This is a genomic window from Nereida sp. MMG025, from assembly GCF_021654165.1.
GTDB lineage: Bacteria > Pseudomonadota > Alphaproteobacteria > Rhodobacterales > Rhodobacteraceae > Nereida.
On sequence record NZ_JAKFZN010000003.1, the window covers coordinates 1 to 57,671 of the forward strand.

The 57,671-nt window shown below is 57.5% G+C and carries 51 protein-coding genes and 1 tRNA gene (1 of these 52 running past the window's edge); 26 read left to right on the plus strand and 26 right to left on the minus strand.

Going from position 1 to position 57,671, the window contains the following annotated elements; all coding sequences use genetic code 11:
- The 3 genes from L1065_RS09230 to L1065_RS09240 form a co-directional block, all read left to right on the plus strand.
- A partial coding sequence (locus tag L1065_RS09230; protein WP_305082548.1) for an NnrU family protein occupies positions 1–239 on the plus strand: 239 nt, incomplete at its 5' end.
- Between the two features lie 65 nt (positions 240–304).
- Positions 305–691, plus strand: coding sequence for an aminotransferase class III-fold pyridoxal phosphate-dependent enzyme (locus L1065_RS09235; protein WP_370641179.1), 387 nt, complete (start codon positions 305–307; stop codon positions 689–691).
- A 285-nt stretch (positions 692–976) separates the two neighbouring features.
- A complete protein-coding gene (locus L1065_RS09240; RefSeq protein ID WP_237095197.1) occupies positions 977–1,939 on the plus strand; it encodes a Hint domain-containing protein in 963 nt (320 codons plus the stop codon).
- A gap of 116 nt (positions 1,940–2,055) precedes the next feature.
- On the opposite strand, the gene L1065_RS15925 is transcribed toward L1065_RS09240, so the two are convergent.
- Positions 2,056–2,247 (minus strand): hypothetical protein, encoded by a 192-nt coding sequence (locus L1065_RS15925; RefSeq protein WP_370641164.1) that lies wholly within the window; start codon positions 2,245–2,247, stop codon positions 2,056–2,058.
- A gap of 95 nt (positions 2,248–2,342) precedes the next feature.
- Between L1065_RS15925 and L1065_RS09245 the strand changes: the two genes are divergently transcribed.
- Complete coding sequence (locus tag L1065_RS09245; RefSeq protein WP_237095198.1) at positions 2,343–3,464, plus strand: twin-arginine translocation pathway signal protein; 1,122 nt, start codon at positions 2,343–2,345, stop codon at positions 3,462–3,464.
- Positions 3,451–3,918, plus strand: coding sequence for a MarR family transcriptional regulator (locus L1065_RS09250; protein WP_237095199.1), 468 nt, complete (start codon positions 3,451–3,453; stop codon positions 3,916–3,918). Before L1065_RS09245 ends, L1065_RS09250 begins: the two co-directional genes overlap by 14 nt.
- A 114-nt stretch (positions 3,919–4,032) precedes the next feature.
- On the opposite strand, the gene L1065_RS09255 is transcribed toward L1065_RS09250, so the two are convergent.
- The gene (locus L1065_RS09255) at positions 4,033–4,635 is read right to left on the minus strand and encodes a hypothetical protein (protein ID WP_237095200.1); all 603 of its coding nucleotides are present in this window, start codon (positions 4,633–4,635) and stop codon (positions 4,033–4,035) included.
- A 192-nt stretch (positions 4,636–4,827) separates the two neighbouring features.
- On the minus strand, positions 4,828–5,619 hold the full coding sequence (gene trpA / locus L1065_RS09260; protein ID WP_237095201.1) for a tryptophan synthase subunit alpha: 792 nt from the start codon (positions 5,617–5,619) through the stop codon (positions 4,828–4,830).
- Positions 5,620–5,716: 97 nt separating this feature from the next.
- On the opposite strand from trpA, the gene L1065_RS09265 reads away from it, so the two are divergent.
- Together L1065_RS09265 and ychF are read left to right on the plus strand one after the other, a co-directional pair.
- Positions 5,717–6,253 carry a pseudouridine synthase gene (locus L1065_RS09265; protein ID WP_237095202.1) on the plus strand — a complete coding sequence of 179 codons (537 nt, stop codon included), beginning with the start codon at positions 5,717–5,719 and terminating at the stop codon, positions 6,251–6,253.
- 55 nt (positions 6,254–6,308) lie between these two features.
- Positions 6,309–7,406 carry a redox-regulated ATPase YchF gene (gene ychF / locus L1065_RS09270; RefSeq protein WP_237095203.1) on the plus strand — a complete coding sequence of 366 codons (1,098 nt, stop codon included), beginning with the start codon at positions 6,309–6,311 and terminating at the stop codon, positions 7,404–7,406.
- Between the two features lie 265 nt (positions 7,407–7,671).
- Here ychF and L1065_RS09275 read toward each other — a convergent pair whose 3' ends face one another.
- Positions 7,672–8,997: a P-loop NTPase fold protein gene (locus L1065_RS09275; protein WP_237095204.1), complete on the minus strand. Its 1,326-nt coding sequence runs from the start codon at positions 8,995–8,997 to the stop codon at positions 7,672–7,674.
- 172 nt (positions 8,998–9,169) lie between these two features.
- On the opposite strand from L1065_RS09275, the gene L1065_RS09280 reads away from it, so the two are divergent.
- Positions 9,170–9,259: transfer RNA gene (locus L1065_RS09280), tRNA-Ser, on the plus strand.
- An 11-nt stretch (positions 9,260–9,270) separates the two neighbouring features.
- On the opposite strand, the gene L1065_RS09285 is transcribed toward L1065_RS09280, so the two are convergent.
- Positions 9,271–10,152, minus strand: coding sequence for a bile acid:sodium symporter family protein (locus L1065_RS09285; RefSeq protein ID WP_237095205.1), 882 nt, complete (start codon positions 10,150–10,152; stop codon positions 9,271–9,273).
- A gap of 5 nt (positions 10,153–10,157) precedes the next feature.
- Positions 10,158–11,879 carry an AMP-binding protein gene (locus tag L1065_RS09290; protein ID WP_237095206.1) on the minus strand — a complete coding sequence of 574 codons (1,722 nt, stop codon included), beginning with the start codon at positions 11,877–11,879 and terminating at the stop codon, positions 10,158–10,160.
- A gap of 175 nt (positions 11,880–12,054) precedes the next feature.
- On the opposite strand from L1065_RS09290, the gene L1065_RS15930 reads away from it, so the two are divergent.
- From L1065_RS15930 to L1065_RS09310, 4 genes are all read left to right on the plus strand, one after another.
- Positions 12,055–12,183 carry a hypothetical protein gene (locus tag L1065_RS15930; protein ID WP_370641165.1) on the plus strand — a complete coding sequence of 43 codons (129 nt, stop codon included), beginning with the start codon at positions 12,055–12,057 and terminating at the stop codon, positions 12,181–12,183.
- A 113-nt stretch (positions 12,184–12,296) separates the two neighbouring features.
- The gene (gene dld / locus L1065_RS09300; RefSeq protein ID WP_237095207.1) at positions 12,297–14,012 is read left to right on the plus strand and encodes a D-lactate dehydrogenase; all 1,716 of its coding nucleotides are present in this window, start codon (positions 12,297–12,299) and stop codon (positions 14,010–14,012) included.
- Between the two features lie 69 nt (positions 14,013–14,081).
- The gene (locus tag L1065_RS09305; protein WP_237095208.1) at positions 14,082–15,134 is read left to right on the plus strand and encodes a saccharopine dehydrogenase; all 1,053 of its coding nucleotides are present in this window, start codon (positions 14,082–14,084) and stop codon (positions 15,132–15,134) included.
- A gap of 12 nt (positions 15,135–15,146) precedes the next feature.
- Complete coding sequence (locus tag L1065_RS09310) at positions 15,147–16,295, plus strand: saccharopine dehydrogenase family protein (RefSeq protein ID WP_237095209.1); 1,149 nt, start codon at positions 15,147–15,149, stop codon at positions 16,293–16,295.
- On the opposite strand, the gene L1065_RS09315 is transcribed toward L1065_RS09310, so the two are convergent.
- On the minus strand, positions 16,280–17,167 hold the full coding sequence (locus L1065_RS09315) for a LysR substrate-binding domain-containing protein (protein WP_237095210.1): 888 nt from the start codon (positions 17,165–17,167) through the stop codon (positions 16,280–16,282). The genes L1065_RS09310 and L1065_RS09315 overlap by 16 nt on opposite strands.
- Positions 17,168–17,338: 171 nt before the next feature.
- Here L1065_RS09315 and katG point away from each other — a divergent pair, with 171 nt between their 5' ends.
- From katG to L1065_RS09350, 7 genes are all read left to right on the plus strand, one after another.
- Positions 17,339–19,546: a catalase/peroxidase HPI gene (gene katG, locus L1065_RS09320; protein ID WP_237095688.1), complete on the plus strand. Its 2,208-nt coding sequence runs from the start codon at positions 17,339–17,341 to the stop codon at positions 19,544–19,546.
- Between the two features lie 131 nt (positions 19,547–19,677).
- Positions 19,678–21,513, plus strand: coding sequence for an autotransporter assembly complex family protein (locus L1065_RS09325; RefSeq protein ID WP_237095211.1), 1,836 nt, complete (start codon positions 19,678–19,680; stop codon positions 21,511–21,513).
- Positions 21,513–24,932 (plus strand): translocation/assembly module TamB domain-containing protein, encoded by a 3,420-nt coding sequence (locus L1065_RS09330; RefSeq protein ID WP_237095212.1) that lies wholly within the window; start codon positions 21,513–21,515, stop codon positions 24,930–24,932. The genes L1065_RS09325 and L1065_RS09330 overlap by 1 nt, the downstream gene beginning before the upstream one ends.
- A 104-nt stretch (positions 24,933–25,036) precedes the next feature.
- Positions 25,037–25,657 carry a CDP-alcohol phosphatidyltransferase family protein gene (locus L1065_RS09335; protein ID WP_237095213.1) on the plus strand — a complete coding sequence of 207 codons (621 nt, stop codon included), beginning with the start codon at positions 25,037–25,039 and terminating at the stop codon, positions 25,655–25,657.
- A gap of 13 nt (positions 25,658–25,670) precedes the next feature.
- A complete protein-coding gene (locus L1065_RS09340; RefSeq protein ID WP_237095214.1) occupies positions 25,671–26,870 on the plus strand; it encodes an ABC transporter substrate-binding protein in 1,200 nt (399 codons plus the stop codon).
- Between the two features lie 65 nt (positions 26,871–26,935).
- A complete protein-coding gene (locus tag L1065_RS09345) occupies positions 26,936–28,579 on the plus strand; it encodes an ABC transporter permease (protein WP_237095689.1) in 1,644 nt (547 codons plus the stop codon).
- Positions 28,572–29,237, plus strand: a complete 666-nt coding sequence (locus L1065_RS09350; RefSeq protein ID WP_237095215.1) for an ATP-binding cassette domain-containing protein — start codon at positions 28,572–28,574, stop codon at positions 29,235–29,237. Before L1065_RS09345 ends, L1065_RS09350 begins: the two co-directional genes overlap by 8 nt.
- Here the strand turns inward: L1065_RS09350 and L1065_RS09355 are convergent.
- The 10 genes from L1065_RS09355 to L1065_RS09400 form a co-directional block, all read right to left on the minus strand.
- Entirely contained in the window at positions 29,195–30,340 is a 1,146-nt protein-coding gene (locus L1065_RS09355; RefSeq protein ID WP_237095216.1) for a CaiB/BaiF CoA-transferase family protein, read from the minus strand. The two genes, L1065_RS09350 and L1065_RS09355, sit on opposite strands and share 43 nt — an antisense overlap.
- Complete coding sequence (locus L1065_RS09360) at positions 30,341–31,303, minus strand: ABC transporter ATP-binding protein (protein ID WP_237095217.1); 963 nt, start codon at positions 31,301–31,303, stop codon at positions 30,341–30,343.
- Positions 31,303–32,283, minus strand: coding sequence for an ABC transporter ATP-binding protein (locus tag L1065_RS09365; RefSeq protein ID WP_237095218.1), 981 nt, complete (start codon positions 32,281–32,283; stop codon positions 31,303–31,305). Before L1065_RS09365 ends, L1065_RS09360 begins: the two co-directional genes overlap by 1 nt.
- Positions 32,284–32,334: 51 nt before the next feature.
- The gene (locus L1065_RS09370; RefSeq protein ID WP_237095219.1) at positions 32,335–33,294 is read right to left on the minus strand and encodes an ABC transporter permease; all 960 of its coding nucleotides are present in this window, start codon (positions 33,292–33,294) and stop codon (positions 32,335–32,337) included.
- Between the two features lies 1 nt (position 33,295).
- Complete coding sequence (locus tag L1065_RS09375) at positions 33,296–34,276, minus strand: ABC transporter permease (protein ID WP_237095220.1); 981 nt, start codon at positions 34,274–34,276, stop codon at positions 33,296–33,298.
- 55 nt (positions 34,277–34,331) lie between these two features.
- On the minus strand, positions 34,332–34,832 hold the full coding sequence (locus L1065_RS09380; RefSeq protein WP_237095221.1) for a DUF4329 domain-containing protein: 501 nt from the start codon (positions 34,830–34,832) through the stop codon (positions 34,332–34,334).
- Positions 34,832–37,720, minus strand: a complete 2,889-nt coding sequence (gene ileS, locus L1065_RS09385; RefSeq protein ID WP_237095222.1) for an isoleucine--tRNA ligase — start codon at positions 37,718–37,720, stop codon at positions 34,832–34,834. The genes L1065_RS09380 and ileS overlap by 1 nt, the downstream gene beginning before the upstream one ends.
- Before the next feature lie 278 nt (positions 37,721–37,998).
- The gene (locus L1065_RS09390) at positions 37,999–39,615 is read right to left on the minus strand and encodes a cyclic nucleotide-binding domain-containing thioredoxin-disulfide reductase (protein ID WP_237095223.1); all 1,617 of its coding nucleotides are present in this window, start codon (positions 39,613–39,615) and stop codon (positions 37,999–38,001) included.
- Between the two features lie 11 nt (positions 39,616–39,626).
- Positions 39,627–40,655 carry a YcjF family protein gene (locus L1065_RS09395; RefSeq protein ID WP_237095224.1) on the minus strand — a complete coding sequence of 343 codons (1,029 nt, stop codon included), beginning with the start codon at positions 40,653–40,655 and terminating at the stop codon, positions 39,627–39,629.
- Positions 40,652–42,067: a YcjX family protein gene (locus tag L1065_RS09400; protein WP_237095225.1), complete on the minus strand. Its 1,416-nt coding sequence runs from the start codon at positions 42,065–42,067 to the stop codon at positions 40,652–40,654. Before L1065_RS09400 ends, L1065_RS09395 begins: the two co-directional genes overlap by 4 nt.
- Positions 42,068–42,164: 97 nt before the next feature.
- Here L1065_RS09400 and truA point away from each other — a divergent pair, with 97 nt between their 5' ends.
- Positions 42,165–42,941 (plus strand): tRNA pseudouridine(38-40) synthase TruA, encoded by a 777-nt coding sequence (truA, locus tag L1065_RS09405; RefSeq protein ID WP_237095226.1) that lies wholly within the window; start codon positions 42,165–42,167, stop codon positions 42,939–42,941.
- Between the two features lie 111 nt (positions 42,942–43,052).
- Here truA and L1065_RS09410 read toward each other — a convergent pair whose 3' ends face one another.
- Genes L1065_RS09410 through L1065_RS09420 form a run of 3 tightly spaced genes read right to left on the minus strand, consistent with a single transcriptional unit; the run spans position 43,053 to position 46,085 of the window.
- Complete coding sequence (locus tag L1065_RS09410; RefSeq protein WP_237095227.1) at positions 43,053–43,481, minus strand: hypothetical protein; 429 nt, start codon at positions 43,479–43,481, stop codon at positions 43,053–43,055.
- Entirely contained in the window at positions 43,457–45,109 is a 1,653-nt protein-coding gene (locus L1065_RS09415) for a hypothetical protein (RefSeq protein ID WP_237095228.1), read from the minus strand. The genes L1065_RS09410 and L1065_RS09415 overlap by 25 nt, the downstream gene beginning before the upstream one ends.
- Positions 45,102–46,085, minus strand: a complete 984-nt coding sequence (locus L1065_RS09420; protein WP_237095229.1) for a membrane dipeptidase — start codon at positions 46,083–46,085, stop codon at positions 45,102–45,104. The genes L1065_RS09415 and L1065_RS09420 overlap by 8 nt, the downstream gene beginning before the upstream one ends.
- A gap of 174 nt (positions 46,086–46,259) precedes the next feature.
- On the opposite strand from L1065_RS09420, the gene L1065_RS09425 reads away from it, so the two are divergent.
- Entirely contained in the window at positions 46,260–47,837 is a 1,578-nt protein-coding gene (locus L1065_RS09425) for an ABC transporter substrate-binding protein (RefSeq protein ID WP_237095230.1), read from the plus strand.
- Positions 47,838–47,914: 77 nt separating this feature from the next.
- Here L1065_RS09425 and arsC read toward each other — a convergent pair whose 3' ends face one another.
- The 6 genes from arsC to fsa all read right to left on the minus strand — a co-directional run bounded on the left by arsC (position 47,915) and on the right by fsa (position 52,023).
- Positions 47,915–48,325, minus strand: coding sequence for an arsenate reductase (glutaredoxin) (arsC, locus tag L1065_RS09430; RefSeq protein ID WP_237095231.1), 411 nt, complete (start codon positions 48,323–48,325; stop codon positions 47,915–47,917).
- A 4-nt stretch (positions 48,326–48,329) separates the two neighbouring features.
- Positions 48,330–49,016, minus strand: a complete 687-nt coding sequence (locus tag L1065_RS09435; protein WP_239030032.1) for a phosphatidylcholine/phosphatidylserine synthase — start codon at positions 49,014–49,016, stop codon at positions 48,330–48,332.
- Positions 49,017–49,071: 55 nt separating this feature from the next.
- Positions 49,072–49,506: a hypothetical protein gene (locus tag L1065_RS09440; RefSeq protein WP_237095233.1), complete on the minus strand. Its 435-nt coding sequence runs from the start codon at positions 49,504–49,506 to the stop codon at positions 49,072–49,074.
- On the minus strand, positions 49,481–50,401 hold the full coding sequence (locus L1065_RS09445) for a tyrosine recombinase XerC (RefSeq protein ID WP_237095234.1): 921 nt from the start codon (positions 50,399–50,401) through the stop codon (positions 49,481–49,483). Before L1065_RS09445 ends, L1065_RS09440 begins: the two co-directional genes overlap by 26 nt.
- Positions 50,398–51,117, minus strand: a complete 720-nt coding sequence (locus L1065_RS09450) for a DUF484 family protein (protein ID WP_237095235.1) — start codon at positions 51,115–51,117, stop codon at positions 50,398–50,400. Before L1065_RS09450 ends, L1065_RS09445 begins: the two co-directional genes overlap by 4 nt.
- A gap of 252 nt (positions 51,118–51,369) precedes the next feature.
- Entirely contained in the window at positions 51,370–52,023 is a 654-nt protein-coding gene (gene fsa, locus L1065_RS09455; RefSeq protein WP_237095237.1) for a fructose-6-phosphate aldolase, read from the minus strand.
- A 76-nt stretch (positions 52,024–52,099) separates the two neighbouring features.
- Between fsa and L1065_RS09460 the strand changes: the two genes are divergently transcribed.
- The 5 genes from L1065_RS09460 to L1065_RS09480 form a co-directional block, all read left to right on the plus strand.
- Positions 52,100–54,292, plus strand: a complete 2,193-nt coding sequence (locus L1065_RS09460; protein ID WP_237095238.1) for a primosomal protein N' — start codon at positions 52,100–52,102, stop codon at positions 54,290–54,292.
- Between the two features lie 175 nt (positions 54,293–54,467).
- The gene (locus L1065_RS09465; RefSeq protein ID WP_237095239.1) at positions 54,468–55,697 is read left to right on the plus strand and encodes an MFS transporter; all 1,230 of its coding nucleotides are present in this window, start codon (positions 54,468–54,470) and stop codon (positions 55,695–55,697) included.
- 32 nt (positions 55,698–55,729) lie between these two features.
- Positions 55,730–56,380 carry a peptide-methionine (S)-S-oxide reductase MsrA gene (gene msrA, locus L1065_RS09470; protein WP_237095240.1) on the plus strand — a complete coding sequence of 217 codons (651 nt, stop codon included), beginning with the start codon at positions 55,730–55,732 and terminating at the stop codon, positions 56,378–56,380.
- A gap of 138 nt (positions 56,381–56,518) precedes the next feature.
- Entirely contained in the window at positions 56,519–57,385 is an 867-nt protein-coding gene (locus L1065_RS09475; protein ID WP_237095241.1) for a 50S ribosomal protein L11 methyltransferase, read from the plus strand.
- Between the two features lie 52 nt (positions 57,386–57,437).
- On the plus strand, positions 57,438–57,671 hold the 5' portion of the coding sequence (locus L1065_RS09480; RefSeq protein WP_237095242.1) for a hypothetical protein. It continues 156 nt past the right edge of the window; the window shows 234 of its 390 coding nt (coding positions 1–234); its start codon is at positions 57,438–57,440; its stop codon lies off the right edge, out of view.

Consider the following 57,671-nt stretch of genomic DNA (forward strand, 5'->3'; position numbering starts at 1 on the left):
TGTTATTTGGCGTGCTGGGCAGTTTTGCCATTGCGGGCCGCGCGCTGATAAATCGCCGCAAACGGCACAACATGGGTGCAGAGGTGTGGGAGGCGCTGGACACGGCAGTTAGGGACGCGCCTTTGCTGCATTTGCCGTCGTCATGGAGCGGAGCAGTGTTGCGCGTGCTTGCCGGGATCGTGGGTTTTGTGACACTCGCGGCGTTGCATCCCGTGGTGATAGGCGTTTCAGCCTGGTGAATGCCAAAAGCCGCGCTGTGACAGGCGCGGCTTTTTGGAGCTGAAATGGTTTAGGACGCGCGCGAATAGCGGACACATTCGGGCACGGGCTGACCTACGAGGGCCACCCTGTCAGCTGCGCAGTCGCGCTCAAAGCGATCGAGATTTACGAGCGTATGGACGTGGAAGCCACCGTGCAGGCGCGCGGCGCCCATCTGGCCACGCGGCTTGAGCGGTTCAAGACGATGAATTCTGTGGGCAACGTGCGGTCCAAAGGGCTGATTGCTGCCGTGGAACTGGACCCCGCATCGGGGCTCACAGGCGCAATGGTCGGGGCCGAGACCGAAAAACGTGGGGTGTTCTTCCGCATCATTGGCGACACAATCGCGATGTCACCGCCTTTGATTGTGAGCGACGACGAGATTGATCACTTCACGGATGTTTTGGAGGACAGTATCCAAGCGGCGGGGTAGGGGGACGGTCTGCTTTGCGGGACCAGGTTAACGTTCGCTGCGGGTTGGGCCAACGTCTGCTTTTGGACTAAGCCCGAACTTTCTCGTGCACAGTATGATCACCTAGCTGGATTTGAATTTGATGCAGTGAAACGGAAGCTAATTTGAGGCAGTAGCGGACGCTTTGGACATACTTGACGCTGACTTAGACCGTTTAGCTTAGCTAAAATGCTCCACATCAAACCGGCAGAACTTCGTAATTTTTTAACTTCGGAATGTCATGCATAGCAAAACAAGTGCGGTTCCATGGCAGATCCCTTCATATCCGAATTTCAGACAACTGGTGATAACGGCAACTTTGTCGAGGTGCGGGTCGACGAAGGCTATGACGTATCGGACCTGCGCATCGCGTACTACAATAACGGCGGTGAACGGATGCAGGCCGTCAATCTGGGCGCGATCGATGGCGGTGGTGCCACAGGCGACGTCTACGTGATCTCATCGGGGCCGATCAACTCTGCCCGGGCGTTTGCGCTGTATGATCGCAACACCGGCGAGGTGTTTCAGTTTGTCTCCTCGGGCCAGACGATCAACGCAATCAACGGTCCGGCCAGCGGCGAGACATCCGATGATGTCGGAACGCACACCGGATCCCAGTCGATGCAATCGGACGATGGAGGTCAGACTTATTACACGCAGTCCAGCCCAAACCCCGGCAGCGCCCCACCGCCGTGCTTTCTGAGGGGCACGCGGATCCGTGTGCCTGATGGCTGGCGACGGGTCGAACAATTGCGAAAGGGCGACTTTGTTTGCACCAACACTGGCCCTAAAGCGATCCGTTGGATTGCTCGCAGAGCGATTGATTTTTCTTCCCATGACGCTCGTGACAAACCATGGCGGATCAGAGCTGCAGACGGACGCCATGTAGATCTATCGCCACAGCATCGCGTGTTTGTGGATCTAGCAGGTCGCACTTCTGGCCTACTTCCGGTGCGGTTGATGCCGCATTCGTGCCAACGAATTGGATTGAAACGGGCCGTCTATCTGCATCTCCTTTTGGACGAGCACAGCATTGTGGATGCGAACGGGTTCGCGGTCGAGACACTGCTGATTGGAGCGCAAGCAGACACCATTCTTCCGCCAAACGCGCCGCGAGACCTATCACTTGTTCCGGCAGCGCCAATCCTGAGGAGGTCTGACCTTCGTTCCCAAGGAGGTGCCGCCTACCCAATTCCATTCTCTGATCTGAAGCATCAGGCGGCGGCCTGAAGGGTGCGGCAAGGGTGTTTGCCGTCTGTAGGATTAGACCAGTTGCCGCAAAAGCGGACCTCTGTTCATTTTGCAGCATTGGTCGGATTGGGCCCAAACCCGCAATTCGCTGCGTATTACCCCCACCCCCCCAAGCCGCGTGCGCACGGTTCGCGCGGCACTTCACAAAAGCAAGAATTTTGTCGGTGAGTTTTGGCGTCCGCGATCTTCTGCACAACCGCGCTGCCCACCACTGTGCCATCCGCGATGCCTGCAATTTCGCGGGACGGCCCGGGGGTTTTCGCCCTGAAACCCACGATGATCGGCACGCTTCTGCTTATCTTTATAAAAAGTGCAATATTGCACTTGTTTGGTCCGATATCGAATTATATAGTCCAATATCGTATTATATAGGAGACGGGCTATGACCCAACACACATCCAAAATGTCCCGCCGCAAGATGCTCGGCCTTATCGGCGGCGGCACGATCTTTGCGGCCACGGCCAGCACTGCTGCATTCGTTGGCACGCGCACACCGCACGCCGCCCTTCAACCTTGGGATATGGCAGGCGGATATGCCGACCCGCGCATGAATGCGCTCAGCTATGCTTTGCTGGCCCCCAACCCCCACAACCGCCAACCGTGGGAAGCCGAAATGCGCGGCATCGATCAAGTGGCCATCTGGCGCGACCCTGCTCGCAACCTGCCCGTCACCGACCCTTTTGCGCGCCAGTTGACCATCGGCATGGGCTGTTTTCTGGAACTGATGGATATGGCCGCCGCGCAGGCAGGTTTCGCCGTTGATACAACGCTCTACCCGCAAGGCGAAGACGGCCCCGTCGCCCTATGCACATTCCGCGAGGGCGGGGCAGCCGATCCGCTGTTTGCCCATGTCATGCAGCGCCGCAGCCACAAGGATGCGTTTGACCCCACCCCCGTAGGCGCGGCCGCCGACCCGCTGCGCGCCCATTCGCAGATCGTGACAGATGCCACCCAAGTCGCCCGCCTGCGCGAGCTGGCCTCTGGCGCTTGGCTGACCGAAATGTCCACCACCGACGCCTATATGGAATCCATCGATCTGTTGCGCATCGGCAAGGCCGAGATCATCGCCAACCCCGATGGCATCGACGCAGGCGGCCCGATGCTCGAAGCACTGGCCGTTGCAGGGCTTTTTACCCATGAGGCCGCCCGCGATCCGCAAAACCCCGGCTCGCAGGACGCAATCAACTCGACCAACGCCGCCATTCTGGGCGCGCCGGCCTATGTTCTAACGAAAACCCAAGGCAACACCCGCGCCGATCAGATCGACGCTGGCCGCCGCTGGCTGCGCCTCAACCTTGCCGCCACAGGGGCAGGGCTGGCCGTGCGCCCCGTCAGCCAAGCCTTGCAGGAATACGACGCGGTCGCGCCGTACTACACGGCGATGCACACCGAATTTGCGGCCCCCAACGAGACGGTTCAAATGCTCGGGCTTCTGGGCTACGGTCCGACACCAGCGCGAACACCGCGTTGGAAACTGGAGACCCGCCTGCGTGACGCAACCTGACACCACATCACAGGCGGAAGTAGGGGCTGCCTATTTCCGCCTGTTCAACGAGATTGGGATCATCGCCCAACTCAGCCGCACACTTCTTGAGGCGCGTCTGCCCAAGGGCATCATCCTGCCGCATTTTTCGGTGCTCAACCACCTGATCCGCGTGCGCGACGGGCGCACGTTGATGGAACTGGCCTCGGCCTTTCAGGTGCCCAAAACCTCGATGACACACACGGTGGGTGGCTTGGAAAAAGCGGGCTTTGTCACCGTGCAGCCCAACCCCGCCGACAAGCGCAGCAAATGCGTGTTCATCACCTCAGAGGGGCGCACACTCGCCGCGGGCGCGGTCACAGCCCTCGGCCCCGATGTGGCTGAACTGGCCCAAGACTTCCCGCTCGAGCGCGTGCAAGCGATGCTGCCCCAACTCGAAGCCCTGCGCACGATCATGGACGCCAAACGGGGGTGAGGGGAGGCGCTTTGCGGGAAGCCGCCTTCGGTTTCTTGGGGCGCAGCGACCTTGCTAAAAGCCAAGCCGACATAAGTCGAAAGGATTGATCAATGACAAAAGGCTTTAACTGATTCAGTTGTGGGGCGCCGACTCAGCCAAAAATGCCACGTTCGTAAGCTGTGCCCAAAAAAGCGCGACAAACGCAAGTACAATGGGAAATACCAAAAACCATCCAAAAAAATAGAAAGCACCAAAGCTACGATAGGATTCTATCGAGGGTTTAAGCTCTGAGAGTTCTTTGTGCATTGAGCACAGTTGCGTGGCAATTTTATCGGGGTAGTTTTCTTCAAACCCTGGGTTGGAGCGTCGTTCCTCTAGAAAAACCTCAATTCTTTCTATAGTTTTTTCAAGCTTTGTTAAGATGTGAGATCCCGCACTTATACGAGCAACTCCATTTACTTTTTCTTCTGAGTTCCAAGACCATATGGAACTGAAATCGCCCCACCAATGGACAACATGATTGATCACTTGAAATCCGATAACCCAGAAAATCGCGCCTGATACAGCAGTTTGACTTATGGTCACACCGATGAGTTCAAGATCAGCGGGAAGGACAGAATAGTGTTTTGCCAAAACGACGACCAGTGCAGTGACTGTCAATGCTCTCGCTGACCGCTGTGTAGATAGAGAAACGAGTTCTTTCCCTTGAAGATGCATGCTCTCTTCCCAACCCATGTATTCATGTTTGCATTTATGACCCCTGGATAGTTCAAAAATCAAAATAGTTTTGTCGGATGATAGCAAAATCGCCGAAATTCATCTTGAAAATATGTGTCGCGTGGCCCGCCTACAGCGGCTTGTCCCGTAGATTTATTGTCGTAACGTGCCGCATCTCTTAAATCGGACCCCACTTCTCACGTCACTTCCTCAAGCCGCGTGCGCGCCGTCCGCGAGGCTCTTCACAAAGGCCAGAATTTCGTCGGTGGGTTTGCCTTCTGCGATCTTTTGCACAATTGCGCTGCCCACAACGGTGCCGTCGGCGATGCCTGCGATCTCGCGTGACTTCTCGGGCGTTTTGACGCCGAAGCCCACGATGATCGGCAGGTCGGTGCTTTGTTTCATGCGCGCCACTTCGGGGGCCACGTCGGCGCCTTGGGCCTCGGCCGCGCCTGTGATCCCTGTGATCGACACGTAATAGACAAAGCCGCTGGTGTTTTGCAGCACTTTGGGCAGGCGTTTGACGTCTGTCGTTGGCGTGGCCAAGCGGATGAAGTTCAGCCCCGCGGCTTGGGCGGGGATGCACAGTTCGTCGTCTTCCTCGGGGGGCAGGTCCACGATGATCAGACCGTCGATGCCTGCTGCCTTGGCTTGGGTCAAAAACAGATCAACGCCGCGGCTGTAGATCGGGTTGTAATAGCCCATCATCACAATCGGGGTGGTGTCATCGGTCTTTCGAAATTCCGTGGCCAGTTCCAGCGTGCGGTCCAGCGTCATGCCGCCTTCAAGCGCGCGTTGACCGGCCAGTTGGATCGCAGGGCCATCGGCCATCGGGTCTGTGAACGGTAGACCCAACTCGATGATGTCCACGCCCGCCGCAGGCAGCCCTTTGACCAGTTCAAGCGAGGCGTCAAAATCAGGATCACCCGCCATCACATAAGACACAAACGCCTTGCGGTTTTGCGCTTTCAGTTCGGCGAATTTTGCATCGATACGGGTCATGTCGGCGGTCCTTTTGAAACTCAAACCGATGTGCCGAAATTGCAGCCCAAACGCAAGAGGCTTGATTGCCCGCGCCGCGCCGTGCATCACGCAGGCCATGACAACGATCCTGTTTCACAAACCCTTCGGCGTGCTGTCCCAATTCACCGATGCCCGCAGCCCCACCGAACGCCCCACGCTGTCGGCCTATATCGACATGCCATCGGTCTATCCCGCAGGCCGTCTGGACCGCGACAGCGAAGGACTGCTGGTGCTCACCGATGACGGCCGCCTGCAAGCGCGCCTCACACAGCCCCGCAGCAAAACGCCCAAAACCTACTGGGCCCAAGTCGAAGGCACGCCCACGCCGGACCAGCTGACCGCCCTGCAAAACGGCGTCACCCTTAAGGACGGCCCCACGCGCCCCGCCAAAGCCCGCCTGATCACCCCCGATGTGCCGCCCCGCGACCCACCCATCCGCGTGCGCAAATCCATCCCCGACGCATGGATCGAACTGACCATCACTGAAGGACGCAACCGTCAGGTGCGCCGAATGTGCGCCCATGTGGGCCTGCCGTGCCTGCGCCTCATCCGCCGCTCTGTGGGCGACTGGACGCTAAACGACCTTCCACCTGGCACATGGCGTCACGCTTGATCTTGCCCCCCCTTCGCAGTAAGCCGCGCCAAACACTGGATCAAAGGGGATCACCATGGGTTTCAAGATGGGCATCGTCGGCCTTCCCAACGTCGGCAAATCCACGCTGTTCAATGCGCTCACCCGCACAGCCGCCGCACAGGCCGCCAACTTCCCCTTTTGCACGATCGAGCCAAACGTGGGCGAAGTGGCCGTGCCGGACGCACGCCTCGACAAACTGGCCGCCATCGCCCAGTCCAAGGAAATCATTCCCACACGCATGACCTTTGTGGACATCGCAGGGCTGGTCAAAGGGGCCTCCAAAGGCGAGGGGCTTGGCAACCAGTTTCTGGCCAACATCCGCGAGGTCGACGCCATTGCCCACGTGCTGCGCTGCTTTGAAGACGGCGATGTGACCCACGTGGAAGGGCGCGTCGATCCGGTGGCCGACGCCGAAACGATCGAGACAGAATTGATGCTGGCCGATATGGAAAGCATCGAAAAACGCATGCAAAACATCGTGCGCAAAGTGCGCGGCGGCGACAAAGAAGCAGTGCAGCAAGAACGGCTTCTCAAACTGGCGATGGAAACGCTGGAGGCTGGCAAGCCCGCCCGCCTGGCCGAGGTGGACGAAGACGACGCCAAAGCCTGGAAACTGCTGCAACTGCTGACAACCAAACCCGTGCTCTACGTCTGCAACGTGGGCGAGGCCGAAAGCGCCGAAGGCAATGCCCACTCCGCCGCTGTGGCCGAGATGGCTGCCGCCCAAGGCAACAGCCACGTGATCATCTCCGCCCAGATCGAAGAAGAAATCAGCCAGCTTGAGGCCGATGAGGCCGCGATGTTCCTCGACGAAATGGGCCTCACGGAAGCAGGCCTCGACCGCCTGATCCGCGCAGGCTACGAATTGCTGCACTTGGAAACCTACTTCACCGTCGGCCCCAAAGAGGCCCGGGCATGGACGATCAAAGCAGGCACATCCGCCCCAAAAGCCGCGGGCGTGATCCACGGTGATTTCGAAAAAGGCTTCATCCGTGCCGAGACCATCGCCTACGACGATTTCGTAACCTTGGGCGGCGAACAGCCCGCCAAGGAAGCGGGCAAAATGCGCGCAGAGGGCAAAGCCTACACCGTCAAAGACGGCGACGTGCTGCACTTTTTGTTTAATACGTGAGGGGCGAGAGGGGGCAGGTTTTTGGAAAAACCTGCCGGCCGCGATTTTCGAAAATCGCGCCCTGCGCAAACATCAGCGGAAGCACTGGAGTGTTGTGACAGTGCCTTCTGCTTGCCTTTGGTCCATGTGAAAAAGCAAAATTGCGACGTTACGCAAAAAACCAAACTCATGCAGAGTAACGGGGCCTTTAGCCCGACAGCAGGTCGCAGCACTGGGTAAGAGTTTTTTGTCGGAACGGCCCAAAACACAGAAAGGGTTGTAGCGATTAAGCCAACCCCTCGATACTTATTGTTTCGAGAGTTTCTTCAAGAAATTCCGCGAGGATCTTCGTGTTTTGTCTATAATGATATAAATCAAAGCCATTCATGGACCCGTCATTTAGCGCTGTTGGCGCCAGATAATTCGCCCATGCACGCCAAAGCACGTATGCGGAATGAGGGGTGGTCGTATTGTTTTGATCTGGCTGGAGCAAAAAGTACGCACCAATATCGTCCAATGTCGCCTGACCATGTCGTATTTTATCATAAAAATCGGGATGCCGAATTTTGAAGATCGTACAGGTTGAAGCAACGTGGTAATTTGTACTGGCTCCAAGGCTGGTAGGCCACAACGCTATTATACTTGTGATACGCTCAATATCTCGTAGCCCAATCTCAGATCGGCTTTTATAGCATTCTAACGCACCCACTACTAAACTGACGCGGTCTTTGTGAATGCCCATTTCAGGTGCAACATGCTCGAAATAACGATCGGAGGTCGGAGTATTTTGGTCAACTTTTGAAGGTAATCCCATTGTGACCGTCACAAACTTTTGCAAATACAGCCCTGCATTTATCCCACTGCCATATCTCGCCCGGACACTGTTCTCTAACTCGCGCACATTTGTGCCAAGAATGAAATGCACATTCGGGACTTCAAAGAAGTGCTTGATGATTTCCAATAGCGCGAGGCCATAGTCAGGGCGGCATCGGTCCAGTTCATCGACCACAATGATCAGTTTGCGCGATTGTCCTTCCTTGTCGACCGTCAGGCTTTCCAGTGCGTTATGAAACTCATGCATAACTGACTGGCGCTCCTGTGCCTGTTTCCAGAACCCTTCGGCTGAATTGGCCACCTCCGCGCCGATACCCTCTGCGACGACATCGCCTAGGTCGCCCAAATGATTGGTCACCCCAAACGTCGCAATGCTCGCGCCGATACGCAGGGCGGCAGGTCCAAGTCTCCAAACGACTTTTTTCACCCGATCCATTTTGTTTTGTTCAACTGCCTCAAGATGTTCCTCGAAAACATCCGCCATACACGCCAGCAATGAAACCAACGGCTCATCCATAAAGTCATTTGCAAAAGCATCAAAGTAAACCGTCTGGCTTGTGTTGCCCTCGCGCTGCAAATGGTGGCCGACCCAACACTTCAAAAAGTGACTCTTGCCCGTACCCCATCCCCCATCCAGCGCGATGACCATGGGTTCCTCAATGCGTTCAACCAGATCAGACAGACGGTCCCCTGTTTTCTCGCGGCCAAGCTTGTCGTGGCCTTCGAACCCATCTTTGTAGAGGGTAATTTCAGGTGAGGGAGGGGTGATGCGAGCCATAATTGCCTTCTAACTCTTAACAAAAATTAACGAAAACGTCTGACGCTGGTCAGACGCTAGGCCATACGCATAGCAGACGCCGTTGTCCGACGCTATTTTTTGACTAAGGCGTTGTATAGCGGGCCCAAATTCCCACTTGCCCCCCGTCCAAGCCTTATATAAAGCGGTCCACGGAGACGTGGCCGAGTGGTCGAAGGCGCTCCCCTGCTAAGGGAGTAGGCGGGAAACCGTCTCGAGGGTTCGAATCCCTTCGTCTCCGCCATAACCTGTTGATCACAAAAGACTATCGGGTAGCTTTTGTTCGGCGGCAACGTTGGCGCGACGGAAGACGAGCGTCACGCAGGTTGATACAATTACGATGAAAAGCGAATAGAGGACTGGCACGGCCATGTAGGATTGTGCCTCGGTACCGCTGAAGGTGAAGGCGATGATTGCGATTGCAAGGGGGCCGTTTTGGATGCCTGTCTCCAGCGCCACGGTCCGGGCATTACGCGGATGCAACCGAAGTGCCCGCGCGAAAAGATAGCCGATGGTGATGCCAAATAAGCCCAAGCAGATCGAGGCAATATAGGTTCCTGACGTTGTTTCTAGCAAAAATTGCCAGTTGCGCGGCACCCAAGAGACAATCAAAAACACAATAAAAAACAAAGCGAGGACGGAGCCGAAGAATTCGGTCACGGCACCAACGTTCGCGCTGAATTTACGCAAGACCATACCAATCCCAACGGGCACGAGCAGTAGCACAAGCGTGGCAATGATGTTTTCGCGCGGAATTTCGAGATCGAGTGCGTTGGAATAAACAACCAATATGATAGGGATCAAGATGACGCCAGCGACGGTTGAGGTCACTGTCATCAAAACCGACAGCGCAAGATTACCCTTTGAAAAATAGGTGAAGATGTTGGACGTTGTTCCGCCGGGCATGCATGACATGATCAGAAGTCCCACTGCGATGGCCTCGGGCAGTGTCAGGCTAAGCGCCAGAATAAAGCCGATGAGCGGCATGAACCCGTATTGCGAGATGACGCCAATCGCCAGCCCATAAGGCCTGCGCAATGCGAGGTAGAAGTCGCGTGGCGTAAGAGACGCCCCCATGCCAAGCATGATCACAAAAATCATCAACGCAAGGATGGCTTGTTCAAAGGCTCCGACCATGGTGCTTACTCCGCTGCGTGCTGCGTAAGCTCTTGGGCGCGCAGATCTTTTCTAAGGATTTTTCCGACATTTGACTTTGGAAGATCATCGCGGAACTCAAATTGCTTGGGCACCTTATAAGCTGTTAGGTGCGCCTTGCAGTGCGCTTTGAGATCGGCTGCTGTCAGGCTGTCGTCGCGTCTTACGATGAACGCCTTAACGCTTTCGCCTGTGGCAGCATCAGGCACACCGATTACGGCCGATTCCAGAATGCCGGGGTGGGAGGCAAGGCAGTCTTCAATTTCGTTGGGATAAACGTTGAAGCCTGATACGACGACCATGTCCTTCTTGCGATCCACGATGTGGAAATATCCGTCGGCGTCCATCACGCCGATGTCGCCTGTTAGGAACCAATCGTCGTGCATGACCTTGGCAGTCTCATCGTCTTTGCGCCAATAGCCCGCCATGATTTGGGGGCCTTTGGCGGCAATCTCGCCGCGTTCGCCTTGGGCCACCTCGACGCCGTTTTCATCAAGGCAGGCCAGCGTGGTCGAGGGGAGGGGGATGCCGATGCTGCCTTCGCGGGTTTTGCCAAGCGGCTCAAAGGTCAGGACGGGGGATGTTTCGGTCAGACCGTATCCTTGCAAAACGGGCTTGCCGGTGATGTCTTGCCATGTCCGCGCGACCGAGGCCTGCAATGCCATACCGCCCGCCGAGGCGAATTTCAGATGTTTTGGCGGTGTGTCGGTGAACCAGATCTCGTTTGTCAGCCCGTTGAACAGAGTGTTCACGCCGCTCATCCATGTGATTTGGTAATTCTCGAACGCGCGCTTGAGGTTTGTCAGCGGGCGCGGGTTGGGGATCAGAACATTGTGTGCACCAAGCCAGTAAAACCCAAGAAGGTTCACCGTAAAAGCAAAGATGTGATACATCGGCAGCGCTGTCAGGGCGACTTCCTTGCCTTTTTCCACGCCCGAGATCAGCTCCATCGTCTGTTCCATATTCATGATCAGATTGGCGTGGGTCAGCATCGCGCCCTTCGACACACCCGTTGTGCCGCCCGTATATTGCAGGCAGGCGATGTCATCGGGGCTGACGGCCTGGTGGTAGGCATCCACTTCGATCTTTTCGCCATCACGGTGTTTGCGGCCCGCGCTAAGTGCGTCGGGCAATCGAATATGCGGAATTTCAATGCGGCTTACGGATTTGTCCCAGTGTTTTTGAACCAGACCGACAATGCCGCGGGGCAGGGCGGGTAAAAACTCGGCCACGCGGGTGACAATGATGTTTGGGATGGGATGCCCCTTTGTGGCCGCAGGGATTTTGTCGGCAAACATATCCACGATCACCAGCGCGTGGGGTTCGGCATCATTGAACTGACGCGCCATTTCCTCGGCGGTGTAAAGCGGATTGACGTTCACCAACACGCAGCCGGCTTTCAGCACGCCGAAAGCTGCGATCGGAAAAGACAGGCAGTTGGGCATTTGCAGGGCGACACGGTCGCCTTGGGTCAGCCCGGCCACTTCGCGCAGATAAACCGCGAATGCATCAGACATTTCATCGACCTGATCAAAGGTCAGGGTGCCGTTCATGCCATTGGGTAGGCAGTTGGTAAATGCAGGGGCATCGCGGTGCGTGTCAGCAACGCTGCGCACCAGATCGCCGATGGTGCGATAAGACGCGCTTGGAATATCCGCGCGAACGTCCGGCCCATAGAAGGCCGTCCAGGGACGGGTCTGCGATGTCATGAAAATGCCTCCCAACATTTATTGAGAAGAAGGATAGCATGTAAAAACGGGCTGTCGATTGTAACGTTAGGGCGAACTCGTTTTCGGTGCTGTTTTGTGCGGCTCGTTTGCGCGAAAGTGCTTCGCGGCGTGCCAGATCAGCGCCCGTGCGAAACGAGCGTTCAACGAAATCCATATGCACCCACTTGGATTGATCCTTATCGCAGTCACCCTGCAAACCAGCCTTTTGACACCACGGGTTGGCTTTTCGTTGTTCTATCTCAAAGGCGTCTGCCCGCCCGATATCAAGCCGATAGACATCTAAAACGGTGTGGTTCCATTTGTCCTGTTGCAAGTGTTGTGCCTTGTTCTGGTATTGTTGATCCTAACACTTGCCACATGGCTGCCATCCGTCGCCTTCTGGGAAAGGACCAATCGATGACCAATGACGCGCTGATTAAACGTTTGCAAAAGGCGGTTGGCCCCAAGCATGTGCTGACCGACCCACGCCAGACGGAACGCTTTCGCAAAGGGTTTCGGTCGGGCGAAGGCGAGGCGATTGCTGTGGTTTCGCCCGGATCTTTGGTTGAGCAATGGCATGTGGTCAAAGCCTGCGTTGAGGCCGACAAGATCATGATCATGCAGGCCGCCAATACAGGCCTGACCGAAGGCTCGACGCCAAAGGGCAGCTATGACCGTGACGTGGTGATCGTTAACACGCTGCGCCTTGATAAATTGCATGTACTGGATGACGGCAAACAGATCATCAGCCATCCGGGTGGCACGCTGTTTGGCTTGGAAAAACTGCTTAAACCTTACGGGCGTCAGCCCCATTCGGTCATTGGCTCAAGCTGCATCGGAGCCTCGGTGATGGGGGGCGTGTGCAACAACTCTGGCGGCTCGCTTGTGCGACGCGGTCCGTCGTTTACCGAACTGTCGCTTTACGCGCAGATCACGGCAGATGGGACGTTGGAACTGGTTAACCACCTGGGGGTGCAGTTGGGCAATTCGCCCGAGGAGATCCTTGGCGCGTTGGATGAAGGACGCTTTACACCCCAGGATGTGATGGATGCAGGACGCGCGTCCGATGACGGGTATGAAACACGTGTGCGTGACGTCGATGCGCCAAGCCCCGCGCGGTTTAACGCCGATCCGCGGACATTGCACGAAGCTTCAGGTTGTGCAGGCAAGCTGGCCGTTTTTGCCGTGCGCCTTGACACCTTCCCCATCGAAGAAGGCGAAAAGGTGTATTACATCGGCACAAATGACGCCGCCGACCTTACCGCCTTGCGCCGTCGTGCCCTGACCGAAGTGAACCCGTTGCCGATTAGTGCGGAATATCTTCACCGCGCGTGTTTCGACATCGCACAGGTCTACGGCAAAGACACGTTGCTGATGATCGACTGGTTCGGCACGGACAAATTGCCGATGTTTTTTGCCATGAAAGGCGCGATAGATGCGCGGCTCAACAAATTGCCGCTGCTGCCCAAGAACCTTGTGGACCGCGTGATGCAACTGGCCTCGCGCATGGTGCCCAACGCCTTGCCCAAACGCATGATGCAATTTCGCGCGCGGTTTGAACATCATTTGATTCTGAAAGTCTCTGGCGAAACAGCGGCGGTGACCGAAACACTCCTGAACGAAACCGTTGGCAAAGATGGCTGGTTTGCATGCGACGCGAAAGAAACCAAGAAAGCGATGCTTCACCGCTTTGCCGCAGCGGGGGCCGCGGTGCGGTATCAAAACGTGAACCCCAACACGGTCGAAGATATTTTGGCTTTGGACATCGCGCTTCGCCGCAATGATGAAGACTGGGTCGAGGTTCTGCCAAAGGAAATTGATGACCAGATCGAGGCCAAGATGTATTACGGCCATTTTTTCTGTCATGTGTTCCACCAAGATTACATCGTCAAAAAAGGTGTGGACGCCAAAGCGCTTAAAGACCGTATGCTAGAGCTGTTGGACACGCGCGGCGCAGAATATCCCGCAGAACACAACGTGGGTCATCTTTATAAAGCCAAGCCTGCGTTGGTCGATCACTACAAGACGTTGGACCCCACAAACTCGTTCAACCCGGGAATTGGCAAAACATCCCGTGCGCGTAATTACGGCGATGACTGCGGGTGTAGCGCCAATAAGACGGCGGCTGAATAGACGCCAGCGATTGCAAAACGCAAAAACCTTGGATAGCCCTTTGCCCAGTGCAATCGGGGGGCTTTTATCATGACACATATCTGGGTGCGTGCCGAACAACGCCCGTTTGAACAGCGCGTCGGAGTTACGCCCGAAGGGGTGGCCGCGTTGATGGACGCTGGTTTTGACGTCACCGTCGAAACCAGCGATGCGCGTGCCATTCCGATACAGGGGTTCAAGGCGACAGGTTGCACCATTGCCCAAGCGGGTGATTGGATGAATGCCCCTGATGACGTGATCGTATTTGGTTTGAAAGAACTGGACCCCGATGGCCCAGATTTGCGCCACCGCCACATCATGTTTGGCCATGCTTTCAAAGGGCAGGCGGATGGGCCAGACCTTTTGAACCGTTTCAAACGGGGTGGTGGGGCGCTCTATGATCTGGAGTATTTGGTCGATGACGCAGGTCGCCGCGTCGCTGCGTTTGGCTATTGGGCAGGCTTTGCCGGCGCTGCCGCGGGGCTCATGGCGCTTGCTGCACAACACAATGGCCACGACCTTGGGTCCGTTGGTGTCTTTGATGGCAAGGACGCTCTTCTGGATGATCTAAGGGGGCGTATGACGGACGTGCCCGATACACCGCGTGCGATTGTGATTGGGGCAAAAGGGCGGGTTGGCACAGGCGCCAGTGATCTGTGTGACGCAGTGGGTATTCCCGTGACCAAATGGGACATCGAGGAAACCAAACATGGCGGGCCGTTCCCGCAGATCATGCAGCATACGATGTTTGTGAACTGTATCCTTGCAGGCCCTGATGTGCCTGTCTTTGTGCCAAAGTCATCTGTGGATGCACCGCGCGCGCTGCGTGTTGTGGCGGACGTCTCGTGCGATCCCAACAGCAGCTACAACCCCGTGCCGATCTATACCCATTCCACCACCTTCGAGCAGCCTTTGGTCCATGTGGCCGACAATCCCCCGCTGGACGTTATGGCGATTGATAACCTGCCATCCATGCTGCCCGTGGAAAGCAGCGCCGACTATGCAGCGCAATTGCTACCTGTTCTGCTGCAGCTTGATCACATGGATCAAGGTGTCTGGGGCCGCGCGTATGAGACATTCCAAACCCATTTGAACCGATTGTAAGGAGAGACTGTCATGCCAACCATTCATTGGGTCGGAACTGGCCTTTCCTCAATTCCCGGATTGCGTCGCCTGATCGAACAGGGGCGCGATGTTGTTGTCTGGAACCGCACAATCGAAAAAGCGCAAGAGGCGCTTGCAGGACTTTCGGTCGAGATTTGCGCCTTTGATTTGGACGCTCTGGCAGGGCGGCTGCAAGCGGGGGATGTTGCCATTTCAATGCTGCCCGGTGACTGGCACGTGCCGATTGCAAAAGCATGCCTTCAGTCGGATGCGCATTTCGTATCATCGTCATACATCGCCCCTGAAATGCGCGCGTTGCACACCGCCTTTGCGCAAAAGGGTCTGGCCTGTGTGAACGAAGTGGGGCTGGATCCCGGTATTGATCATCTGATGGCGCATTGGCTTGTGGCGGACTATCGCGCGTCCCAAGCATTTGATGCGGACAACGCGCTGAGTTTTCGCAGCTATTGCGGCGGCATTCCTAAAATTCCAAACGCTTTCCGCTACAAATTCAGCTGGTCGCCGCTTGGTGTGCTCAAGGCGCTGCGTTCGCCGTCCAAGTCCATCAAGGATTTCAAAGAGCATGATGTGGCCCGTCCATGGGACAGCCTGTCGAGCTATGAAGCCCCGCTGCCCGTGCCCGAGAGTTTTGAGGTCTACCCCAACCGCGACAGCCTGCCGTTTATCAGGGACTATCAGTTTGACCCCTCTTGGCGTGTCGAAACATTTGTGCGCGGCACTATGCGGCTCAATGGATGGGCCGAGGCATGGGGAGATATTTTCAAAGAAATCGAAACGCTTGAAGGTGCTAAAGGCGATGCGCGGCTCAAGGAAATGTCCGACGGATTTTGGGCCGCGCATGCCTATGACGAAGGCGAGCCTGACCGCGTTGTTCTTTGTGTGGAGCTTCTGGCCAAGCGCGACGGGGCGGCGGTTTATCACAAGACCTATGTGATGGACGCTTGGGGCGACGCACGCGGCAATGCGATGGCGCGTCTGGTGTCGGTGCCTGTCTCGCTTGCAGTTGATGCTGTGTTGGCGGGGCAGATCGGTGCAGGGGTCAGTGCCGCGCCCTCAGACCCCGCGTTGGTTGATGCGTGGCTTTCCGAGGTCGGAAAGCTGGCGCAACACCTGCACGTGGTCGATCACACCGCCGTATAGCGGATAAGATCACCAATGCGCATCAGGTGATCATGCATCGGGTTGGTCTTGCGCCAGACCATCCCGACGGTGCGCTTTGGTTGTGGATCCGCAAAATGCCCGATGCAGACGGCCGCTGATTTTGTCTCAACCGGCACAGCCATTTCAGGGATAAGGGTAACGCCCACCCCCGCACCGACCATTTGCACCAATGTGGAAAGCGAACTTCCGTCAAGACCGTTGCGGGGCAGGGCGCTGCCCATATTGCAAAACGATAGGGTTTGATCGCGGAAGCAATGGCCCTCTTCCAACAACAACAATCGCATGTCCATCAGCTCAGAGCGGCTTGGCATTGGTGCATCCCGAAGGCTGTCTGGCCGCACCAAAACCAGATTTTCGTCAAACAAAGACACCTCGGTCAGGTTCGCTTGGTCCGAGGGCAAGGCAAGAATAGCTGTGTCCAAAACGCCATTGCCCAACTCTTCCAAAAGACGGGGTGTGACGGTTTCGCGGACGTGTAAATCAAGATCCGGAAACGCGGTCCCCATCGCTGGAATAAGTTTTGGCAATAGGTAGGGCGCGATCGTCGGGATGATCCCGATGCGTAGGCGACCCGCCATCGTCGTTTGCGCGGCGCGCGCCATATCAGACAACTCGTCCACAGACTGCAAAATGTCACTGATGCGTGGCGCGATACGTTCACCGAGCGGGGTCAGCCTGACCTGTCGTGGCGTGCGTTCAAAAAGTAATGCGCCAAGATTGTCTTCAAGCTCTTTGATTTGCACCGATAGGGCAGGCTGGCTGACCGAACTTGCGTCTGCGGCCTGACCGAAATGGCCGTGACGGGCAAGCGCCTCAAAATATCGTAATTGTTTCAGTGTAACATTTGCCATAATAATTTCATATCGGTTTTATAGCTAAATGCAACTTTTCGTTATTGATCGCGCATGTTAGAAAGATTCTAACTTGGGTAGGGGACGCGCTATTCGGGGTGGTTACACCTGCACGATACGCTACATCCGATCCTAAGACAGATTTTATGGATAACAGGAGAAAGCATCATGATGGACGGAAGCGACAGCAGCGGCGGTAAGTGCCCAATCATGCACGGCGCATCGTTGCACACCACTTTTGGCGTGCGGTCGAACAAGGACTGGTGGCCGAACCAGTTGAACCTCAAAATCCTTCATCAAAATGCACCCGCACTCGACCCTATGGGCGAAGAATTCGACTACGCTGAAGCCTTTAATGCGATTGATTATAAGGCGCTCAAGTCTGATCTGACTGCGTTGATGACCGACAGCCAGGAATGGTGGCCCGCAGATTACGGTCACTACGGCCCGTTTTTCATTCGTATGGCGTGGCACTCGGCAGGCACTTATCGCACCGCAGACGGCCGCGGGGGCGCGCGGTCCGGCACGCAGCGGTTTGCGCCGCTCAACAGCTGGCCCGATAATGGCAACCTTGATAAAGCGCGCCGCCTGTTGTGGCCGATCAAGCAGAAATACGGTCGCGCCATTTCATGGGCCGACCTGATGATCCTTGCGGGCAACGTGGCACTTGAATCGATGGGTTTCAAAACCTTTGGTTTCGGTGGTGGTCGCGCCGATGTTTGGGAGCCAGAAGAAGATATCTACTGGGGCCGCGAAACCGAATGGCTTGAAGAATCAGGTGGGCCAAACAGCCGCTACGAGGGCGACCGCGAGTTGGAAAATCCGCTTGCTGCCGTGCAGATGGGCTTGATCTATGTGAACCCTGAAGGTCCCGACGGAAACCCTGACCCGCTCGCATCGGGCCGTGACATTCGCGAAACCTTTGCCCGCATGGCGATGAACGACGAAGAAACCGTCGCTTTGGTGGCCGGTGGTCATACGTTCGGCAAAGCCCACGGCGCAGGTGATGCCGCCCTTGTTGGCGTAGAGCCCGAAGGCGGTGCAATCGAAGCGCAAGGCCTCGGTTGGCTCAGCACGCATAAATCAGGCAAAGGTGTAGATACGATCACAAGCGGTATCGAAGGGCCGTGGACGCCAACGCCGACAACTTGGGACATGAGCTATTTTGACGTGTTGTTTGGCTATGAGTGGGAACTGACAAAGTCGCCCGCAGGTGCCAATCAGTGGACGCCCAAAACCGAAGGCGCCGCCCAAGCGCCGCAGGTTGACGGCAACGGCACAGTGCCTTTGATGATGACCACCGCAGACATGGCGATGCGGATGGACCCGTCATATGAAAAGATCTCGCGCAGGTTCCATGCCAACCCAGATGAATTTGCCGATGCCTTTGCGCGTGCATGGTTCAAACTGTGCCACCGCGATATGGGGCCCAAGTCGCTTTACCAGGGGCCAGAAGTTCCCAGTGAGGAACTGATCTGGATGGACCCGATCCCTGCAGTTGATCATAAACTGGTTGATGCAGGCGATATCGCGTCGCTGAAAGAAACGATTTTAGCGGCAGGTATTCCATCCGAAGATCTGATCTCGGTCGCGTGGTGCTCGGCATCGAGCTTCCGTGGGTCCGACCTGCGTGGTGGGGCAAACGGGGCACGCATTCGTTTGGAGCCACAAAAAGACTGGGCCGCCAATGAGCCTGAAAAGCTGGCCAAAGTGCTGGCGGCTTTGGAAAACATCCAAGGCGATTTTAACGGCGCGAACGGTGACAAGAAAATCTCGCTTGCTGATTTGATTGTGTTGGGTGGGTCTGCTGCGGTGGAAGCCGCGGCCAAGGCCGCTGGTCATGATGTTGAGGTGCCATTCACACCCGGACGGATGGATGCCAGCCAAGATCAAACCGACGCCGAGAGTTTCGAACCGCTTGAGCCAAAAGCAGATGGTTTCCGCAACTACCAAGAAAAAACCTTCAGCTTTTCAGCCGAAGAAATGTTGGTCGATCGCGCGCAGTTGCTGAACCTGACAGCACCCGAAATGACAGCGCTGGTCGGTGGTTTGCGCGTCCTTGGCGCCAACCACGGTGGTACCGATCACGGTGTGTTCACAGATCGCAAAGGCACGTTGACCAACGACTTCTTTGTCAACCTGTTGGATATGGCGACCGAATGGAAACCATCGGCAGAGGACGGAGAAATCTTTGAAGGGCGCGATCGCGCATCCGGAGAGGTAAAATACACAGGCACGCGGGTCGATCTGGTCTTTGGCTCAAACTCGCAACTGCGCGCTGTGGCCGAGGTCTATGCACAAGAAGGCAATGAATTTGTCGGCAAATTCGTTGCAGCTTGGACCAAGGTCATGGAGTTGGACCGCTTCGACGTGAAGTGACACTGCCTTGAGGTGATGACAAAGGCGTCTTCTTCGGAGGGCGCCTTTTTTTGTGGGGCGTTCAGCAGGAAATTGCGGATGCTGGCTGCTTGCCCCTTTTGCTTTGTGCCATTTGATGTTTAGACACGTGAATGTATTACCATTTGTCCAAAGGACATGATTTGCCCCCCGTGTCGCGCCTGACCCGCTTTCTGGCAACCACTTTGATCGCCGGCATTCTGGCCACGCAGGCCAGTGCGTTTGAGTTGAAGTGGGTTTGGAAAGACGCCGAGGAAGAGGCGTTTAGCACTGTCGGAAATGCAGCGTTGCTTGGTCCATTAAGCCGACAGGACGATGCCGACGCACAGGACATTTTGGGCGCCGCACAGGCCGATTATGCCCGTTTGATCGCAGCCCTTTATGACGAAGGATACTACGCACCTGTCATTGCAATCACGCTTGATGGTCGCGAGGCGGCTACGTTTTCCCCCGTCAGCCCCCCGTCGCAGGTGGGGACCGTCACAATCACGATCACCACAGGCCCCCGTTTCAGCTTTGGTCAGGCGCAAATTAGCCCGCGCGCGAATGATGATCCCCTTACCCAAGGGTTTTCATCTGGCGAACCAGCCAAGCTGACCATTATCCGCGACGCTGTAGGGGCCGAGGTTGACCACTGGCGTGACGCGGGACACGCAAAAGCAGATGTGGCGTCACAACAGATCGCTGCGCGACATCCCCAACAGGAACTGGACGTTCGTGTCGTTCTTGATCCGGGCCCCCAACTGCGTTTTGGCACGCTTGTCTTGACCAACGACAGCGCCGTGCGCACCGACCGTTTGATCGATATTGCAGGCCTTCCGACCGGTCAGCGGTTTTCGCCCGATGAACTGGACCGTGTTGCCGCGCGGCTGCGGCGCACGGGCACTTTTGATGTTGTGGCCTTGTCAGAAGCCGACAGCGCGAACGCAGACGGCACTTTAGATATTGAGCTGCAAACGACTGATCGCTTGCCGCGGCGGTTTGGGTTTGGTGCCGAAATCTCGTCGCAGGAAGGTTTGGAGCTTTCGGGGTTTTGGTTGCACCGAAATCTCCTCGGCGGGGCTGAACGATTGCGCATCGAAGCTGACGTGGGCGGTATTGGCGGCCAGTCTGGCGGCGAAGATTACGAACTTGGTGCGCGCTTCAGCCGCCCCGCCACGTTCAACGAAGACACGGATTTCTTTATTGAAACGAACCTTGAGCGCCTTAATGAGCCGTCGTTCACGTCTCGTAAATTCAGCGTAGAGGCGGGCATCAAACGCTATGCGACGCCGCGGCGCGAATACACATTTGCCATTGGCTACGAACGGGCGCGCACAACAGATGCCTTGGGCGAAGAGGATTACACCATCCTGACCGCGCCTGCGACCGTCCAGTTTGACTACCGCGATGATACGCTCAATCCCAAGGAAGGCTATTTTGCACTGGCAAGTGCGATGCCCTATATTGGTCTGGATGGCACGCCCGATGGTGCGGTGCTGTCGTTTGACGGACGTGCTTATTACACCTTACCCCAAATGCAGGCGCTGACGCTTGCCTTGCGCACGCAAATCGGAACAGTCCTTGGACCTGATGTAGAAGATGCCCCTGCCGATTTCCTGTTTTTCTCGGGCGGCGGTGGAACGGTGCGCGGACAGGAATATCAATCGCTTGGCATCGATCTGGGTGGCGGGTCGCAAATTGGCGGGAACGCCTTTCTGGGCCTGTCGGTTGAGGCGCGCTATGCGCTGAACGATACGCTTGGGGTAGTGGCGTTTTTTGACACGGGCTTTATCGGTTCGGAAGGGCTTGGCGATACAAGTGCAGGGGATTGGCACAGCGGGGCAGGTTTAGGGGTGCGTTACGACACAGGCATTGGTCCCATCCGCTTTGATGTTGCTGTGCCCATTGACCGCCCGCAAGACGCATCCTCGTTTCAGGTTTACATCGGCATCGGGCAGTCGTTTTGATGCGGTGGCTGCTGTGTCTTTTGTTTGCCTGCTGGTGCTCTGTGCTGCCTGCGCAAGCGCAACAGGAAACGGATCGTGGATATCTGGCCGAGCTTCTTGAAGAGCAGCTTGGTGGTCCGGGTCGTACGGTGCGGATCGAAGGATTTTCTGGCGCATTTTCCAGTCGCGCGACCATTTCCAGAATTACCGTTGCCGATGAAAAGGGCATTTGGCTCGAGATTGATGGCGCGGCCATCGAATGGAACCGCAGCGCTTTGTTGCAAGGTGCAATCGATATCGAGCAGATGAGTGCCGCGCGCATTCTTGTTGCCCGCGCACCTGAACCCGTCGACACGGGGCTGCCAGATGCCGAAGCCTCTGGCTTTTCGCTGCCTGAATTGCCCGTGTCCATCCAGATCGGCGCGCTTTCGGTGCAAGAACTTTCGTTGGGAGCGCCTTTGATCGGTGAGGCGGTGACCCTGTCGTTTCAGGGCGCTGCATCACTTGCTAACGGGGATGGCACTGTTGCTTTTGACCTCAGGCGCAGCGATGGCAAGATCGGTCAATTCAAGGGCAACGCGACCTATGCGACAACCTCAGAAAACCTTGATATTAACCTGTCCTTGATCGAGGGGCAGTCAGGCATTCTTGCGCGATTGGCAGGATTGCCACGCGATCCAAGCATTTCTGCGACAATCGAAGGCGCGGGTCCGCTGGCCAACTTCGCGGCTGACATTGCCCTTGCAACCGAAGGTCAGGATCGCCTGACAGGGCGTTTTGTGACCAGCCAGGCGGCAGACAGTGCCGAACGTGGCTTTGACCTTGATGTGCGCGGGGATGTGGCCCCGTTGTTTCTGCCCGAATACCGCGCCTTTTTTGGCGATGATATTGCGCTCGATATAACGGGCGCACGCGACGAGGATGGGGCGATCACTTTGCGCCGTCTTGCGCTTGAGACAGACGCGCTTGATCTGCGCGGCGCAGTCACGCTGACACCTGCGTTCTGGCCAACATTTGTCGACATCGAAGGGCAGATCGCATCGCGTGATGGCAGTGCGGTTTTGCTGCCGATATCTGGTGCGGCGACGCGCATTGACCGCGCAGATGTCTTGTTGAAATACGACACGCGCAGCGCGGATCAATGGAGCGGATTTGCACGCGTTGACGGGCTGACGCGCGATGAGGTTGCAATACCAAGCTTGCGTCTGACGGCGCGTGGCACGCTTGATCCCGTGGCTGATGAAACGCGTATCGGGCGTTTGGACGGGGATGTCTCGTTCGCCGCCCAAGATATGGCTTTTGCCGATGCGAATCTGCAAAGGGCAATTGGTGACAGTGTCAGCGGTGAATTCACGCTTGCCTTGCAATCAGGCGCGCCCGTTCGGTTTTCACAGATTTCACTTGGCGGAGCAGATTATCAGTTGCAAGGCGCGGCGCAGGTCCAAGGGATAGATCAGGCGTTGCGAACCGATTTTGACCTTGATCTGGTGGCTGAGCAGTTGTCGCGTTTTGCAGGGTTGATCGGACAACCCTTGCGCGGACGCGCCGATTTGACCCTTGCCGGTTTTGCTGACTTGGGGGGCGCCTTTTCTGTCGAGGTGTCGGGCCAGACCAACCGCTTGTGGATCGGACAAGCGCAGGCCGACCGCATTCTGGCGGGTGTCACACAGCTTGAAACGCAGGTTGTGCGCTCGCAAGAGGGGCTGCGGGTAAACGCCCTTGAAATCAACAACCCGCAGCTTGATCTGACGGGCGATGCCTTTTTAACAGGCGCGCAAAGCAATGCATCGTTCGATTTGCGTCTGGCAAATGCAGCTTTGGTTGCACCTGGTGCGAACGGGCCTGTGACCGTTGCAGGGACAGCCATGGCGCAAGGCGATGTGTGGCAAATCGACGTTGAAGGTGGCGGGCCATTTGGCGTTTCGGCCGCTGTGCAAGGCGTTGTAACGGGCGCGCAGCCACGCTTGAATTTCGATGCAAGACTACCTGATATCGGCCGTTTGGTTGATGGGTTTTCTGGCCCCGCCACACTATCGGGGACGGCGTCGGAAGGGACGAATGGCTGGCAAATCGAAAGCGCGATCACCGGGCCAGCGGCTGCCAATGCGACCCTGAGCGGCGTTGTGGCACCAACGGGCCGTGCAAACCTGAGCGTGCGTGGTGGACTTCCCTTGGGGCTGCTGAACCCATTTTTGTCGCCGCAACGGATACAAGGGCAAGCGGGCTTTGATCTGCAGGTCAACGGGCCGCTGGATTTGTCGTCTGTGTCCGGGCGTGTCGGTCTGAGCGATGTTCGCGTCTCTGCTCCGACCGCGCGGATCGCGCTTGAAGGCGGTGTCGGCCAAATTGATTTGGCTGGCGAAAATGCCACGATCAGCTTTCAGGCCCAGGCCAATACGGGGGGACGGGTGACAGCGGATGGATCACTAGGGCTGTCGGGTAACCTGCCAGCAGATATAACGATTACGTTGGATCGTTTGGCAGTGATCGATCCAGCGCTTTACCGCACGGCGGTGACGGGGCGTCTGCAAATCACGGGTCCCGCAAGAACAGCGCCGCAAATCAGCGGTCTGGTTACTTTAGATGAAACACGCATCAAGGTTCCGTCTACAGGATTGGGTGGGTTCTCCATTGTGCCGGAAATCGCACATGTCGGCGCGTCAAATGCCGTGACAGCGACCCAACGCAAAGCGGGCATCGGCCAAACCGCGCAAGAGGGCGCTTCGGGCAGCGCTGCGTCAACTGCGTTCCGCATAGGCCTGGACGTCACAGTTGAGGCCCCCAACCGCATTTTCGTACGCGGGCGCGGGTTGGATGCAGAATTGGGCGGGCGCATCCAAATCGGCGGAACCACAGATGCAATCGTATCCTCAGGGCGGTTCGAGTTGATCCGTGGCCGTCTTGATTTGCTGACCAAACGATTTGCGCTGGATGAGGGATCGATCCAACTGTCTGGCGATCTGGACCCGTTCATTCGTTTCGTTGCCACCACCCAAACAGATACAGGCACTGCGAGCGTCGTTGTGACAGGACGCGCAAGTGCGCCTGAAGTCACCTTTGAAGCCACACCCGACGCGCCCGAAGACGAGGTGCTGGCACAGATCTTCTTTGGTCGGGATGCCGCGCAGCTGTCTGCCTTTCAGGCGCTGGAGCTGGCGAATGCCGTGCGACAACTTCAGGGTAAAGGGGGCGAAGGTGTGGTGGCAAAGCTCCGCCGCGGGTTCGACCTTGATGATCTGGATATCCGCGTTGATGATGAAGGCAATGCCGCTGTGCGCGCGGGAAAATACATCAGCGAAAATGTCTATACGGATGTGGAAGTCGGGCAAACGACGGAAGTGACCATCAATGTCGATATCACCTCTAATCTAACGGCGCGGGGTAAGGTGACGTCTGAAGGGAACACATCGCTCGGGATCTTTTTTGAGAAAGATTACTGACCGGGGCTTGGCACACGTTTTTGTCATATGCGGTTCAGACATGTTGCAAAACGGCGCATTTGGGCCTTAAGCCTAACCAACCTGACTGAAAGCGACTGCTGCCGATGCTTGATGCGTCCGTTCGAAAACTCATTGACCCGCCGTTGAACGCGCTTGGCCAGTCTTTGGCGCAGCGTGGTTTCACGGCCAATACGGTAACGATTGTTGGCTTGGGGCTTGGGCTTTTGGCTGCCGCCTCGATTGCCAATGGTGCGTTTTTTCTGGGGTTGGTTTTGCTTTTGGCCTCTCGGCTTGCAGACGGGCTGGACGGTGCAGTGGCCCGTGCCACGCAAAGAACAGACTTCGGCGGCTATCTTGATATCGCGTGTGATTTTTTGTTCTACGGCGCGATCCCGCTGGCCTTTGTGTTTGCCGCGCCGAACGACAACGCGGTGGCGGGGGCGTTTTTGCTTGCTGCGTTTTACTTCAACGGCACCAGCTTTCTGGGCTACGCTATTCTGGCCGAAAAGCATGGACATCAGACACAAGCCCAAGGACAAAAGAGCCTGTATTATTCAAACGGTCTGCTAGAAGGCACCGAAACGATCATCTTTTTCGTTCTGCTGTGCCTTTTTCCGACTGCCTTTGCCTATCTGGCATGGGGCTTTGGCATCTTGTGCGGCCTAACCGCCACGTTACGCATCATCGCGGCACACCGCATCTATTCCAACATTTCGACCACGTAAGGACCCTGATCACATGAAACCAGTCATTCTGAGTGCGGCAGTTGTCGCTGCTGCCTTGCCCGCATGGGCCGATACCGATCCGACCGATTGGGCCTCTGTCACGGCGGCGGCGAAGGGCCAGACGGTCTATTGGAATGCTTGGGGCGGATCCACACAGACCAACGATTTTATTGCATGGGTCGGTTCGCGGGTCGCACAAGACTATGGCATCACGCTTGAACACGTAAAACTGTCGGATACGGCGGATGCCGTCAGCCGCGTTCTGGCGGAAAAAGCAGCAGGTCAGGATGACGACGGCGCCATCGATATGATCTGGATCAACGGCGCGAACTTCGCCTCTATGAAGCAGGCAAATCTGCTTTTTGGTCCTTTTGCCGAAGATCTGCCGAATTGGTCAATTGTCGATGTAGAGGGCAAAACCGTACAAACCGATTTCACAGTGCCAGTCGAAGGGTTTGAAGCGCCTTGGGCAATGGCGCAAGTGGTATTCATGTATGACACCGCCGATATCAGTGCACCGCTTACCAGCATGCAAGCCATCCTCGAATGGTCACAGGCCAATCCGGGGCGTTTCACATTTCCGCAGCCCCCCGATTTTTTGGGCACCACGTTTTTGAAACAAGCGCTGATTGATCTGTCTGATGATGCCTCTGCGTTACAAGCGCCAGCAGGCGATAACTACGATGCCGTGACCGCGCCGCTGTGGGCGTTCATGGAAGCGCTTACACCAACGCTGTGGCGTCAGGGCCGTGCCTATCCGCAAACCGGACCACGCCAGATGCAGCTTATTGCCGACGGCGAGGTTGATCTGGCGATCAGCTTCTCGCCAGGCGAGGCATCGGCCGCGATTGCCAATTTCCAACTGCCCGAGACCGTGCGCACCTTCGTGCTTGAAAAAGGCACGCTTGGAAACGCCAGCTTCGTGGCGATCCCTTACAATTCGGGCAGCAAGGAAGGCGCGATGGTCGTCGCCAATTTCCTGATGTCGGCAGAGGCGCAGGTGCGCGCCCAAGACCCAAATATTTTGGGATACGGCACGGTCCTCAATATGGATGCCTTGCCCCAAAGCGACCGCGCTGCATTTGATGCGCTGGAACTGGGTGTTGCCACGCTTTCGCCTGCCCAACTTGGCACAGCCCTGCCAGAACCGCACCCAAGCTGGATGACGCGCATCGAAGCCGACTGGATCGAGCGTTACGGCGTTGCGCAGTAAATTGAACTGATAGCCCGTTGCAGCCTCGCGTAATTGCATGGCTTCCGCTTTTGACGGTGGCCGCGATGTTGGGCCCCGTTGCGGCGGGTCTGCTTGGAACGGTTGCACCTGCCTTCGGGTATTTGCCTGCCGCAGGCCAAAGCACTTGGACACTTGATCCCTTCCGTGACCTGATCACGTGGGAGGGGTTGCCGCATGCTGTCATGCTCAGCTTGACGTCTGGGTTCGGCGCAACCGCTGCGTCGTTGCTCATTGTCGCGCTCATCACAGCAGGTTGGCACGGCACACCTGCGTTCCGCTGGATACAACGTCTGCTGTCGCCCTTATTGTCCGTCCCCCACGCAGCAGCTGCGTTCGGTTTGGCCTTTTTGATCGCGCCATCTGGCTGGATTGCGCGTCTGTTTTCCCCCTGGCTCACTGGGTGGGAACGCCCGCCTGATGTGTTAATCCTGCAAGATCACTGGGGGCTGACAATGACGGCAGGACTGGTTGCCAAAGAGGTGCCATTCTTGTTGTTGATGACCCTCGCAGCGCTCAGCCAGATTGATCACAAACGCAGCGCGGTCATCTCGGCCTCACTAGGGTATGGACGTGTGTCTGGCTGGCTCAAGACCGTGTTTCCGTTGGTCTACAGACAAATCCGGCTGCCCGTTTACGTGGTGTTGGCCTATTCGATGTCCGTCGTCGACGTGGCGATCATTTTGGGACCGAACACGCCAAGCACGCTGTCGGTGCAGATCGTCAAATGGATGGGCAACCCCGATCTGATGCTGCGTCTGGAGGCGGCGGCGGCAGCCCTGCTGCAATTTGCACTTGTTGTGATTGCCCTGGGGCTCTGGCGGTGGGGCGAAGGCATCGTGCGACGCCTTGGGTGCCGATGGGTTATGGTCGGCGCGCGCGGGCGCGGAGAGGCGGTCTTGCGGGGTGCCGGACTGATCGCAGGCATGTTGGTTGCGGCGGCGATCCTTCTGGGGTTGCTTGGCCTTGCGGTTTGGTCATTTGCGGCGCTTTGGACCTTTCCCAACCTTTTGCCAGATGCGTTCACCACGCGAAGCTGGATGCGTCATGAAGCTGGCCTGTGGGATGCAGGGGTGCAGACCGCAATTATCGCGAGTGTGTCGACGGCTCTGGCACTTGTTCTGACCATCGGATGCCTTGAGGCCGAACATAGATACGGATTGCGAATGTCGGGGAAGGGGATGTTGCTTCTCTATCTTCCCCTAATGGTGCCGCAGACCGCATTCCTACCGGGGTTGCAGACCTTGATGTTGGCAGGTGGGCTGCAAAACGGTCTGCTTCCCGTTATTTTTGCGCATTTGGTATTTGTGTTGCCATATGTCTTTTTGTCGTTATCCGATCCGTTTCGCGCTTGGGATCCACGGTTCGGATCGGTTGCCCATGCGTTGGGCGCGGGTCCAGACCGTGTTTTGTGGGCGGTTCGCCTGCCGATGCTCGCGGCACCTTTGTTGACGGCCTTTGCGGTCGGATTTGCAGTGTCAGTCGGACAATATCTTCCGACCTTGCTGGTCGGGGGCGGGCGCGTGTCTACCCTGACCACAGAGGCTGTTGCCCTGGCCGCAGGTGGTGACAGACGTGCCATTGGCGTCTACGCCTTGGTGCAAACGGCCGCGGCGGTGGTGCCATTCGCGCTTGCGATTATCTTGCCAATGGTTGTGTGGCGCAATCGAAAGGGGCTTCAGAATGCCTAAAGGTTTGCAACTTGAAAATGTGGTGATCCGACACCGCGGTTGCGTATTGATCGAGATTGATCACACGATTGCCCCGGGCGATATTCTGAGTGTCATGGGGCCTTCGGGATCGGGGAAATCCACGCTTCTCAGTTACATCATCGGGACGTTGGAACCGGCCTTTGAGGCGACTGGCGAGGTGCTGTTAGACGGACAAACCATTACTGGATTGCCCGCCCACTCAAGGCGCATCGGAATCCTGTTTCAAGATGATTTACTGTTCCCGCATCTCAGCGTGGGCGAAAACCTGGCCTTTGGGCTAAGCCATGAAACAAAGGGGCGCGCTGCACGGCGGGCTGCGGTCGAACAAGCGTTGCAAGACATCGGCTTGGCGGATTTCTTTGATCGTGACCCGGCAACACTGTCTGGTGGTCAAAAGGCGCGCGTGGGGCTGATGCGGATGTTGCTATCGAACCCTTATGCGCTGTTGCTGGACGAAGCATTCAGCCGTCTGGACACAGGCCTGCGCGAACAAATTCGCAATCTGGTTTTTGACACGGCACGCCAACGTGGCCTGCCTGTTTTGATGGTGACACATGATGCGGCCGATGCCCAAGCAGCAGGGGGCGCTGTTTTTCAGATGGGATCAAGCCCGTCTAAAACCTCGTCTGTATCCTGACCAAAACGTGGCGGGGGACTACGGTAACTGACAGGCGTGCGCGACAGTTTGAGCGGATTGCCCAAAAGCTTCAGACCGTCCATATCAATCACCATCTCGCGGGCCTTGGCTTGATCTGATGTAAGCGCATCTTCCAGCGTGTTCACAGGACCAACAGGCACCCCAACACCTTCCAACCCCGTGATGATCGCCCCAACGGTGTGGGTTTTGAACAGGGCCGAAAGGGTCGTAACCAAAGTATCACGATTGGCAAGGCGGGCTGAGTTGGTTGCGTAATCGGGACTATCGGCCAGCCCTTGCGCGCCAAGCCATGCCACGCAACGGCGGAACTGGCTGTCGTTGCCCACGGCCAAAATCACGTAGCCATCACGCGCTTCAAAGACCTGATAGGGGACAATATTGGGGTGCGCATTTCCTTTGCGGACAGGCACATTTTGCGTCTGCAAATAGCCCGTCGCCTGATTGATCAGCCACGCCATTTGCGTGTCCACCAAGCCCACGTCGATATGCTGGCCTTGCCCTGTTTCTGTGCGGTGATGCAGCGCGGCCAAAATACCGACACTGGCATAGAGGCCACAGACCACATCTGCAACGGCTACGCCTACTTTCATGGGCTCTCCGCCCTCTGCACCGGTGATCGACATGATGCCACCAAACCCTTGGGCCATAAGATCATAGCCCGGCTTGTTCGCGTTTGGTCCTGTCTGACCAAACCCTGTGATCGAACAGTAAATAAGCGCAGGGTGCGCAGCGCATAGGCTTGCGTGATCCAGCCCGTATTTCGCAAGCCCACCTACCTTGTAATTTTCGACCAAAATATCCGCTTGCGCCGCCAAGGCCTTTAGCTGGGCTTGGCCTTCTGGGGTGGTGATGTCGATGGCAACGCTAAGTTTGTTGCGGTTGGCCGACAGAAAATATGTGGACAGATCAGGCTTGCCCTCCACAAAAGGGGGCCCCCATGTGCGCGTGTCGTCGCCTTTGGTTTTCGGGTTTTCGATTTTGATGACCTTGGCACCCAGATCACCAAGCATCTGCGTTGCGGTGGGTCCCGCAAGAATGCGGCTCAGGTCCAAAACAACCAGACCGTCCAATGCACCCGCCATTTATGTCGCCTCGTGGCATGCCACACGTGCGCCACGCAGTTCGCGCATCACGGGACGTTCGGCGCTGCATTGGCGCGTGGCAAGGGGGCAGCGGGGATGAAAGGCACAGCCTGTGGGCGGGTTGATCGGATCCGGGATTTCACCCTGCGGTGGATCAATCTCACGACCGAACCCATCCATCTTGGGGGCGGCAGCCAGCAGCATCTGGGTGTAGGGGTGTTTTGGATCGTCGAACAGTTGGTCAGGTGTTCCTTCCTCAACCAGACGCCCCAGATATAGCACGCCGATCTTGTCGCTGATGTGCTGCACAACCGTCAGATCGTGGCTGATAAACAGGTAGGTCAGGCCAAGGTCTTCTTGCAGATTGGTCATCAGGTTAAGAACCTGCGCTTGCACAGATACATCCAGCGCGCTTGTCGGTTCATCACATACGATCAATTTCGGTTCGGACGCCAAAGCGCGGGCGATACAAATGCGCTGGCGCTGCCCGCCAGAAAATTCATGGGGGAATTTATCGGCGTCCAGCGCTGACAGGCCCACTTGCTCCAACAGCTTTTCGGCCAAACCCACACCACTGCCACCGCGCGCCGTGACAGGCTCATTGATGATATCGCGGACCTTCCAGCGCGGATTCAGACTGGCGTAGGGGTCTTGAAAGATCATCTGGATATCGCTGCGGGCCTTGTCCATCTTGGCCGCATCGGTTTCGCGGGTCAGATCGATCCCGTTGATTGTCACACTGCCTTCCGAGGGTGAGAGTAATCCAACAGCCATCTTCCCGATGGTCGATTTGCCAGAGCCGCTTTCACCCACAAGCGCATAGACGGTGCGTTCCTCGACCTTGAACGATACATCTGACACGGCCGTCAAAAGCGCTTTGGGCAGCCGTTCCAGAACCCGGTTCAACCACGGTTTGGACACATCGAAAATACGGGTCAGATGCGTGACTTCGATCATCGCCATCAGGCAGTCTCCTCGGCGCTATGGGTGATCGGGAAATGGCAGGCGGCGCGGCCACCGTCGCGGCGGGGGCGGGGATCATGGCGGCAGATATCTTGGGCCTTGGGGCAACGCGGATGAAAGGCGCACCCCGTTGGCATTGCTGTCAATCGCGGCATCGAGCCCGGGATTTGGCGCAAGCGTTTCAACCCCTTGCTGGCCAGCGGGGTCGAGCCCATCAACCCGTCGGTATAGGGGTGTTCGGGCGCTGTGATCACCTCGCGGACGGGGCCAAGCTCTGCCAAACGGCCTGCATACATAACGGCGACGCGATCGGCGGTTTCGGCAATCACACCCATGTCGTGGGTGATCAACATAACGGCCGTGCCACGGTCACGGCACAGGCGTTTCAAAAGCGCGATGATCTGCGCCTGAACTGAAACATCAAGCGCTGTCGTCGGCTCATCGGCGATGATAAGCGATGGTTCGGCGCATAGGGCCAAAGCAATCACAACGCGCTGGCGCATACCGCCTGAAAATTCATGCGGGTAGCTGTCCAGTCGCTCTGACGCTGCGGGAATTCCAACCTCTTCAAGGGCTGCAATGGCGCGTTTGCGCGCCTCGGTTTGCGTGATCGACAGGTGCTGTAGCATGGTTTCTGTCAACTGATCACCGATGGTCAGCAACGGGTTCAGAGAGGTCAGCGGGTCTTGGAACACCATGCCAATGTCCTTGCCGCGCAGCCGCCGCATGTTTTCGCCCTGCAACTTATCAATGCGGGTCCCGTTCAACCAGATTTCACCGCCGGTGATTTTGGCGGGACGGTTCAAAAGGCCAATGACGGCATTGCCTGCCATGGATTTACCCGCCCCCGATTCCCCGACAACCCCAAGGATTTCACCTTTGGCGATATCGTAGCTGACCTGGTCGACAGGACGTAAAAGCCCGCCGCGTGTGGGGATTTCAACAGTCAGATCGCGGATGGACAGGACGGGGTCAGACATTGGGGGGTCCTTGTTGAAATGAACTCGTGTTTCATGCGGGGGTCAGGCAGGTCATCTTAGCTTGGGGTTCAGCGCGTCGCGCAGCCAGTCCCCAAGCAGATTTACGGCCAGTGCCAAAGCCAGAAGTGTGGCGGCGGGAAACAGCAGGATCCACCATTCGCCCGAAAACAGGAAGCCTTGCCCAATGCGGATCAACGTGCCGAGCGAGGGTTGCGTTGGCGGCGCGCCCACGCCCAGAAAGGACAGGGTGGCTTCTGCGATGATGGCAAGTGCGAGCGATATGGTGGCGATGACCAGCACAGGGCTCAGCACATTCGGTAGGATATGACGCAGCATAATCGCGCCTGACCCGCGCCCGATCAGACGGGCGGCCTGCACGTATTCCTTGTTCTTTTCGACCAATGTGGCCCCGCGCACAACGCGTGCGAATTGCACCCAGTCGGACAGGCCAATCGCCACAATCAGCACCCAAATGGCCATTTGATCACGATATTCGACAGGGGTGATGCCTTTTGCGATCCCGAAGATCAGCATCGCGACAAGGATCGCAGGAAAGGTCAACTGCACATCTGCCACGCGCATGATGATCGTTTCGACCCAACCGCCAACATAGCCCGCCAAAAGGCCAAGCGTGATGCCCAGAACCATCGCAAAGGCAACGGCAGCCGCCCCCACAAACAGCGAAATGCGCAAACCGTAGAGAATGGTAGAAAACACATCGCGGCCCTGATCATCGGTCCCGAGCCAAAATACATCGCCCGTAAACGCATTCGGCTCCATCGGTTTGGAAAAGCCGTTCATCAGGTTCAGCGACGCGGGATCAAAAGGGTCGTAGGGCGCGATAAGTGGCGCAAAGATTGCCGCCAAGACCAACACCAACACAACTGTAAACGAGATGATGGCCACGGGGCTGCGGCGAAACTGATAGGCGAAATCACTGTCCCAGGCGCGGGTGAACCGGCTTGGTGCTTTGGCGCGGACCTGTGGGGGGATTTGGGGCAAATCAGTCATTTCAATGGGCCTTTGTGCGATCCGCCCGAAGGCGGGGATCAATGGCGAAATAAAGCAAGTCCACCACCAGATTAATGCCCACGAACATGACAGAAATCAGCATCAGATAGGCGGCCATGACAGGAATATCGACGAATTGGATTGCGTTGATAAACAGCAAGCCGACACCGGGCCATTGAAATACGGTTTCGGTGATAATTGCGAAGGCGATGATACTGCCCAGTTGCAAACCCGTCACCGTGATCACAGGCACCAGCGTGTTCTTGAGCGCATGACGGAAGTTAACCGATTTTTCACGCAAGCCGCGTGCGCGGGCAAAGCGGATGTAATCCGCGCGCAGTACCTCCAGCATTTCCGAGCGGACCAGACGCATGATCAACGTCATTTGATACAGGCCAAGTGTGATTGATGGCAAGATCAGGGCTTTGAGGCCGCTGGCTGTCAGGAACCCGGTGGTCCACCAGCCAAGGTCCACGACCTCTCCGCGGCCAAAACTGGGCAGCCAGCCAAGCTCGACGGAAAACAGGTAAATCAACAGGATGCCAATAAGAAACGTGGGAAGGCTCACCCCGATCAGGGATGTCGACATGATGACGTTGGCCACCCATCCATCGCGCCTGATGGCGGTGAAAATACCCAAGACCACACCAAAGAAAATCGCCATTGTGCCACTGACCAACGCCAGTTCAAGCGTTGCGGGCGCGCGTTCTGCGATAATGTCACCGACGGGTCGGGCTTGTCTGTAGGACAGACCAAAATCACCTGTGGCGGCCTTTTTCAGGAAGGTCCAATACTGCACCAAAAACGGGTCATCCAAGCCCAGATCGGCGCGCACACGTTCAATATCTTCTTGCGTGCGTTCTTGCCCCAGAAGGTTGTCGACGGGATCGCCCACAAAACGGAACATGGAAAACGCCACAAGCCCTACGACAAGCAGGACGAGAAAGGATTGCAGAACACGTCGGAGGGCATAAGCAAGCATAAGCCGACAGTTGCGGCAATCGCCCCCAAGCGTCAAGAGGTGACCTGTGGAAACCCTAGTCTTGTCGGGCTTTCAAAGCATCAATCGTATAGCGATCTGCGACAAAGAAATCGGGGTCTGTTTCGCGCCGGAAGCGTGGGTCACTTGGCAAACAGCCGATATCGCACAGCAAATAGGCCAGACCCATCTGACCGTCGACAAACCAAAACCGGCCACCAGGTGTTGCGATATAGCCGTTTACACCATCGGCCATATCTCCTTCGATATCCTGATAGGACGGCACTTCGGTGTCGTCGCGCGGCGTGTAACGCCCGTGGGTGTGGTAGCTGGCAATCGGTTCGACCGTGTGGGGCAGGCTGCGTGGACGACATGATGATTTGCGGCCCTTGCGTGCGCGGGTCACAATCAGATTGCCTGCATCGTCGCGTCCGATCAGTCCACAATATTCCCGATTGGCCGCAAAGGAATTGGCCTGCAACTTGGCCAGTGTGTCGCGCGCAACTTGCATGACCTGCGGGTCATAGTCCTGCGCCACCGCTTGGGTGGCGCAGAACATTAGTGCGAGGACAAGGCTGTGTCGCATCGGCTGCAAACCCCTGTATGCGCGTGGGTGCCAACGTCAGGCAATACCTTCCAGCAGCGGTCGCATTTGCTGCCTTCAGCCTTTGCAAAACTGACGGCCACATCTTCGACGTCTGCCAGGACAAAGGCGTCCTCGGGTGCGGCGTCCCGTGACAGGGTAAGCTGGCTGGTGATGCACAGATCCGCGAAAAGTTCAGCATCGGTTATGATGTCTGCATACTCTTGAGACACATACACCGTGGGTGCTGCTTCGAGAGACGAGCCGATGATCTTTGCCGTACGCTGTTCTTCCAGTGCACCTGTCACCACACGGCGCACTGCACGGATCTTTTCGGCTCTTGCTGCCAGCGCATCATCGCGCCACTCCGCGGGCGTTTCGGGGAAATCGACCAGATGCACCGACGTGTCGGCACCGTTTCGTTCCAGCCAGACTTCCTCCATCGTGAAGGTCAGGATCGGGGCCAGCCATGTGGTCAGCCGTTCATGCAAGATATTCAGGACGGTCAAAGCAGCATGGCGGCGGGTGGTCTTGCCGTCGCAATAAAGCGCGTCTTTCCGGATATCAAAGTAGAACGACGACAGATCAAGCGTGGCGAAATCAAAGATCGCGCGGAACACACCTTGGAAATCATACTTGGCATAGCCCTCGCGGACGGTCCCGTCCAGCACGGCCAATTTATGCAGGATCAGCCGTTCCAGCTCTGGCATGTCTTTCGGATCAACGGCTTTTTCAGGCTCAAAATCAGCAAGGCTGCCAAGCATAAACCGCATTGTATTGCGCAAGCGGCGATAGCTGTCGGCGACGTTTTTCAGGATTTCAGGCCCGATGCGCAGATCGGCGGTATAGTCCGATTGCGCGACCCACAAGCGCAAAATATCCGCGCCGTATTGCTTGATCACCTCTTCGGGGGCGATGGTGTTGCCGATGGATTTGGACATTTTCATGCCCTTTTCATCCAGCGTAAACCCGTGGGTCAGCACGCCGCGATAGGGCGCACGGCCCTTGGTGCCACAGGCTTGCAGCATCGACGAATGGAACCAGCCACGGTGCTGATCGGTGCCTTCAAGATACAGATCCGCCAGACCATCTTCTGACCCGTCCTCACGGTCACGCAAGGTGAAGGCATGGGTCGATCCTGAATCAAACCAGACGTCAAGAATATCCATGACTTGTTCGTAGTCATCGGCGCTGTAATCATTGCCAAGGAATCGTTCTTTCGCGCCCTCGGCATACCATGCGTCTGCGCCCTCGGCTTCAAAGGCTGCAAGGATACGCGCGTTCACGTTTTCATCGCGCAGCAGGAAATCATCATCAGTCGGTTTGGCGCCTTTTTTGGTGAAACACGTCAGCGGAACGCCCCAAGCGCGTTGGCGCGACAGCACCCAGTCAGGGCGCGCTTCGATCATCGAATACAAGCGGTTGCGGCCCGTTTGGGGCGTCCACGTTACCAATTCATCAATGCTGGTCAGCGCGCGTTCGCGGATGGTTTTGCCGTAGTCGTCCATGCCATCGTTCAGCGGTTTGTCGATCGCGGTGAACCATTGTGGTCGGTTCAGACGGATCACGGGCGCTTTGGACCGCCAGCTGTGTGCATCGCTGATCGTGATGCGCTTGCGCGCCAGAAGGCCGCCCACTTCAACCAGCTTTTCGATGACCTTCTGGTTGGCTTTGCCTGGTTTTCCATTGGGTCGCAGGATGGCTTCGCCCGCGAAAAACGGCAGATCGGCGCGGTAGCTGCTGTCATCAAGGATATTGAACGTCATCGGCAAGCCATGTTTCAGGCCGATCTGATAGTCATCGTCACCGTGGCTTGGCGCAGTGTGGACAAAACCTGTGCCTGCATCAGCGGTCACGTGATCGCCGGGCAGCATCGGCACATCAAAATCCCATTCGCCGTCAGCACCTTTCGCGCCGTGCAGCGGGTGGTTCAGAACAAGCGTCGACAGTTCATCCGCAGCGACATCGCCGACGCGCTCGAACATGCCGTCTTGCAGACGGGCGGCCGCGAATGCATCGGCGGCCAAATCATCTGCAAAAAGATACGTTGCACCTTTCACAGCCCAACATTCGTCTGGCGTATCAACGACTTTATACGCGCCATAACTTACCGTTTCGTTAAAACAGACCGCGCGGTTCTGCGGGATGGTCCAGGGGGTCGTTGTCCAGATGACGACAAAGGTATCGGCTTGGCCTTGCACAGCAAACGGCACCCAGATCGCATCGGTCTGGCGGTCGTGGTATTCAACCTCGGCTTCGGCCAGCGCGGTTTTTTCGACAGGCGACCACATCACAGGCTTGGACCCCTGATAGAGAGAGCCGTTCATCAAGAAGGTCTGAAATTCTTCCGCGATCACGCGTTCGGCGTGGTAATCCATTGTCAGGTAAGGGTTTTCCCAGTTGCCTGTGATGCCAAGGCGTTTGAATTCCTCGCGCTGGATATCAACCCATCCGCTGGCGAATTCACGGCATTCACGGCGAAATTCGACCACGTCAACGGCGTCTTTATCGCGGCCTTTGGCGCGGTATTTTTCTTCGATCTTCCATTCGATGGGCAGGCCGTGGCAGTCCCAACCTGGGATGTAGCGCGCATCAAAGCCCATCATTTGTTGGCTGCGCACGACCATATCCTTGAGGATTTTGTTCAGCGCGTGACCGATATGCAAATGCCCGTTTGCATAGGGCGGGCCGTCGTGGAGGGTGAAGGGTTTGCGGCCCGTTTTGGCGCGTAATTGGCCGTAAACATTCATCTTCTCCCAACGCGCCAGCCATTCGGGTTCGCGTTTGGGAAGGCCTGCGCGCATCGGAAAATCGGTGCGTGGCAGGTTCAGGGTATCTTTATAGTTAGGTGTTTCGGCGCACATCGGGGGCGTCCTTTTTCGTCAGTATATTCAGGGTGTTAGGAAGGGTCAGCGCGGTCGCGTCCAGCGCCTTTGCCCGGCGTCCCATGTCTCAGAGCGCCGGGTTTATAATTCGGATAATGATCGCAAAACAGGTCATCTTGATCAGCGTTATAGGTAGCGTTTTTGCCCGTGTAAACCGTGTCAGATGGGGTATGGCCTAGCGTCTGCTATGCGTATGGCAATGCGTCAGACACTTTGGGGTTTTTGACCACTTGAGCGTGCATTTGTTAACCACTGGTTCAGTCGTTGACGTGCCCCCAAACCGCACTGATCACCACACTGCCTTCGCCCACGGCAGAGGCGACCCGCTTGGTCGAGGTCGAGCGCACATCACCCACGGCAAATATCCCGTGGTGGGACGTTTCATAAGGAGACCGCCCGCCATTTGTGACGCCCGTTTTGACAAATCCCTGCGGGTCCAGTGCCACCAACCCGCTGAGCCATGCCGTGTTGGGCGCAGCACCTACCATGATAAATACCGCAGAGGTGGACAGCCGCCAATCCTGACCGCTTGTTTTGTCATACATGGTCACCGCTTCCAGCGCATCATCGCCGTGCAGCGTGGTGACGGATGTGTTGTAGTGAATCGTGATGCTTGGGTCCGCTTCAAGCCGCGACAGCAGGTAGTCTGACATGGATGCCGCCAGCGACGGGCCGCGCACAAGCACATGGACATGGCGCGCCGTGCGCGACAGGAACATCGCTGCCTGACCCGCCGAATTGCCGCCGCCAATCACGACCGCATCGGCGCCGCGGCACCACCGCGCCTCGACATCTGTGGCCGCGTAATAGACGCCTGCGCCCTCAAGGTCTTCCAACCGATCCAGCGGCAGGCGGCGGTACTGCACTCCTGTGGCCACCACCAGCGATTTGGCGCAGGCCATGCTTTCATCATCAAAGCGCACGTGAAACACGCCGTCATCGGCCTGATGCACGCCTTCGGCGCGGCGCGGCACAGCAAAGCGCGTTCCGAATTTCATCGCCTGCAATTCGCCGCGCCAACACAGATCAGCGCCCGAAATGCCCGTGGGAAAGCCCATGTAGTTTTCGATGCGGCTTGATGTGCCAGCCTGACCGCCGATGGCCAGATCTTCGGTCACCAAAGCGTTCAGCCCTTCGGCCCCTGCATAGACGGCGGCGGCCACACCTGCCGGCCCGCCACCCACGATGAGCGTGTCAAAGACATGGTCGGTATTGATGGCTTGGTCCAGTCCAAGGCGTTGGGCGATGGATTTGGGCGTAGGGTTGTCCAGCACCTCATGTTTGCCAAGAATCACAGCCGGTTTCGGATCACCGATAGAACATTCATGGGCCACGCGTTCGGCTTCGTGTTCATCAATCGTCAGGCTGCGCACGGGGATACGGTTGCGTCCTGCAAAACTGGCGATCTGTCGGATGGTTCGGTCGACTTCTGCCCCGATCAGTGTGAGAGGGGCGTCACCCGCCTCTAGCTGGCGGCGGCGGCGCGCCGCAAAGACGGTGATGATGATATCCGACATCTCGGGGATACGGGACATGGCCTCCAGCATAGTGGCGCGTTCAACGCGGATGCAGCGACTGTCCGTGACCGCGCGCGCGCCGATGGTGGCTTTGGCCCCTGACAAAAAGCTGATATCACCAAAAAACTGGGTCGGCCCGAGTGTGGCCGCGCCGTAGCGGTCGCCCGTGCGCGGATCGACGGCTTCAAGCTCGCCCTCCAGCAGGTAGTGAAAATGGGTGAAGGGTTTGCCCAGGTCCTGAATATAGTCGCCACCGCGCACATCAATCACCTCGCCCAAGCGGTGCAGCTCGGCCACATGGCTGTCATGCAGGGGGGTGCGTATCATTGTCGCCAGATCGGCGGCCATCGTTTCCATGTCTGAAATCCTTAACTTTGACTGCCAAATAACCCTGTGAGCGCGTTTTTCACCAGCGATGTCACAGAGGGGCGTTTTGTGGTTGTGAAGGGAAGGGGGCGGCAGACCTCCATTGCGGCCACGCCGACGCGGGCTGTGAGCGCACCATTGACGATGCCTTCGCCAAAGCGCCGGCTGACTTTTGACAAAACGCCGCCCCCTGCGATGGTGCCGATCAGATCATCGCCAACAGCCACTGCACCTGTGGCCACAAGGTGCAGCATGACGGTCCGCGTCAGACGCCATGACCCGATGGTGCCAGCGCGTCCGCCATAAATTTCGGCGATGCGGCGGATCATGCGGATGTTGGATGTCAGGGCTGCGATCACATCGGCAAAGGCCAGTGGCACGATGGCGGTGACGGTGGCCACTTGGCGGGCGGCGGCCTGCACCTCAAGGCTGGCGGCTGCATCCAAAGGGGCCAGAAGATCGGCCTCGGCAGCACCAAGCAGGGTGGCCGCATCCAGGACATCGCCCTGACGCTCTGCCAGTTTTTCGCGCCCCCATTTGGTATCGTCGCGTGATTTATAAAGGTTGGTCAGCTGGCGCGTCACGGCGCGGGCGGCTTTCAGATCGCTGTGGGCAAGGGCCTTGGCTGCGTCGTCCTGAATGCGATCCAACCGTCTGAGGCGCGAAAACGCGGCCAGCTCGCGCAGCGCGATAATCAGCAAAACAGCGGCAAAGAGCCCGATCAATGTGCTGGCCACCAGCCCGAGAAGCGGGTTTTGCGCCAGCAAGGCAGTGATCGCGTTCCATGCGGCGAGTGAGGCGAAAAAGCCCGTGATGGCGAGCAAAAGCCCCCAGAACCAACGGCCCAGTCGCGAGGGGCGGCGCGCAGAGAGGGCCGCGACCGTTTGCATGGCCTGACCTGTGGGGGCAGGGGTGTCGAGGTCTGGCACAGGCGGGGCGGTGGCGGGTGTCTGCTTGGCCTTTTGGCGCTTTTTGGTGTCGGCGGCCTCCAGATCAATCAGGACGGGGCCGCGCTTGGGGGATTTGCTCATCGCAGTTTGTCTCCGATCAGGAATTCGGCGGCGCGGTCAAGACGGATGTGCGGGGGGCCTTCGCCTTGGGACAGGGTCAAAGGTTGCGGGGCGAACCGCATGATCTGGTAGTCTGCATCAAGCCATGTATCGCTGCCTGCTTTGGCGGGGCCAAGCAGGTGATTGGGATCGTCAGGCAGGTCGCCTGCGTAGAATGCGGCCTGTTTGCCGGTGTCCAGCAGCGTGCCGCGCACACAATCGAGCGGCGTGCCATTGTGATCAATCGTTTCTTCCACGGTGGCGCGCAGGGCGGCCAGTGACAGCGCATCGGTTTGCGCACCTGCAAACTGCGCACGATCACGGGCGTCGCGGGTCAGCGCCTTGATGATCGCGGTCAGTTGGGGGTGTTGGCTGTGGTGCAAGTGATCGGCTTTGGTCGCGGCAAAGAGAATTTTTTCGACCCGTTTGCCCAGAAAAATCTCGGACAAAAACGCGTTGCGGCCCGGTTTGAAGGCTCCCAGAATATCCGCCAGCCCGCCGCGCATGTCTTCAACGGCTTTCGGGCCTGAATTGATGGCGCCAAGCACATCGACCAAAACCACCTGTCGGTCAATTTTGGAAAAATGATCGCGAAAGAATGGTTTGACCACTTGGGATTTATAGGCGTCAAAGCGCCTTTGCATTTCGCGGTAAAGCGAACGGCGAGGGGCGTCTGACGGGGGCAGGGGCGCGAAGGTCAAAACGGGGCTGCCTGCCAAATCGCCCGGCAAGATAAACCGCCCCGGCGTGACATCGTAAAACCCATCGGCGCGGGCGGCGTGCAGGTAATCTGTAAAGGATTTGGCAAGGGACTGAGCGATAGGTTCCTCAAGACGGTCGGTGCCGTTGGTCGCGCTGGCCACGCCCAGATACGCAGCGGCAAAGCTGCGGGTTTGCATGCGTGCCAAAACCTCGGCTGACCATGTGGCGTAGTCTTTGTCGAGCAAGGCCAGATCCAGCAGCCATTCGCCAGGGTAGTCGACGATATCGAGATGAACGATGCGCGGGCCCGTGACACCGCCAAGCAAACCTTGTGGCTGAACCTTGAGCGACAGGCGCAACTGGCTGATGGCGCGGGTGCTATCTGGCCATTGGGGGGCGCGGGCGGTCAGATCGCCAAGGTGGGCTTCGTAATCAAAGCGCGGCACCGTGTCATCGGGTTGGGGTTGCAGATACGCCGACTGGATGTGCCCCTGAGAGGCTGCAAGCAGCCCCGGCATGCGGCCACGATCCAAAAGGTTTGCCACAAGCGACGTGATGAACACCGTTTTGCCCGCCCGTGACAGCCCTGTCACACCCAGACGAATAGAAGATGGCTGGAACGGGGCTGTGACCGTGTCGGTCAGGGTTTGGGCACCGCGCAGCAGGCCATCGGCGATATCATTGACGATCAAAACGAGAAACGAGGCCTTTGTATTTTTGGGTTAACAGAAACATGGGGGAGTGCGGGCATGATTGCAACGGGCGGCGTGCCGCGCTAGATCGCGGGTCATGCCCAGATATGCTTTGAAAATCGAATATAACGGCGCGCCCTATCGCGGCTGGCAGCGACAGGTGGATCTGCCAACGGTGCAAGGGGCGATCGAGGCGGCGTTGGACCGCGTGGAAAAGGGCAGCCATGAGATTGCAGCGGCAGGGCGCACCGACACGGGCGTGCACGCCACCGCGCAGGTGGCCCATTGCGATATGGCCAAGGCGTGGGACCCGTTTCGCCTCATGGAGGCGGTGAATTATCACCTCAAGCCCGCGCCTGTGGCGGTTGTCGCTTGTGCGCAGGTGGATGGCGATTGGCACGCACGGTTTTCGGCCCGCGAGCGGCGCTACCTGTTTCGCTTGGTGTCACGTCGCGCACCGATCACGCATGAGGCGGGCTTGGTTTGGCAAGTCAAACAGCCGCTTGATATCGATGCAATGCGCGCAGGCGCGGCCCATTTGATCGGGCATCATGACTTTACCACGTTTCGATCGACGATCTGTCAGGCGAAATCGCCTGTTAAAACCCTTGATGCGCTTGAGATTATCGCGGTGCCCTTTGCGCATGGGGTCGAGTACCAGTTTCATCTGCGCGCGCGGTCGTTTTTGCACAATCAGGTGCGCAGTTTTGTGGGCACCTTGGAACGCGTTGGCGCGGGGCAGATGACGGCGGATGATGTGCGCATAGCGCTTGAGGCGCGCGACAGGCAGGCCTGCGGGCCTGTGTGCGCGCCGCATGGACTATATCTTGCGGGGGTCAGCTATGATGATGATCCGTTTGGAGACAATGCATAGTGCGCAGTGGGGGCCAGCCCCCGTCCTTGCCTGACGGCAAGGCCCCCCCGAGGTATTTATCGCAACAATGAAGAGGGGGCGGCGCGTTAAGGTTAATGCGGTCGAACGGGGCTAGTCGTTGTCCAAAAGGCTCGCTCCTGCGCCTGCAAGGCGTGATCCATCCGACGCGGGGACATAGGTTTTTGCGGCAAGGGTCGTCAGTTCTGCTTCAAGCGATTTGGGCAAAAGCAGGCGCGGTTTTGGTCGCGCGCCCTGGGAGGCCTGAAAGTAGCTGAGTGCCAGCCCTGTGAAGAGATCTTGGCCGCTTTCATTTGGGTCATAGAGTGCGTCAATGCGCGCGGGCATGCCAGTAATGGGGCCATCCGGGTCAGCAAGGGCGGCTGTGATTTCGGCCGTGTTGCGCCCTTCGCACAGGTGGATCACGAGCGCTGCTCCGAAATCGGCCGCCTGACCTATGTCAAACCCCGCACCGCGTGCGGCTTTGATGCCAAGCCCCATGACCTCATTTGCCGATTTCATGCCGCGAAGGTGGGGAGCCACCAGTCATCGGCGTGGTCCAGCTCATCCGCGAGGGGGGCACCCTGGCACAAGGTGATGCGGGTCCAGCGGTCTGACTTGGGATCAAATTTGGCCGCGCCGAAAAACGCCAGTTTGCAGCGCAGCATATCGATCGGCAGGCAATCCTGCCCAATCAGATTGTCGCGGATTTCCGAATAGGGGTGCGCGGCGCAGGTTTGCACGCGGATCGCCGCAAAGCGATGTTCGGGGTGGGCGGCCAGAAAGGCGCTGAGACGTGTATGCTGTGTCTGGGCAAAGGCCAAGGCAAGGGCTTTGACGCGGCGGGCGATATCGAGGGGGCTTTCGAGATCCGCGCCGTCTTCGGTGTGGCGGTTGCCAAGGCGCGGTTCCAGTTTTTCTTCGGAGACATACCAGAATTGGGCGCAGTCCGCGGGGGCGTCATAGTCGATCTTGACGGCCCAGTCCCAATCCGCAGCGATCATTTGCTGCATATCGGTGATGCTGCAGGGGCGCAGGCGGGGCGGGCCGAAGGGGTCGGCCATGCAATCCGTCAGCCCGTCGATCAAATCGCCAAAGGGTTCTAAAAGCATGGCGGCCAGCAGCTCTTGGGTGTCGGGGCTGAAGCGCTCGGCCGCCGTCATCAACGCGTCGAGCGGTTGGGTGGCGGTCATCGCCTCGGGGGTCATCAGGTCGCAGACCTGTGGCCATTCGGTGCGCAGGGTTTCGATCCGGTCCATGGCGATTGCGTCGGGGACGGACCATTCGGCGAGGTGTTGGGCGGCGCGCATAGCGAGGGTGTAAAGGCGTTCAATCTGGTCATGGCGCAAGGCATCGATGGCACGCACACGCGCCAAGGCCGTTTCGCGCACCATCATCCAGTTGTTCAAAAGCACGGGGTGGCTGACCAGAAAGGGGGCCATTCCCAGACCGGTTGAATTGCCGATGCCAAGGTGGCGCTTGAGCGCCCGATCGAGGGGGGCGCCGCCGACATGTTCCACCAGATCATGCGTGAAATGGCGGATCAGCCAGACAGTGAGCATCTCGGCAGCAAAGGGGCCTTGCAGCGCGGGGCGGTCATCGATCAGGGCGCGGTCGGCGATGCCGAATTTGCCGTTGCCGTAGACGGCGGTGGTGCGCATCAGATAGCCCGTGTCGCGGATCAGGTCTGCGTCGGGCTGGTGGCCTGCACGCAGGGCGTCCACCACATGCGCCCAGAGCCGCACGGACTTGTTGGCGCGGCTGAGCACCAGATCGCGTTCGGTAAAGCGGCCTGCTTCCTGGAGGGGGGCGTTGGCGAAGATCCGCGCGATGTCGTCCGCGTCAGGGATGCCGTCGAAGAGCACATAGGCGGTGTCCCAAGCGGTGGCAATCACGCGGTCGGTGCGCATATCTTCGGGCAGATCGGTGCTGACAGCAACGAGGGAATAGCTGTGGCCACCCAAGGTCAGGCTATAGACCGCGTGGCCAAACCCGTCTGCGCACATTTGCCAGACGGGGCGTGTGATCTGGGCATTTTCGGCCGATAGCCGCCGCATCAGGCTGCGCAAAAACGACAGGCGCGTGGGGAAGCTGGCGCCCATGCGGCGCAGGCGCATCACATCGGATGGTGCGCGCAGGGTCGTTTGGGGGGGCGTTGCAATATCAAGCATCGGGTCCGAAATTCTCCGAATAAAAGCGATACCAGTTGCCACCCATGATGCCTGCAACCTCGGATTCGCTCAAGCCTGCGGTGATCAGACCTGCACGGATGTTGCCGAAATCGCGGTTGTCGCGGAACCAATGTGGCATGGGCGGGAAGCCTGCGTTGCTGGCCGAGCCTTCGCCGTAGTCGATCACTTTGGACCAGCGGCCCACGCGCATCCATTCAACCACGCTGTCGGGTTGGTTTTGGCACAGGTCCGTGCCGATCCCGAGAGACTGGGCGCCGTAGCGGCGTGCGGCCTCGGCCACCATATCGCAAAAACTGGCGAGCGTGCAGTCGGGGCCGCCTGCAAGGTGATGGGGATAGACCGAAAACCCGAGCATGCCGCCTGCCTGTGTCAGCGCCTGCAAAACCTCGTCGGATTTGTTGCGCAGGGCTTTGTGCCACCACGCGGGGTTGGCGTGGGTGATGGCGATGGGGCGGGTGGACTGGTCGATCGCCTCAAGCGTTGAACGATCCGCCGAATGGCTCATGTCGACGACCATGCCAACGCGGTTCATCTCGGCCACGACCTGTTTGCCAAAACGGGTGAGCCCTGTGTCGTCGTCCTCATAACAGCCCGTCGCCAGAAGGGACTGGTTGTTGTACGTCAGCTGCATGAAGCGCACGCCAAGTTGGTGACAAATCTCGATCAGGCCGATGTCGTCTTCGATGGGGGAGGGGTTCTGAAACCCAAAGAAGATCGCGGTTTTACCTTCGGCCATCGCGCGCTCGACATCAGCGGCGGTGGTGCCGCGCAGGATCAGGTCGCCGCAGGTTTCAAACCAGCGGTTCCATGCCTCAAGCTGCAAAACCATTTCACGAAAGGATTCGTGATAAACGATGGTGACATGCACCGCGTCCACGCCGCCCGCGCGCATCTGTTCAAAGATTTCGCGCGACCAGTTGCAGTACTGAAGGTTGTCGATCAGGGGCGTCTTCATAATGCCAGAAAAGCGTGCAATCGGCAAAGCGTCCAGTCTGTTTGCGAATGTTTTTGCACGTTTACGCCGCGCAAACCCGTGTGGTCCCTCTTGCCATTCCTGAAATTAGGTTCTTTCATGAGACGCATGAACGGCGGTCAACGAGAACCGCCGCATGTATTTGGGAGATACCTGATGAAACATACGACTGCTTTTCTTGCGGCCGCTTTGCTGGCGTCGACATCGCTGGCCAGCGCCGAGACCCTGCGATGGGCGCGTGCCGGCGACAGCCTGACGCTTGACCCGCATGCGCAAAACGAGGGCCCGACACATACGCTGGCCCACCAGATTTACGAGCCGCTGATCATTCGTGACCATTCGGGGGCGTTCCAGCCTGCACTGGCCACAGAATGGGCGCCAAAGGCAGATGACCCTTCGGTTTGGGTGTTTAAACTGCGCGAGGGTGTGAAATTCCACGATGGCAGCGACTTCACTGCCGAGGACGTGGTGTTCAGTTTTGAGCGTGCGAAATCCGAAACATCGGCGATGAAAGAACTGCTGACTTCGATCACCGAAGTGCGTGCGGTTGACGATATGACCGTTGAGTTTGTGACAGATGGTCCAAACCCGATCCTGCCCAACAACTTCACCAACCTGTTCATCATGGACAAAGGCTGGACCGAAGCAAATGGCGTGGTTGCCGTGCAAGACATCGCCAATGGCGAGACAACATTTGCCGCCACAAACGCGATGGGCACAGGGCCTTATACGCTGACAAGCCGCGAGCCTGACGTGCGCACGGTGCTGGATGCCAACCCGAACTATTGGGGTATTGGCCAGTTCCCGCTGGAAATCACAAAGATCGAATACACACCCATTCAGAACGCAGCGACCCGCGTGGCCGCAATTTTGTCGGGTGAGGTGGACTTTATCCAAGACGTGCCTGTGCAAGACCTTGAGCGGGTCAACGGCTCGGACGGTCTGACCGTGAAAACCGCGCCGCAAAACCGTGTGATCTTTTTCGGGATGAACATGGGTGCGGATGACATTGAGAACGACAATGTTGAGGGGGCAAACCCGCTGGCCGATGTGCGTGTGCGCAAGGCGATGTCGATGGCGATCAACCGTGATGCGATCAAACAGGTCGTGATGCGTGGCCAGTCAGCGCCTGCGGGCATGATTGCGCCGCCCTTCGTGAATGGCTGGACTGCCGAAATGGACGCTGCGTCTATGACAGATGTGGATGCCGCCAAAGCGCTGATGGAAGAAGCGGGTTACGGCGACGGATTCTCGATCCAGCTGGATTGCCCGAACGATCGCTATGTCAATGACGAAGGCATTTGTCAGGCAGCCGTCGGCATGCTGGCGCAAATCGGCGTGACGGTGAACCTGGATGCCAAGCCAAAGGCGCAGCACTTCCCGCTGATCCAGAACGGCGAGACAGATTTCTACATGCTTGGGTGGGGTGTGCCGACCTATGACAGTGAATATGTCTTTAACTTCCTGACGCATACGCGCAGCGGTGATCGTGGGTCATGGAACAACACGGGCTTCTCGAACGCCGAGATGGATGCGCAGATTGTCTCGCTTGCTTCCGAGACCGATCTGGCGGTGCGCGATCAGACCATCGCGGATATCTGGAAAGTGGTGCAGGACGAGCAACTGTATATCCCGATCCACCACCAAGTGCTGAACTGGGGTATGACAGATGCCGTTGGCACAGATGTGTCGCCAGAAGATGATCCGAAGTTCAAATTCTTCACAATGAACTAAACAGGGGGGTGGATTGAAATCCACCTTACTTGCAAACACGAACGGCGGTCCCCTTGGGATCGCCGTTTTTATGTGGGCTAGGGGTTAGAGGCCCAGATCACGCTGCCATCGGGTTTCAGAACGGGCGCTGTCGGGGCCTTATCAAGCAAGGCGATAACCTTGTCTGCGGGGCGGCACAGCGCGGTGCCTTTGGCGCTTACAACGATGGGGCGGTTGACCAAAACGGGGTCTGCCACCATCGCCTGAAGCAGCGTATCATCGGTTGCCTCGGGATCGGTCAGTCCCAATTCAGCAGCATTTGTTTTGAACGTGCGCAGCGCGTCATGCGGGGAAATGCCCGCAGCAGCGAACAGCTCTTTGAGTTGCGGACGCGTCCAACCTGTTTTGAGGTATTCCACGATTGTCGGCTCGCCCCCGCTGGCGCGGATGATGGCAAGCACATTGCGCGAGGTGCCGCATTTGGGATTGTGGTAGATGGTAATGCTCATGAGATCAGACCTTTGCGGGAAAGAGTTGCTGCAATGCGCCTGCCACACAAAGGTAACAGCTTGTTAACACAAGACCCCAATGCGCCCAACTGGCGGGATCAAATTGCACCCATGCGGCCCAACCTGCAAATCCCGTCCATGCCAGCGCCATGGGCAGGGATACCGCGCGCCAGCGTGCGGTGCGCACGGGGTGGACGAATTTGATGGGTAGAAACTGTGCGGCGGCCAACACGCTGACGAGTGCGAGAATTGTCCAGTGCCCGGGTTCCAGCGCGAAGAGCACAATGATCAGCATATTCCAGCAGCCGGGAAAGCCCGAAAAGGAGTTATCTTTTGTTTTCATACGCGTGTCGGCAAAATACATCGCAGATGTGAAGGTAATGACAATAATTGCAAACCAGCCTGTCCAGCCTTCCAACAGCCCTGATGAAAACAGCGCAAAGGCGGGGATGAACACATAGGTCAGATAATCGATGATCAGATCCAGCAGCACGCCGTCAAATTCGGGCGCGTTGGTTTTGACGTCATATTTGCGGGCCAACGGTCCATCGACGCCGTCGACGGCAAAAGCGACCACGAGCCAGACAAACATCATTGGCCAGTCGCCTTTGACAGCCTCCAGCATGGCGAGCATGGCAAAGACGGCCCCAGTGGCGGTGAAAAGATGAACGGCGAGAGCTTTTGTTTTCATGCGCACTTCCTGCCAGCGAATGTCTGTGGGGGCAACGGTTTAAGCACCTGCCGCGCTACAAGGTGCCATCGGCACACATGCGCACGATCAGCCAGTCCAGTTTGCGGATGGGGCGCAGCTTGTTAGGCTGTTTGGTGCGATAAAACGCGTCAATCACTTTCAACTCGCCGCCTTGAGTGTCGACGACAAAAAGGGCGCGGGCCTCGACAAGCCTGACCATGCCGCGCGATTGGGTCATTTTGAACCCGCCTCTGGGCTGCGCAACAAACCCGCGGTTAAATGTGACGCCATCGGTCTGCGCCAGAAAACTGTGCTGTGTAAAGCACTGTAAAAACGGATCTTGCAGACCCACAATGCGCATGGATTTGGGATAGGGAATACCGGACGCAAGGGTTGTGTAGCGCAGAACCATCCAGATCAGGATTAGTGCCACCAGACCATAGCCCAATAGGGTCGTCAGGCGTTCATGCACGGGGGTGGGCCTTGTCATAAACCTCCATCAGGCGGGCGGTATCAACGGCGGTATAGGCTTGGGTGGTCGACAGGCTGGCGTGGCCAAGCAGTTCCTGGATAGCGCGCAAATCACCACCTGCAGACAAAAGATGCGTGGCAAAGCTGTGGCGCATGGCATGGGGCGTGGCGGTGGCGGGCAGGCCAAGTTGCAGGCGGGCTTTTTCCATCACCTTTTGGATCAGGCGGGGGTTCAGCTTGCCGCCGCGCACCCCGCGAAACAGTGGGGCATCGGATTCAAGCGGATGGGGCGAAAGCTGTAGATAGGTGTCTACCGCGTCACGTGCCGCATCGATGACAGGCACGATCCGTTCCTTATTGCCCTTGCCCGTAATGCGCAGCACGGCGGGCAGCGGGGCGTCGCGGCCCGTCAGGTTCAATGCCTCCGAAATCCGCAAGCCGCACCCATAAAGCAGAGTGACCACCGCCATGTCACGGGCGGCGACCCAACTGTCAGCTGATTGCAATTCAACCGTTTCAATCATCTTCACAGCGGCATCTTCGGCCAAGGGGCGGGGGAGTTTCTTTTGGAATTTCGGACTGCGGGTGGACAGCACAGCCGTTGGCTCGAACCCTTCGCGTTCGGCTAACCAGCGATAGAAGGATTTAACGGCCGACAGGGCGCGCGCCAAGGACCGCGCCCCCACGCCGCGCCCGCGCTCGCTCGCCATCCAAGCGCGCATGTCGCGGACGTCTATACGTTCAAGCGCTCGCAATCCTTGCGGCTCGCCTTTGTGTAAGGTGATGAACGCAAGAAAGCCCAAGACATCTGTATGGTAAGCCGTGATCGTGTTTTCCGAGGCTCCGTTAAGCGCCTTTTGATGCGTCAGAAATTTGTTCAGAGCGTCCGTGGCAGCGGGCGAAACCCCGATCAAGACAACCAGCGGCGCATGGACCGCTCAAACACGCCACCAAAGAAGGCAAGCAGATCCGTGCCTTGTTGTGGCTTGAACATATGCGGGTCTTCGCAGCCCAACACCAGCATGCCCGGCAAACGGCCTTGGCCCAGATCCAGCTGGATACACGCCTCCGATCGGATCCAGTCATGAGCCTCGCCGTAGATCAGGTCCGAGTTGGGCTGCACCTGACGCAAGGTGACAGGCCGGGACTGCCCGCCGCGGCCCGACGTGATATAGTCATGGGCAAAGCCCGGCTTGGCGACGGTCAGAACATCGCCCAAGCGTTTAACGGCCGGATCATCTTCGGATTGCACGCTTTCCAGAACCAACCGTACGCAATCAACGCGCAAGATATCAGCGACTTCGCCGCCCAGATTGCGCAGAAATTCTTCAAATTCGGTAGGGTCCAACATGCGCAGAATGGCGCGGTGCACCTGATTGGTGCCAGCAAGATTTTCATAGGCCGCCGCGATCACGCTGCGGTGTGTATCCTCAAGACGGTCCAGCCGTGCTTCAAGACGTTCCATCGCAGCGCCGCGCAGATCAACGACATTGCTGCCTTGTTCGCGGTCATTGGCGGCGACCAGCGCACGCATCAGATCGGCGTCTTCAAGGATAAGTTCGGGCGCTGAAATGATGGTATCGCGCAGCGTCTCGTCGATCTTTTGATCGCGCTCTGGGGTGCTTGTCATGGGCCTGCTCAAGTTTTGTTTTTTCAGGTCTTATCATGCCCGCGGGCGGTGTGTCGCGCCTTTTTTATGCGTGATCCATCGGGTGTGGCATCTGCGCAAAAGGAGAAAGCGCGCCCGGGTTTCCCCTGACGCGCGTCCTGTTTTCTTCGCTATGGTTTTGGCATGACACAAACTGTTCAAAGCCAGGCCCCGAAGCCGATTTTCCCGTTGCCACCCCGTGCGGTGCGCCAGATCTTGCAACAGGCGGCGTGATCAGACGATCTTGATGCCTGCGGCTTCGGCGTCTTTCATGAAGGTTGCCAGACCTGCGTCGGTCAGCGGATGGCTGGCCAGTTTCTTGATGACCTCTGGCGGGGCTGTAATCACATCTGCACCGATGCGTGCGCTGTCCAGAACGTGGTTCACACTCCGAATGGAGGCCGCAAGGATTTCGGTTTTGAACCCGAAGTTGTCATAGATGGTGCGGATATCTTCGATCAATTCCATCCCGTCGAGATTGATGTCGTCCAGACGACCGATAAAGGGGCTGATGAACGTCGCCCCTGCTTTGGCGGCCAAAAGCGCCTGATTGGCGGAAAAACATAAGGTTACATTTACCATTTTGCCTTCCGAGCTGAGCACCTTGCAGGCTTTCAAACCATCCCATGTCAGAGGCAATTTGACGGCGATGTTTTCTGCGATCTTGGCCAGTTCGCGGCCTTCCGCAATCATGTCATCGGCGTTCAATGCGACCACTTCGGCGCTTACGGGGCCATCGACGATTGAACAAATCTCGCGGGTGACTTCTAGGATATCGCGGCCTGATTTCTTGATCAGCGACGGGTTTGTCGTCACGCCGTCTACCATACCTGTGTCGTTGAGTTCCTTGATCGCGTCGATTTCGGCAGTGTCTACGAAAAATTTCATGTGCTGCGTCCCTTTGGGTTGGCCTTTGTCGCGGCAGGCTTTACCCCAAAGATACGGGTTTTGAAAGGCGCGAACAGTGAGCGACGGGTTTTTCCATGAGGGTGATTTGGTCGGGGTTCTGACGACCCAACCGCTTGACCGTTTGCTGGACTACAAAGCACCCGAAGGCGGATGCCAATTGGGGGCCTTTGTCGAAGTGCCGCTTGGTCCGCGCAAGGTGATTGGTGTGGTTTGGGGCGCCGGGCGTGGCGATTATGACCACATCAAAATTCGCAGTGTTATCAGGGTCATGGATGCAGCACCCATGCGGGCAGAGATGCGTGATTTCTTACGCCGTGCGGCTGATTACACATTAACCCCGATGACAGCCATGTTGCGTCTGGCGACCCGCGCGCCGGGTCTGGGGGATCCGCCATCGATGCGCAAAGTCTATCGGTTAGGGCCAAGTGAGCCTGACCGCATGACAGATGCGCGCCGCAAGGTGCTGGAGGTTCTGCGCGACTACGGTGGGCTCTCGTTTACGCTCAAAGAGCTGGCCGAGATGGCAGGCGTGACATCGTCGGTCGTAAAAGGGTTGGTCAAACAAGGCGCTGTGGCCGAAGAGGATGCGCCGCGCGATACGCCGTTCTTGCACCTTGATGCGGACTTTGGCGGAAAAGACCTTTCAGCCGATCAGGCAAAGGGGGCGGATTTTTTACGCCAAGCCATTCAGTCTGATCGCTACGGCACAACGCTGCTGAAGGGGGTAACCGGCTCTGGCAAGACAGAAGTCTACCTTGAGGCGGTTGCAGAATGTTTGCGCAAGGGGCGCCAAGCCCTTGTTCTACTGCCCGAAATTGCCCTGACCTCTGAATTCCTGACGCGGGTTGAGGCGCGGTTTGGTGCGCGTCCTGCGGAATGGCACAGCGGTGTGACGATGACCGAACGCAGACGCGCGTGGAAGATGGTTGGCGTGGGCGCGGCGCAATTGGTTGTGGGGGCACGGTCAGCGTTGTTTTTGCCCTATCAGAACCTTGGGCTGATCATTGTCGATGAAGAGCATGACACGTCATACAAGCAAGAAGACGGCGTGTTGTACAACGCCCGTGATATGGCGGTTTTGCGTGCCTCTATTGTTGGAGCACAGGTTGTTTTGGCCAGTGCGACGCCCTCCCTTGAAAGCTATGTGAATGCCGAACAGGGCAAATATGCCAAACTGGAGTTAACAAGTCGTTACGGTCCTGCCGTTATGCCGAAAATGCGTGCCGTCGATATGCGTGACGAGGTTTTGCCATCGGACAAATGGATCAGTCCGGCGCTTGCGCAATCCGTTCAGGCACGGATCGAAAAAGGTGAGCAATCTCTGCTGTTTATCAACCGTCGTGGCTATGCGCCGATCACGTTGTGCCGTGCGTGTGGTCATCAGATCGGGTGTGACGATTGTGATGCGCGCATGGTTGAACATCGGTTTCTCAAGCGGTTGGTCTGCCACCAATGCGGCGAGACAAAACCGATGCCCACGGTCTGTCCATCGTGCGAGGCCGAGGACCGTTTGGCCCCTGTCGGTCCAGGTGTAGAGCGCCTGACGGAAGAAGCTACTGCGTTGTTTCCAAATGCAAAAGTTGTCACACTCAGTTCGGATTTGTTCGGTTCTGCGCGGGCCATGAAAGAGCAAATCGAGGCAATTGCGGCAGGGGATGCGGATGTGATCATCGGCACGCAACTGGTGGCCAAAGGGCATAACTTTCCCAAGCTGACTTTGGTGGGGGTCATTGATGCGGATTTGGGGCTTCAGGGGTCTGATTTGCGGGCGGCTGAACGCACGTTTCAACTGATGCGCCAGGTCGCGGGGCGGGCAGGGCGCGCCGAGGTTGCAGGCGAGGCGATGTTGCAGACCTATCAGCCTGAACACCCTGTAATTAAAGCTATTTTATCGGGTGATGAAGATGGGTTTTGGGCGGCGGAAGCCCGCGAGCGTGAAGCTGCGGGCGTGCCGCCTTTCGGCCGCATGGCAGGGATTATTCTGTCCTCGCCCAATGTCCAGGAGGTCTTTGATTTGGGGGCGGCGATGGTGCGGGGGGATGGGCCGTTGCGCGCGATTGGGGCGCAGGTTTTCGGGCCTGCACCGGCACCTATCGCGCGGATCCGCGGGCGCCACCGTGTCAGATTGCTGGTGAAGGCCGAAAAAACCGCGCCTTTACAAGGGGCTATCGCAAAATGGGTGGCGCAGTTCAAACCGCCCAACACGCTTAGGCTGACCGTCGATATTGATCCGCAAAGCTTTTATTGAGGGCGAAAATCGCATGTATGGCCTAGCGTCTGCTCACGGTATGGCAATGCGTCAGACGTTCTGACATCGCCAGATCGGGCAACACCCTGCATTTGGCCCCGTAATTCATACCAGTTCTAGCGGCTTGGTTAGAAGCTTCTTGGCAGGGCGGTGGCTTGGGCGTAAAGCCTTGGCCATGCGATTTGTAAAACTCTCTGATGCGCAGACCTTGCCATTCTGGCGGCAGCCTGTGGCGTTGCTGTTTTTGATGGCGGCTTCGATGCCCATTGCGTTTTCAACGTGGTCTGCGCTGTTGAACAACTTTGTGATCGAGGTGGCGCAGTTTGACGGAGGCGACATTGGGTGGCTGCACACGGTGCGCGAGATACCGGGATTTCTGGCCATCGGTGTCATTGCGATCCTTTTGTTCATGCGCGAGCAGGTCTTGGGGTTGGTTTCGTTGATCCTGCTTGGCGTGGCCACGGCGTTGACGGCGTATTTCCCCACGATGGGGGGGATTTTGGTGCTGACCATGCTGTCGTCGATCGGATTTCACTATTACGAGACGGTCAACCAGTCGCTTCAGTTGCAGTGGATTGACAAGGCGCGCGCGCCGCAAACGCTTGGCTGGCTGATCAGCGCGGGATCCTTTGCGACCCTGCTGGTTTATGTGGCGCTGTGGCAGCTTTGGGAGGCGCTGAGCCTGAGTTATACAGGGGCGTATATGACCGGCGGGCTTATCACGGCGATGCTGGCTGTGTTCGCGTTTTTTGCCTATCCGCAATTTGAAAGCCCCAACCCGCAGCGCAAACAGATGGTGCTGCGCAAACGCTATTGGCTGTATTATGCGCTGCAGTTCATGTCGGGTGCGCGGCGACAGATTTTCGTGGTCTTTGCTGCCTTTATGATGGTGGAAAAATTCGGCTATGCGGTGGATGAGATCACCTTGCTGATGATGATCACGCTGATCGCCAATATGGTCTTTGCCCCTGTGATCGGGAAGGTTGTTGGGGTGTTCGGCGAACGGCGCGCGTTGGTCTTTGAATACACAGGGCTGTTCGTGGTTTTTGTATGCTATTCGGGGCTGTATTATCTGGATTGGGGCGTTGTTCTGGCGGCCACGCTCTATGTTGTGAACCACATTTTCTTTAGCCTTGCGTTGGCGATCAAGACCTATTTCCAAAAGATCGCGGACCCGCAGGACATTGCGCCCACGGCGGCTGTGGCCTTTACCATTAACCATATTGCAGCGGTCTTTTTGCCCGCGCTTTTGGGATATGTCTGGCTGACTTCGCCGGGGATGGTCTTTTTTCTGGCCGCTGGTATGGCGGCGGTGTCGCTGATGTTGTCGCTGCTTATTCCGCGCCATCCAGAGGCGGGCAACGAGACTGTGTTCTCGCGCTATGTGGCAACACCAGCCGAGTGATCCTATATCATAGAGCAAAGGAGATTTGCGCGATGATGTTTTTCCAAAAAAAGAAGATGCAGATGGTGGCCGCGGATGCAGCGCTGCCGGGGCGCGATTTTGCGATCCCCACGGCCGAGACGCATTTTGTGAACGGGCGTCCGTTGAACATGGATGTGCCCGAGGGCATGGAAGAGGCCATGTTCGGGATGGGCTGCTTTTGGGGCGTGGAGCGGATGTTCTGGGGCCTTGAGGGTGTTTATCTGACGATGGTCGGCTATGCGGGCGGCTACACCCCCAATGCGACCTATGATGAGGTATGTGGCGGTCAGACGGGCCATAACGAGGTGGTGCGGGTGGTCTATGATCCGCAGGTGATCGGGTATGCGGATTTGCTGAAGGTGTTTTGGGAAGGGCATGATCCGACCCAAGGCATGCGGCAGGGCAATGACATGGGCACGCAATACCGCAGCGGCATCTATTGGTATTCAGATGCTCAGCAGGCGCTGGCGCTGGACACAAAGCAAGCGTTTCAAGAGCGGCTTCAGGCGGCAGGCTATGGCGCAATCACCACGGAAGTTCTGCAAGCGCCGGAGTTCTATTTTGCAGAAGAGTATCATCAGCAGTATCTGGCCAAAAACCCCGCGGGGTATTGCGGGATTGGCGGGACGGGCGTGAGCTGCCCTGTCGGTGTGGGCGCCTGACCGACAGGGGCGGGGGCGTGGCCCCCGCGCGACAGGTTTGGTTGGGGGCGCTGCCCCCAAACCCCCGAGGTATTTGAACAACAATGAAGTTGATTGGTTGGGGCGTCGCAGGTAAGCGAGCGTTCAAAGGAGACTGCCATGACCACTTGGACCGCACTGACCACTTTGACGGGTAAATCGCAGGCTGAGGCCTTGGGCGAGGCGCTTGAGGCGTTGAACCCCGAGCCGACGGGCGTGGGGGTGTTTGAGGTCGAGGATGGATCGGGGCTTTGGGAGGTCGGGGGGTATTTTATTCAAAGCCCTGATCAGGCAGGGCTTGCTTTGCTGGCGGCCTTGCACGGCGCCAAGGATTTTACGGTGTCCGAGTTGCCTGAAACCGATTGGGTGGCCCATGTGAAGCGTGAGTTGGCCCCTGTGGAGGCGGGACGGTTTGTTGTTTATGGCAGTCATGATGCCGATGCGCTGCCTGAAGGAAAGATCGGTTTGTTGATCGAGGCGGCGATGGCCTTTGGGACGGGGCATCACGGGACGACCTTGGGGTGCCTGCGCGCGTTGGATGCATTGGTGGACGACGGGTTTGAAGGCCAGAATGTGGCCGACATTGGGTGCGGGACAGCTGTATTGGCGATGGCGGCTGCCAAGATTTGGCCGCAAACGGTGCTGGCCAGTGACATTGATGAGGTGGCCGTTGATGTGGCGCGCGCCAATGCGGTTGCCAATGATCTGGACGGGCGGCTGATTTGCGTGGAGGCCGCTGGATTTGATGCGCCTCAGATTGCCAAGCGTGCGCCATTTGATCTGGTCTTTGCCAATATATTAAAGGGGCCGCTGCTGATGCTGGCGCAGGATATGTGGGGCGCGACGAGCGATGGGGGCTATGTGATTCTATCGGGAATTTTGAACGAGCAGGCCGATGAGGTGTGTGATCATTATTGCGGATTTGGCTACAGTCTTTGGCGTCGCGAAGAGATTGGTGAGTGGTCGACGCTGGTTTTGCGCAAATAAGGCGAATTAAGGTTACCAAAAGGTAATCGCCCCAATTTTGCCACATTTCGCCTTGAAATTGCTTGAAGTCGAGGTGGGGGCCTCAACAAACGGAGAGGCTGTCATGTCACAACAGCTTCAATTTGATAAAAAAATGAAACGGTTGTCCCTTAAGCACCGGCGGTTGGCGCGTGGGGCGGTTACGTCTGTAAATCACGACGGTTTGATTATTGCCCGTCCCAAACGCGCGAGTGGCGATTTCCCTTTGAAGGGGATTTTGCTGACCGTGGCGGCCTTCTTTTTGTTC

Bases quoted from the DNA above. Each gene is read 5' to 3' on its own strand.
- L1065_RS09240 (WP_237095197.1), top strand. From the start codon at position 977: ATGGCAGATCCCTTCATATCCGAATTTCAGACAACTGGTGATAACGGC.
- L1065_RS09245 (WP_237095198.1), top strand. From the start codon at position 2,343: ATGACCCAACACACATCCAAAATGTCCCGCCGCAAGATGCTCGGCCTT.
- L1065_RS09255 (WP_237095200.1), bottom strand. From the start codon at position 4,635: ATGGGTTGGGAAGAGAGCATGCATCTTCAAGGGAAAGAACTCGTTTCT.
- trpA (WP_237095201.1), bottom strand. From the start codon at position 5,619: ATGACCCGTATCGATGCAAAATTCGCCGAACTGAAAGCGCAAAACCGC.
- L1065_RS09265 (WP_237095202.1), top strand. From the start codon at position 5,717: ATGACAACGATCCTGTTTCACAAACCCTTCGGCGTGCTGTCCCAATTC.
- ychF (WP_237095203.1), top strand. From the start codon at position 6,309: ATGGGTTTCAAGATGGGCATCGTCGGCCTTCCCAACGTCGGCAAATCC.
- L1065_RS09275 (WP_237095204.1), bottom strand. From the start codon at position 8,997: ATGGCTCGCATCACCCCTCCCTCACCTGAAATTACCCTCTACAAAGAT.
- L1065_RS09285 (WP_237095205.1), bottom strand. From the start codon at position 10,152: ATGGTCGGAGCCTTTGAACAAGCCATCCTTGCGTTGATGATTTTTGTG.
- L1065_RS09290 (WP_237095206.1), bottom strand. From the start codon at position 11,879: ATGACATCGCAGACCCGTCCCTGGACGGCCTTCTATGGGCCGGACGTT.
- L1065_RS15930 (WP_370641165.1), top strand. From the start codon at position 12,055: ATGCACCCACTTGGATTGATCCTTATCGCAGTCACCCTGCAAACCAGC.
- dld (WP_237095207.1), top strand. From the start codon at position 12,297: ATGACCAATGACGCGCTGATTAAACGTTTGCAAAAGGCGGTTGGCCCC.
- L1065_RS09305 (WP_237095208.1), top strand. From the start codon at position 14,082: ATGACACATATCTGGGTGCGTGCCGAACAACGCCCGTTTGAACAGCGC.
- L1065_RS09310 (WP_237095209.1), top strand. From the start codon at position 15,147: ATGCCAACCATTCATTGGGTCGGAACTGGCCTTTCCTCAATTCCCGGA.
- L1065_RS09315 (WP_237095210.1), bottom strand. From the start codon at position 17,167: ATGGCAAATGTTACACTGAAACAATTACGATATTTTGAGGCGCTTGCC.
- katG (WP_237095688.1), top strand. From the start codon at position 17,339: ATGGACGGAAGCGACAGCAGCGGCGGTAAGTGCCCAATCATGCACGGC.
- L1065_RS09325 (WP_237095211.1), top strand. From the start codon at position 19,678: ATGTATTACCATTTGTCCAAAGGACATGATTTGCCCCCCGTGTCGCGC.
- L1065_RS09330 (WP_237095212.1), top strand. From the start codon at position 21,513: ATGCGGTGGCTGCTGTGTCTTTTGTTTGCCTGCTGGTGCTCTGTGCTG.
- L1065_RS09335 (WP_237095213.1), top strand. From the start codon at position 25,037: ATGCTTGATGCGTCCGTTCGAAAACTCATTGACCCGCCGTTGAACGCG.
- L1065_RS09340 (WP_237095214.1), top strand. From the start codon at position 25,671: ATGAAACCAGTCATTCTGAGTGCGGCAGTTGTCGCTGCTGCCTTGCCC.
- L1065_RS09345 (WP_237095689.1), top strand. From the start codon at position 26,936: ATGTTGGGCCCCGTTGCGGCGGGTCTGCTTGGAACGGTTGCACCTGCC.
- L1065_RS09350 (WP_237095215.1), top strand. From the start codon at position 28,572: ATGCCTAAAGGTTTGCAACTTGAAAATGTGGTGATCCGACACCGCGGT.
- L1065_RS09355 (WP_237095216.1), bottom strand. From the start codon at position 30,340: ATGGCGGGTGCATTGGACGGTCTGGTTGTTTTGGACCTGAGCCGCATT.
- L1065_RS09360 (WP_237095217.1), bottom strand. From the start codon at position 31,303: ATGGCGATGATCGAAGTCACGCATCTGACCCGTATTTTCGATGTGTCC.
- L1065_RS09365 (WP_237095218.1), bottom strand. From the start codon at position 32,283: ATGTCTGACCCCGTCCTGTCCATCCGCGATCTGACTGTTGAAATCCCC.
- L1065_RS09370 (WP_237095219.1), bottom strand. From the start codon at position 33,294: ATGACTGATTTGCCCCAAATCCCCCCACAGGTCCGCGCCAAAGCACCA.
- L1065_RS09375 (WP_237095220.1), bottom strand. From the start codon at position 34,276: ATGCTTGCTTATGCCCTCCGACGTGTTCTGCAATCCTTTCTCGTCCTG.
- L1065_RS09380 (WP_237095221.1), bottom strand. From the start codon at position 34,832: ATGTTCTGCGCCACCCAAGCGGTGGCGCAGGACTATGACCCGCAGGTC.
- ileS (WP_237095222.1), bottom strand. From the start codon at position 37,720: ATGTGCGCCGAAACACCTAACTATAAAGATACCCTGAACCTGCCACGC.
- L1065_RS09390 (WP_237095223.1), bottom strand. From the start codon at position 39,615: ATGGAAACGATGGCCGCCGATCTGGCGACAATGATACGCACCCCCCTG.
- L1065_RS09395 (WP_237095224.1), bottom strand. From the start codon at position 40,655: ATGAGCAAATCCCCCAAGCGCGGCCCCGTCCTGATTGATCTGGAGGCC.
- truA (WP_237095226.1), top strand. From the start codon at position 42,165: ATGCCCAGATATGCTTTGAAAATCGAATATAACGGCGCGCCCTATCGC.
- L1065_RS09415 (WP_237095228.1), bottom strand. From the start codon at position 45,109: ATGCTTGATATTGCAACGCCCCCCCAAACGACCCTGCGCGCACCATCC.
- L1065_RS09420 (WP_237095229.1), bottom strand. From the start codon at position 46,085: ATGAAGACGCCCCTGATCGACAACCTTCAGTACTGCAACTGGTCGCGC.
- L1065_RS09425 (WP_237095230.1), top strand. From the start codon at position 46,260: ATGAAACATACGACTGCTTTTCTTGCGGCCGCTTTGCTGGCGTCGACA.
- arsC (WP_237095231.1), bottom strand. From the start codon at position 48,325: ATGAGCATTACCATCTACCACAATCCCAAATGCGGCACCTCGCGCAAT.
- L1065_RS09435 (WP_239030032.1), bottom strand. From the start codon at position 49,016: ATGAAAACAAAAGCTCTCGCCGTTCATCTTTTCACCGCCACTGGGGCC.
- L1065_RS09440 (WP_237095233.1), bottom strand. From the start codon at position 49,506: ATGACAAGGCCCACCCCCGTGCATGAACGCCTGACGACCCTATTGGGC.
- L1065_RS09450 (WP_237095235.1), bottom strand. From the start codon at position 51,117: ATGACAAGCACCCCAGAGCGCGATCAAAAGATCGACGAGACGCTGCGC.
- fsa (WP_237095237.1), bottom strand. From the start codon at position 52,023: ATGAAATTTTTCGTAGACACTGCCGAAATCGACGCGATCAAGGAACTC.
- L1065_RS09465 (WP_237095239.1), top strand. From the start codon at position 54,468: ATGCGATTTGTAAAACTCTCTGATGCGCAGACCTTGCCATTCTGGCGG.
- msrA (WP_237095240.1), top strand. From the start codon at position 55,730: ATGATGTTTTTCCAAAAAAAGAAGATGCAGATGGTGGCCGCGGATGCA.
- L1065_RS09475 (WP_237095241.1), top strand. From the start codon at position 56,519: ATGACCACTTGGACCGCACTGACCACTTTGACGGGTAAATCGCAGGCT.